We start from the raw sequence: 57,671 nt of genomic DNA on the forward strand, positions 1-57,671 counted from the left end.
AAATACGGACATATCGAATACTGACCATTTTTTGATGCTTATTCCGGCAAAAAAGAATGTGCCACAGATCCATTTTTCAAAAAATTGACTGGGTTTTTCGCGAGGGTAAATAAAATGTTATTTAGTATACAACTTCTCATAATATTAATTTGTTTGTTTTATGGCGCCAGAAAGGGCGGTATCGCGCTGGGTTTGTTAGGCGGTATCGGTCTGGTTATTCTGGTTTTCGTGTTCCATCTCCAGCCGGGTAAACCCCCTGTTGATGTAATGCTGGTTATTATTGCCGTGGTGGCCGCATCTGCAACCTTGCAAGCCTCCGGCGGTCTTGACGTTATGCTGCAAATTGCTGAAAAACTGCTGCGTCGTAACCCAAAATACGTTTCTATCGTTGCACCATTTGTTACCTGTACCCTGACTATCCTGTGCGGTACCGGTCACGTGGTGTATACCATTCTGCCAATCATTTATGACGTCGCCATTAAGAACAATATTCGCCCGGAACGCCCAATGGCGGCGAGTTCTATCGGTGCACAGATGGGGATTATCGCCAGCCCGGTTTCCGTCGCTGTTGTCTCGCTGGTTGCGATGCTGGGTAACGTGACATTTGAAGGCAAGCACCTCGAATTCCTCGACCTGCTCGGCATCACCATTCCATCTACCCTGCTGGGTATCCTGGCTATCGGTATTTTCAGCTGGTTCCGTGGTAAAGATCTGGATAAAGACGAAGAGTTCCAGAAGTTTATTTCCGTACCTGAAAACCATCACTATGTGTATGGCGACACGGCAACACTGTTAGACAAAAAACTGCCGAAAAGTAACTGGCTGGCAATGTGGATCTTCCTCGCTGCCATCGCCGTGGTTGCCGTGCTCGGCGCTGTATCTGAACTGCGCCCTTCTTTTGGTGGCAAACCGCTGTCAATGGTACTGGTTATCCAGATGTTCATGCTGCTGACTGGCGCATTGATTATCATCTTAACCAAAACGAATCCCGCATCTATCTCAAAAAATGAAGTCTTCCGTTCAGGTATGATCGCGATTGTTGCGGTGTACGGTATTGCCTGGATGGCGGAAACCATGTTCGGTGCGCATATGTCTGAAATTCAGGGCGTACTGGGCGAGATGGTGAAAGAATATCCGTGGGCCTATGCGGTTGTCCTGCTGTTGGTCTCCAAGTTTGTAAACTCTCAGGCTGCAGCGCTGGCCGCTATCGTTCCGGTCGCACTGGCTATCGGGGTTGATCCAGCGTACATCGTTGCTTCTGCTCCGGCATGTTACGGTTACTACATTCTGCCGACCTACCCGAGCGATCTGGCTGCTATTCAGTTTGACCGTTCAGGTACCACCCACATTGGCCGTTTCGTTATCAACCACAGCTTCATTCTGCCTGGTTTGATCGGCGTAAGCGTATCCTGTGTCTTTGGTTGGGTCTTCGCCGCAATGTACGGTTTCCTGTAAGCACACTTCGCGTGCCGTCCGCTATGGTACGGCACGCCACCTTTAAGACGCAGAGAATTTTTAAATTCCTGATAAAAATGAAAAGGCTGGAAGCAAATGTCAAAAGTTGAATTCACTTACCAGGCGGCTTTCCCACTGGGGGAAGACAAAACTGAGTACTACCTGCTGACATCCGATCATGTCAGCGTCGGCGAGTTTGAAGGCGAGTCAATCCTGAAAGTAGCACCTGAAGCACTTACGCTACTGGCCCAGCAAGCCTTCCACGATGCCTCCTTTATGCTTCGCCCCGAACACCAACAGCAAGTCGCCTCCATACTCCATGATCCTGAAGCCAGCGAAAACGATAAATACGTTGCGTTGCAATTCCTGAGAAACTCCGAAATCGCCGCCAAAGGCGTATTGCCAACCTGTCAGGATACCGGCACGGCCATTATCATGGGTAAAAAAGGCCAACGCGTCTGGACCGGTGGCGGTGACGAAGCGGCGCTCTCCAGAGGCGTATTTAATACCTATATTGAAGATAACCTGCGCTACTCGCAAAACGCGGCGCTGGATATGTACAAAGAAGTGAATACCGGCACTAACCTGCCTGCGCAAATCGACCTGTACAGCGTGGACGGCGACGAATATAAATTCCTGTGCGTGGCAAAAGGCGGCGGTTCTGCCAACAAAACCTATCTGTATCAGGAAACGAAAGCACTGCTGACGCCCGGCAAACTGAAAAACTTCCTGGTTGAGAAAATGCGTACGCTGGGGACTGCAGCTTGCCCGCCATACCACATCGCGTTTGTGATTGGTGGTACGTCAGCAGAAAGCACCCTCAAAACGGTGAAACTGGCCAGCACACACTACTATGATGCGCTGCCGACTGAAGGTAACGCTCACGGTCAGGCATTCCGCGATCTGCAACTGGAACAGGAACTGCTGATCGAGGCCCAGAAACTCGGCCTCGGCGCCCAGTTTGGCGGGAAATATTTCGCTCACGACATTCGTGTGATTCGACTGCCTCGCCACGGCGCATCCTGCCCGGTAGGCATGGGCGTTTCCTGCTCCGCAGACCGGAATATTAAGGCCAAGATTAACCGCGAAGGTATCTGGATTGAAAAACTGGAACATAACCCAGGCCAGTACATCCCGGAATCTCTGCGCCAGGCCGGCGAAGGCGAAGTGGTTAAAGTTGACCTTAACCGTCCGATGAAAGAGATCCTTGCCCAGCTTTCTCAGTACCCGGTATCCACCCGTCTGTCGCTGAGCGGTACAATCATTGTGGGTCGCGACATCGCCCACGCGAAGCTGAAAGAACGTATCGAGTCCGGCGAAGGTTTGCCGCAGTACGTGAAAGATCACCCGATCTACTACGCAGGCCCGGCGAAAACGCCGGCAGGTTACCCGTCAGGTTCTTTGGGTCCAACCACTGCGGGTCGTATGGACTCCTATGTTGACCTACTGCAGTCCCATGGCGGCAGCATGATCATGTTGGCAAAAGGTAACCGCAGCCAGCAAGTGACCGACGCCTGCCATAAACACGGCGGCTTCTACTTAGGTAGCATCGGTGGTCCGGCAGCTGTACTGGCGCAGCAGAGCATTAAGCATCTGGAATGCGTGGAATACCCGGAGCTGGGAATGGAAGCCATCTGGAAAATCGAAGTTGAAGATTTCCCTGCTTTCATCCTGGTCGATGACAAAGGCAACGATTTCTTCCAGCAAATCGTGAGCAAACAATGCGCTAACTGCGCGAAGTAACCTATTCGGCCCGGCACTGGACTGACACCAAATTTTTTGGGGCCAGCCCAGTGATCCCCCCGGGCCAACTTTATCCCCCCATTAACTGGCGTTGAATTTTTGCCGTTCACAGTGAATAGTAATATTTTCCATTACTTGTGAATTCGCCATGCTCCGCACACTGAATCCTGTAATACTGAACACTGGCGCTATAGTGCTGGCGCTGATCCTTATCTACACCGGCTTCTGCGCCACCGAGAAATTGACCTGGCTGATGGAAGTAACGCCGGTCATTATTGTTGTGCCATTGCTGCTCGCTACCATGAAGCGTTACCCGCTGACTCCCATGCTCTACACGCTTATCTTCTTTCATGCCATCATTTTGATGGTTGGCGGCATGTATACCTATGCCAAAGTCCCCATTGGTTTTGAAGTGCAGGCGTGGCTGGATCTCAGTCGCAACCCCTATGACAAACTGGGTCATTTTTTCCAGGGACTGGTGCCAGCGCTGACGGCAAGAGAGATTTTAGTCCGCGGCAATATTGTCCGCGGCCGCAAGATGTTAGCGTTTTTAGTCTGCTGCGTAGCACTGGCAATCAGCGCCACCTATGAGCTCATTGAATGGTGGGCGGCACTGGCGATGGGACAAGGCGCGGATGACTTCCTGGGTACGCAGGGCGATCCATGGGATACCCAGTCGGATATGTTCTGCGCCCTGCTCGGCGCGCTAACGACTGTGCTTGTACTGGCGCGAGTTCACTGTGCACAGCTGCGCCGCTACGGGCTGGTAAGCGCCAACTAAATATACCGACTGCCGGATATCGATAACGTTCATCCGGCAGACGCAAGATGGACCTTATCGATGCAACCAGGCCGGCAACCACTCGGCGTGCGCGTCAATCAGATCATCCACCAACGCATAAATCTCCTCAATCCCTAACACCGCTGCGGTATGCGGATCCATCATCGCCGCGTGATAAACACGATCGCGATTCTCCGTCAGAATAGCTTCCGTCAGCAGGGTTTGAACATTGATATTCGTTTGCATCATCGCCGCCAGATGAGACGGGAGCGCACCCACTTTTGTCGGCTGAATACCATTGGCATCAACCAAACAAGCCACCTCGACACAGCAGCCCTGCGGCAGGTTATCGATCAGGTTGTCGTTACGAACATTGCCATACACCACGCTGGGTTCTCCGGTCCAGATAGCGTTCATGATTGTGCTGGCATATTCCCGTGACGGTTTGATATCAATGCGCGCCGTCGTTTTGTACTCTTCCAGCTCTTTATGCCAGTTCGCTAGCTGCTCTACACAGCGCTTCGGATATTCATCCAGCGGAATCTTATAGCGCTCAATCAGATCTTCACGACCCGGTTTGATAAACCACGGCGTGTATTCAGCAAAGTGTTCCGACGACTCGGTGACGAAATACCCCAATTTTTTGCACATTTCATAACGCACAATGTTCTGGCAGCGAGTATTGCCGTGGATATTCGGTTTCGGGGCCTGGCCTGCTGCATAAGCTGCCAGCAGTTCCGGATAGAGATCGACATAGGTCCCATCAGCCGTTTTACGCTCCAGTTGCAGATAAAACGCCATATGGTTGATCCCGGCGCAGCGATAGCGCAAAGAAGTAGGGTCGATATCCAAATCACGGGCCAGCTCCTCCGCCGTTCCCTGCACCGAGTGACATAGCCCAACCTGCTTAATATGCGGATAGCGCGCATACATTGCCCAGGTGTTCATCGCCATCGGATTAACGTAGTTAAGCAGGGTGGCATGCGGGCAGACGTCGGTCATATCCTCACAAATCTGCCATAAATGCGGGATGGTGCGCAGCGCGCGCATAATACCGCCAGGCCCCAACGTGTCGGCTATCGTTTGTTCCAGACCGTGGCGCTTACACACGGAAAAATCGGTCACGGTACACGGCTCGTAACCACCGATCTGAAAAGCGACCACCACAAAATCAGCATCCTGCAATGCCGCTTTTTGATCGGTATAACACGTAATCTGGCCGCAAGCGCCAGCTGAGTCCATCAGCTTACGCACCACAATATGCGACTCTTCCAGGCGGGCGGCATCGATATCCATTAAAGCAATATGCGCGGATTTCAGCGCATCGCGGTGAAAGACATCTCCGAGAATATTCTTCACGAAAATCGTCGATCCCGCGCCGATAAAAGTAATTTTGGGTGCAGACATCATGACTCTCCAGAACGTGGGGTGATGACGTCATGGTGGCATGAGGACGCACGAAAAACGTCCGGCTTCTGTACCGAGTACTCCCAAAAACTCAGTTCGCCTTTTCGTTCCGGCGAAAACTGATTTTCTGGGACAATTTTTGCCGAAAAGCAGAGTATCCGGGTTCAAAAAATCACACTACCCGATAATGGTGGCCTGATTTGCGCGCTGATTCGCAATCTTATCCGCTGAAAAATGGCATGATTCTGAACAATCAGGAACTGGAGCTACCATGACCACGCCGCCAATCTCAGCGCTTCCCCCCGATCCGCACATGTGCAACAGCGATGAAAAACAAACCCGTAGCCCGCTGTCGCTGTACTCGGAATATCAACGTCTCGATATCGAACTGCGCGCGCCGCACGCCATGACCACCAGCCACTGGCACGGACAGGTGGAGGTTAACGTACCGTTCGACGGTGATGTGGAATACCTGATCAATAACGAAGTGGTGCAGATAAAACAGGGCCATATCACCCTGTTTTGGGCCTGTACGCCGCACCAGTTAATACGACCTGGCGCCTGCCAGAACATGGCTATCTTTAATTTACCCATGCACCTGTTTCTCTCCTGGCCGCTGGACCGTGAACTGATCAACCACGTCACTCATGGCATGGTCATCAAATCACAAGCCTCTCAGCAGTTAAGCACCTTTGAAGTTCAGCGTTGGCAACAGGAGCTGAGCAGCCCGAACGAACAAATTCGCCAGCTTGCCATCGATGAAATTAGCCTGATGCTCAAGCGGTTTAGCCTCTCCGGCTGGCAGCCAATCCTGGTCAATAAAACCGCGGGCACGCACAAAAACAGCGTTTCACGTCACGCGCAGTTTTACGTGAGTCAAATGCTCAGTTTTATTGCCGACAACTACGATCAGGCGCTCACCATCAACGATGTTGCGGAGCACGTGAAGCTCAACCCCAACTATGCGATGGGGATTTTCCAGCGTGTGATGCAACTCACCATGAAGCAGTACATTACCGCGATGCGTATCAACCACGTTCGCGCATTGCTGAGCGACACCGATAAAACCATTCTGGACGTTGCCCTTACCGCCGGGTTTCGCTCCAGCAGTCGTTTTTACGATACTTTCAGCAAATTTGTCGGCATGTCACCACAGCAGTACCGCAAACTGAGCCAGCAACATCGACAATTGATGGCCGGATAAGCGCCGGATGGCGCAAACACATGCCCACTGACAGCACATCCCATTCGGCAATATCAGTATCAGCCAAAAAAATAATTCCCCTGTCGATAAACAGTGCCGAAAAACTACCGCCGATAAGTATTAATTATTTGTTTATAAAGGAATAAAAACAAAATATGCTCATTTTTTAGCCACTTTACAGCCCAATTCGTCAGGATAATACTTGCCTGCGTCACATTCATACGGTGTGTCTGCAATCCATACATTGCAACCTCTCCACTACCGGGTAAAAGATGATGAAAGTATTAATTGTTGAAAGTGAGTTTCTGCATCAGGACACCTGGGTTGGTAGCGCTGTCGAGCGTCTGGCTGATGCCTTAAGTCGCCAAAATGTTACCGTCATTAAGTCCACCTCATTCGACGATGGTTATGCCATTCTCGCGGCAAATGAAGCCATTGATTGCCTGATGTTCAGCTATCAAATGGAACAACAAGATGAACACCTGAATGTCAGGCAATTGATCGGCAAGCTCCACGAACGCCAGCAAAACGTCCCCGTTTTCCTGCTGGGCGATCGGGAAAAAGCCACTGCATCGCTGGATCGCGATCTGCTGGAGCTTGTCGATGAATTCGCCTGGATTCTCGAAGATACCGCTGACTTTATCGCCGGGCGCGCCGTTGCTGCGATGACCCGTTACCGCCAACAGCTGTTACCACCGCTGTTCAGCGCGCTGATGAAATACAGTGACATCCACGAATATTCCTGGGCAGCTCCAGGTCACCAGGGCGGCGTGGGATTTACTAAAACGCCGGCCGGTCGTTTCTATCATGACTACTACGGTGAAAATCTATTCCGTAGCGACATGGGTATTGAACGCGCATCACTGGGTTCACTGCTTGACCATACTGGCGCGTTTGGTGAAAGCGAAAAATATGCCGCACGTGTCTTCGGCGCTGACCGTTCATGGTCCGTGGTGGTCGGTACTTCTGGCTCTAACCGCACCATCATGCAGGCATGCATGACTGATAACGATGTGGTAGTGCTGGACCGTAACTGCCATAAATCCATTGAACAAGGGCTCATTCTGACCGGGGCAAAACCGGTGTACATGGTGCCAAGCCGCAACCGCTACGGCATTATCGGGCCTATCTACCCGCAGGAAATGCAGCCTGCAACATTGCAGAAAAAAATCAGCGAAAGCCCGCTGACGAAAGACAAAACCGGACAGAAACCGTCATACAGCGTTGTGACCAACTGCACCTATGACGGCGTCTGCTACAACGCGAAAGAGGCGCAGGATCTGTTAGCCCAGACCAGCGATCGCATTCATTTCGATGAAGCCTGGTACGGCTATGCGCGTTTCAACCCGATTTATGCCGATCACTATGCTATGCGTGGTGCGCCTGGCGACCATAGCGGCCCAACCGTTTTTGCCACCCACTCGACCCATAAGTTGCTGAATGCACTCTCTCAGGCATCTTACATTCACGTCCGTGAAGGCCGTGGCGCGGTAAATTTCTCCCGCTTTAACCAGGCGTACATGATGCACGCCACCACGTCTCCGCTGTATGCCATCTGTGCATCAAACGACGTGGCAGTTTCCATGATGGACGGTAACAGTGGCCTGTCGCTCACCCAGGAAGTGATCGATGAAGCCGTCGATTTCCGTCAGGCGATGGCACGGTTGTACAAAGAATTCACGGCTGAGGGCGACTGGTTCTTCAAACCGTGGAACAAAGAGGTGGTTACCGATCCGCAAACCGGAAAAACCTATGACTTTGCGGACGCCCCTACTCAACTTCTGACGACCGATCAGAACTGCTGGGTAATGCGTCCCGGTGAATCCTGGCATGGGTTTAAAGACCTGCCAGATAACTGGAGCATGCTGGACCCGATCAAAGTCAGTATTCTGGCGCCAGGTATGGGTGATGATGGTGAACTGGAACAGACCGGTGTTCCGGCGGCGCTGGTTACCGCCTGGCTTGGCCGCCACGGTATCGTACCGACCCGTACCACCGATTTCCAGATTATGTTCTTGTTCTCTATGGGGATCACCCGTGGTAAATGGGGCACGCTGATTAACACACTGTGCTCTTTCAAACACCACTACGATGCCAATACCCCGCTCTCACAGGTGATGCCGGAACTGGTAGAGGAATATCCTGACACTTACGCAAACATGGGTATTCACGATCTGGGCGACACCATGTTCGCCTGGCTGAAAGAAAATAACCCAGGTAGCCGACTCAATGCGGCCTACTCCGGCCTGCCTGTTGCTGAAATGACCCCGCGTGAAGCCTATAACGCGATAGTCAGCGATAACGTTGAGATGGTGGCTATTGAAAATCTGCCGGGCCGTATCGCAGCCAACTCCGTTATTCCTTACCCACCGGGAATTCCAATGCTGCTGTCCGGGGAAAACTTTGGCGATGCCAACAGCCCGCAGATTAGTTATCTACGTTCGTTGCAATCCTGGGATCATCATTTCCCTGGCTTTGAACATGAAACCGAAGGAACGGAAATTATTGACGGTGTGTATCACGTCATGTGCGTGAAAGCCTAATGTCGCTTTTTAGATAGTCTTTTTTTTATAAGGTTGACGTGTGATGGTTGAGTAATTCCTGAGTATTGCTGCAAAACAATAACATTGTCATACCTTTTGCGCGGGACCACCCCGCGCTTTTTTTATACGCAAATAGTACGTTGCCACTTGCGTAAAAAATTATGTACATGCCAAGAATCCCTACAGATATTGTAATTACTAAAAATCACGCTATTTTATCGCTTGTCTTGATTCATCATACAATTTTTTTTAGCCGCGATTACTCAGCAGGTGCTGAGTTACGGTATTTGATGTTCATATTCCGGGAGTTTGGGTATGAGGCTTTGCAGCAAAGAAGCTTGTGTTGTTGTATTAACGGAGAAAGATGTTTGGTTAAGGATTAACGGTAAAGAAGCCATCAGTTTAAAAGCTAACCACATGGCTCTGGTGGCGTGTGATAATAATATTATCGACTTCTCTTCACTTAATAACGCACTGGTCGTACATATCAGTCGCGATGTCATTAAAGACTATCTACGATTTTTAAATAAAGATCTTTCACAGATCCCTCTCTGGCAACGTAGCGCTAACCCCGTGATGACCGCCGTCTGCCTGACGCCGGATGTCTTTCGGGTTGCCGCTCAACACAGCGTGATGGAAACGCAAAACGAAGGCGAAAATGAGCGTACCCGCTCGCTACTGTTCACCGTATTATCGCGTTTTCTCGACAGCAAAAAGTTTATCTCCCTGCTGATGCATATGTTACGCAATCGCATCAGCGACAGCGTTTACCACATCATTGAGAGCGATATTCATAAAGACTGGAATTTAAGCATGGTCGCCAGTTGCTTATGCCTGAGTCCCAGTTTGTTAAAGAAAAAGCTCAAAAATGAAAACACAAGTTACAGTCAAATAATAACCACGTGTCGTATGCGTTATGCCGTTAATCAATTAATGATGGACGGGAAAAACATTTCACAGGTATCTCAGCTGTGCGGATATAACAGTACTTCATACTTTATCTCCGTATTCAAAGAGTTCTATGGAATGACGCCGCTGCATTATGTCAGTCAACATCGGGAACCCTCCGCTGCCTGATTTTTGATCATTTAGCGATGAGCCATAATAATATCAGCATTGGCGATACCCCTGTTCCGCCATCATAAAATAGTCTTCTGAAGAGGTATGATGTGACGTCATTTATCCTTATCAGGAGTTAAAAAATATGTCGACGGATGCTGATGCTCACAAAGTGGGCTTAATCCCCGTCACCCTTATGGTGTCGGGGAATATTATGGGTTCCGGTGTATTCCTGCTACCCGCAAACCTGGCGTCAACTGGCGGGATTGCAATCTACGGATGGTTGGTCACTATTATCGGTGCTCTGGCACTGTCGATGGTGTACGCCAAAATGTCGTCCTTAGACTCCAGTCCCGGTGGTTCTTACGCTTATGCGCGCCGCTGCTTCGGTCCCTTTTTAGGCTACCAGACTAACGTCCTGTACTGGTTGGCCTGCTGGATTGGTAACATCGCCATGGTCGTTATTGGCGTGGGTTACCTGAGCTATTTCTTCCCCATTTTAAAAGACCCGCTGGTTCTGACGCTCACCTGTGTCGTTGTCCTGTGGATCTTCGTCTTGCTGAATATTGTCGGTCCAAAAATGATTACTCGCGTGCAGGCCGTTGCGACGGTACTGGCGCTGGTACCGATCGTCGGGATTGCCGTCTTCGGCTGGTTCTGGTTCCGCGGTGAAACCTATATGGCAGCCTGGAACGTCAGCGGAATGAATACCTTCGGTGCCATCCAAAGCACCTTAAACGTCACCTTATGGTCGTTCATTGGGGTTGAAAGCGCCTCCGTTGCCGCCGGTGTGGTTAAAAACCCGAAACGTAACGTCCCTATCGCCACCATTGGCGGGGTGCTGATTGCCGCCGTCTGCTACGTTCTCTCAACTACGGCGATTATGGGGATGATCCCTAACGCTGCGCTGCGTGTGTCAGCCTCACCGTTTGGTGATGCTGCACGAATGGCACTGGGCGATACCGCTGGGGCCATTGTCTCCTTCTGCGCCGCGGCCGGATGCCTCGGCTCACTGGGTGGTTGGACATTGCTTGCCGGCCAGACCGCAAAAGCGGCAGCCGATGACGGCTTGTTCCCACCGATTTTCGCGCGCGTGAACAAAGCGGGAACACCGGTTGCCGGATTAATTATCGTCGGCATCCTGATGACCCTCTTCCAGTTCAGCAGTATGTCGCCAAACGCCGCAAAAGAATTTGGTCTGGTCTCTTCCGTCTCAGTCATCTTCACGCTGGTACCGTATCTGTACACCTGTGCCGCTTTGCTGCTGCTGGGCCACGGTCACTTTGGTAAAGCGCGTCCGATGTACTTACTGGTGACCTTCGTGGCATTTGTCTACTGCATCTGGGCAGTGGTCGGTTCTGGCGCCAAAGAAGTGATGTGGTCGTTCGTGATGTTGATGGTCATCACCGCGCTGTATGCACTCAATTACAACCGGATCCATAAAAACCCGTATCCTCTGGATGCCCCGACCAACAATAATTAATGCCTGTAAGCATCGTTGCCCGATGACATAAGCGCATCGGGCCTACGCATCACACACCCCACCAGTACCTGCTAACATTAAGAACTTAATGTTGGCTTAATTTTACTTTGAGAGGATCCGCTCCACTTAGTCGATGGAACCCCCTTAATGTTAAAGCTCCTGTTTAAAAGACCGACTCTCGGGCAAATCAGCTGGCTATTGCTGATCTCATTTTATCTTGCGACCTTCCTGAACATCGCGTTCTACAAACAGGTACTGCAGGACCTTCCGCTGGATTCCCTGCGCAACATCCTGGTGTTCTTATCGATGCCGGTTGTCGCATTCAGCGTTATGAATATCGTGCTCACGCTGGCCTCTTTCCTGTGGCTTAACCGCCTGGTCGCGTGCATTTTCATTTTGGTTGGGGCGTCCGCCCAGTATTTCATCATGACCTACGGCATCATCATCGACCGCTCGATGATCGCCAACATGATGGATACCACACCGGCTGAAACCTTCGCCCTCATGACGCCGCAAATGCTCCTGACGCTGGGACTGAGCGGCATTCTGGCCGCCATCGTTGCCTGCTGGATAAGAATCAAACCCATTACGCCTGCGCTGCGCAGCGTGTTGTATCGCGCTGCGAATATCCTGATATCGGCACTGCTTATCGTGCTGGTCGCCGCCTTCTTCTATAAAGATTACGCGTCGCTGTTTCGGAATAACAAAGAGCTGGTTAAGTCCCTCAGCCCGTCCAACAGCATCGTGGCAACGTCATCCTGGTATTCACACCAGAGGCTGGCCAACCTGCCGCTGGTGCGTATTGGCGAAGATGCGCATCGCAATCCAGAAATGGTGAAAGGAAAACGTAAGAACCTCACTATTGTGGTGCTCGGTGAAACGTCACGCGGCGACAACTTCTCTCTGTCAGGTTATTCACGTCAGACCAATCCGTTGCTGGAAAAAGATGATGTCGTTTATTTCCCACGGACAACGTCCTGCGGTACGGCGACAGCCGTTTCCGTACCCTGCATGTTCTCCAACATGCCACGAGCGCACTACGATGAAGAGCTGGCTCACCACCAGGAAGGCGTACTCGATATCATCCAACGGGCGGGAATTAACGTTCTGTGGAATGATAACGACGGCGGCTGTAAAGGTGCCTGTGACCGCGTACCGCATCAGGATATGACTGCGCTGAACTTACCAGGACAGTGTATTAACGGTGAATGTTACGATGAAGTCCTGTTCCACGGGCTGGAAGAGTACATTAATAACCTGAAGGGCGACGGCGTGATCGTGCTGCACACCATCGGCAGCCATGGCCCAACCTATTACAACCGTTATCCGCCACAGTTTAAGAAATTTACCCCAACCTGCGATACCAACGAAATTCAAACCTGTTCGCAGCAGCAACTGGTGAATACCTACGATAATACCATCCTGTACATTGACTATATTGTTGATAAAGCGATCAATATACTGAAAGCGCATCAGGACAATTTCACCACCAGCCTGGTTTATCTTTCCGATCACGGTGAATCCTTAGGAGAAAACGGCGTCTACTTGCACGGTCTGCCGTATTCGATTGCACCAGACACACAAAAACATGTGCCGATGCTGTTGTGGCTTTCAGAGGACTATCAGCAACGCTACCAGGTTTCTCAAACATGTTTGCAGAAACGGGCCAGCTCAGAAGATTTCTCACAGGATAATCTGTTCTCAACCCTGCTGGGATTAACGGGCGTACAAACCAAGTATTACCAGTCAGCAGATGATATTCTGCACCCATGCAAGGGAGGCTAACCGAATGAAAATTCTGATTGTTGAAGACGATACGCTGTTACTACAGGGGCTGATACTTGCCGCACAAACGGAAGGCTACGCCTGCGATGGCGTGTCAACGGCCCGTGCCGCCGAGCATTGCCTGGAAACGGGGCACTACAGTCTTGTCGTTCTGGATTTAGGTTTACCGGATGAGGATGGCCTGCATTTTCTGACCCGTATCAGGCAGAAAAAATATACTGTTCCGGTGCTGATCCTGACCGCCCGCGACACCGTGAAAGACCGCATCACCGGGCTGGATGTCGGCGCGGATGACTATCTGGTCAAACCGTTCGCGCTGGAAGAACTGCATGCCCGCATTCGGGCGCTGTTACGTCGGCACAACAATCAGGGTGAAAGTGAGATTATCATTGGCAACCTGACATTGAATATCGGCCGCCGCCAGGTGTGGATGGATGGACAAGAAATTGTCTTAACGCCCAAAGAGTACGCGCTATTGTCGCGGCTGATGCTCAAAGCGGGGAGCCCGGTACACCGGGAAATTCTGTATAACGACATCTACAGCTGGGATAACGAGCCGTCGACCAATACGCTGGAAGTCCACATCCACAACCTGCGCGATAAAGTGGGAAAATCACGCATTCGCACGGTTCGAGGTTTTGGCTACATGCTGGCCGCTACTGAGGAAAGCTAAGTGAATTTGATGCGTTTTCTAAAACAACCGCTCCCGCTTCGCCAGCGTTTAATGCTGACGATCGGTCTGATTCTGCTGGTCTTCCAGCTGATTAGCACCTTCTGGTTGTGGCACGAAAGCACCGAGCAAATACAGCTGTTCGAACAGGCGTTACGCGAAAACCGTAACAACGATCGCCATATCATGCATGAGATCCGGGAAGCTATCGCCAGCCTGATCGTCCCCGGCATTTTTATGGTCAGCCTGACGCTCATTATTTGCTATCAGGCCGTGCGGCGCATTACCCGTCCTCTTGCCGATCTCCAACAGGAGTTAGAAACTCGCACAGCGGATAATCTGGCTCCCATTAATATCCGTAGCTCCACCCTTGAGATACAGGCGGTAGTGACGGCGCTCAATCATCTGGTCACGCGGCTGACAACCACTATCGACAACGAGCGTCTGTTTACTGCTGATGTTGCCCACGAGCTACGAACGCCACTATCCGGCGTTCGTCTGCATCTGGAATTGCTCTCAAAAACCCACAATGTTGACGTTACGCCGCTCATCACCCGTCTTGACCAAATGATGGACAGCGTATCGCAGTTGTTGCAACTCGCCCGTGTGGGTCAGTCGTTTTCGGCCGGGAATTACCAGCATGTCAAACTGCTGGAGGACGTCATACTGCCCTCCTACGATGAGCTCAGCACCATGCTGGACCAGCGGCAACAAACGTTGCTCCTACCGGCAAGCGCAGAGGATGTTATCGTACGCGGCGACGCCACGCTATTGCGGATGCTGTTGCGAAATCTGGTAGAAAACGCCCACCGTTACAGCCCGGAAGGTACCAACATTACGATTAACCTTAACGCGGAACAAAATGCAATCCTGGCCGTTGAGGATGAAGGGCTAGGCATTGATGAAAGTAAATGCGGGGAGTTAAGCAAAGCGTTTGTACGCATGGACAGCCGTTTCGGCGGCATTGGGCTGGGATTGAGTATTGTCAGTCGAATTACCCAACTTCATCGCGGGCAGTTCTTTTTACAAAACCGCCCAGGAGCCAGTGGTACTCGCGCCTGGGTGGTGCTGGAGAAAGATCAGTAAGAGCTCACCCACACGTACAAAAAGCTGCTCATAATCAGTACGCTGCATACGGTGGTCAAACTTTCATAAATACTGGTTTTCATGACACTTTCCTCCGATAATCTGGAGGAGAGTTTGCCTTACGGAGATTAAGCCAACCTTAAGGCCACGCGCCGGATGGCGGCTGGCGCCTTATCCGGCCTACAAAGTACAATGCTACCCGCAGGCCTGATAAACGTAGTGCCAGCAATGACACGATTACTCTGGCTATGCGCCGGATGGCGGCCGACGCCTTATCCGGCCTACAAAGTACAATGCTACCCGTAGGCCTGATAAACGTAGTGCCATCAGGCAATGACACGATTACTCATCAATACGCGGATGCTGCTGGACCAGGCGCGAACGTTTAACCTGTAGATCAGCAATTTCCTGATCGATGTCTTCGATTTTCTGCTCAATGTTATTGTAGTGCTCGCCGAGAATTTCTTTCGCTTCCTGAATATCCGAAGCCGCAGGCGTAGCCCCTTTCAGCGGCTGATTGGCGGTCTCTTTCATGGTCACGCCGGTAATTAAACCAATCACCGCAATCACCATCAGATAGTAAGCAGGCATCATCAGATTCTGCGAACTTTCCACCAGCCAGGCGGCTAACGTCGGCGTCAGACCGGCGATCAATACCGAGATATTAAACGCGGCGGCCAGCGCACTGTAGCGAATATGCGTCGGGAACATCGCCGGTAACGTTGACGCCATCACCCCGGTAAAACAGTTGAGGATCACCGCCAGCATCAGCAATCCGGCGAAAATCAGGCCGATGACGTTACTGTTAATCAGAATAAATGCCGGAATCGCCAGCACAAACAGCGCAATACTGCCCATGATCACAAACGGACGACGCCCGAAGCGGTCGCTGAGCAAGCCCATAATTGGCTGCACAAACAGCATACCAATCATGATGGCGATAATAATCAGCACGCCGTGGTCTTCAGAGTAATGCAGGTTATGCGACAGATAACTCGGCATATAGGTGAGCAGCATGTAGTAGGTGACGTTGGTGGCAATCACCAGACCAACACATGCCAGCAGGCTACGCCAGTGTTGAGTCGCAATTTCTTTAAACGAAATCTTCGGTCCTTCCTGCAGACCCTGACGATCGCCCTGCTCCAGCTTGTCGACATGCTGCTGAAACGCAGGTGTTTCTTCCAGGGCATGACGTAGATACAGACCAATCAGCCCTAACGGTAGTGCCAGGAAGAACGGAATACGCCAGCCCCATTCAAGGAAGTTGTCTTCACCGACGACGGTCGAGATCAAGACGACTACACCGGCACCCAGCACAAACCCGGCAATAGAGCCGAAGTCCAGCCAACTGCCCATAAATCCACGCTTACGGTCCGGAGAATACTCTGCGACAAAAATCGACGCGCCGGTATACTCCCCACCAACCGAAAAGCCCTGTGCCATCTTACACAGCAACAGCAGGATCGGTGCCCAGATACCAATAGACGCATACGAAGGGATTAACCCAATACAGAAGGTACTGATCGACATAATCACAATCGTGATAGCCAGGATCTTTTGGCGACCGTATTTATCGCCGAGCATACCGAAGAACAATCCGCCAAGCGGTCGAATCAGAAAGGGAACGGAGAAGGTAGCGAGTGCAGCAACCATCTGCACGCTGGGGTCAGCCCCCGGGAAGAACACTTTACCTAATGCGTAAGCAACAAACCCATAAACACCAAAATCAAACCACTCCATTGCATTACCGAGTGACGCGGCGGTAATGGCTTTTCGCAGTTTTCCGTCATCAATAATGGTGACGTCGCGAAGCGTAATTGGTTTTATTTTTTTCCTTTTTAGCATACTCGTCCTCATAGACTTAGCCCTGTCACGCTCCAGTTCGAGTCCCCTAACGCCCATGCGTCAGGGTCATCACCGAGCGGGGAATGCACAGGCGCATTCCCTGTAACAAGCGTAGCAGGTTTACTTACACTGACGAGAAACGCACAGTACAACCGAACCTGTTGACGCCTGATTGGGCGGTTAATGACCTCTTTACCCTAACAGCGTTTAAATTTGTGATCAACTTCACATATAGTTTTTCATTTCGTCAACATGCGTAAATTAGGTCATTCTTAGTCAGCTTTTTTACATGTAATGCTTGCGATTTACTGACAATTAAATACAAGAATAAATCGCTTTATTGCACCAACAATCACAGCGGTCACTATTATTCTGCTAGCAAAAAAACCACCTAATCCCTTCACAAAAAGATCACAGCTTTTTTAATAATCAGAGCGGCCGGGAACTTTTGCTCGGAATATGTGATGAAGATAACTAAAACATCGTTTTATTTTGATTGAATCAATGTTCCCATGAATGCAAACTAATTCCAGACGCAATATCCCTGGGAGCAGCAACACGCTCAACGTATGCCGCGTTAGATTTTATAAAACAAAGAGATAGCGATTTTCTTTGTCAAGAAATACCAGTAACCATTTGAATTTATTAATTTTTACCCTCTTGCGCGAGTTTTAGCAGCGACAAGACATGAGGACGTTTATGAAAATTAAAGCCACGATTGAACGCATCCCCGGCGGAATGATGTTGATTCCTCTGTTATTAGGCGCAGTGTTAAATACGTTAGCTCCGGATACCGGTGCGTATTTCGGTTCGTTTACCAAAGGAATGATCAGCGGAACGGTACCGATTCTGGCAGTGTGGTTTTTTTGTATCGGCGCATCTATTGATTTGCGGGCAACCGGTACGGTATTACGCAAGTCCGGTACGCTGGTAATAACCAAAATAGCCGTGGCGTGGGTAGTGGCAATGATTGCTGCTTCATTTATTCCTGATACCGGTATTCAAACCGGATTCTTTGCAGGCCTCTCAGTTTTGGCAATTGTCTCCGCAATGGACATGACCAACGGTGGTTTGTACGCCAGCCTGATGAACCAGTACGGCACCAAAGAAGAGTCCGGCGCATTTGTGTTGATGTCTCTGGAATCCGGTCCGTTAATGACCATGGTGATCCTCGGCTCTGCGGGTCTGGCCTCCTTCGAGCCACACCATTTCATCGGCGCGGTATTACCGTTCCTGATTGGCTTTACGTTGGGCAACCTGGATCACGACCTGCGTTCTTTCTTCAGCAAAGCCACACCGGTGTTGATCCCGTTCTTCGGCTTCGCTCTGGGTAACACCATTAACCTGAGCGTCATCGTTGATACCGGTCTGCTGGGTATCCTGCTGGGTGTGGCCGTCATCGTTATCACCGGTATCCCGCTGATTATTGCTGACCGCGTCATTGGTGGCGGGAACGGTACGGCAGGCGTCGCAGCCTCTTCAGCAGCAGGTGCTGCGGTAGCAAACCCGGTGATTATCGCCCAGATTAACCCGGCGTTCGAACCGGTTGCCGCATCCGCTACGGCGCTGGTTGCCGCCAGCGTAATTGTCACCGCCATTCTGGTGCCGATTATCACCGCGCTGTACGCCAAACGTTTTAATAAAAACCTGGTCGCCAACGAAGCGGTGGCCACCCCGGCAGACTCTCTGCACCACTAAACCTGCCTTTATCCTACTCACCAGCCCTGCTCAATTGACGAGCAGGGACGGTGCAAAAATCTCCTCAACCATCGCATCAACCAGTCGCTTTGCCGAACACAGTCTCGGCATCCCCAACGCCACATTCTGCCAACGCTGCGTCACCGACCAGCTCACCGGATGGCGCTGTGCATCGCACCAGTCCCCCAGCCAACTCAGCAGATCGTTATGTTCGCTCGAACCCCCAACTGCAGGTGAACTCAGCCATTGATGATAATAATGGCGCGTAGTAGGTGCCGCATTCACGCCGTGTGCCAGCGTCTGGGCAGCCATCGTGCGTAAATTGTCTTTTAGCATCGACACAACATCGGCATTCGCCAGCCGACAGGCATCACCAAAGGCGCCCCAGCGCAGTTCCTCCAGCGCAACAAAGCAGCGTCCGGGTAATGACCAGCCGTCATACGCGCCAGCCCGCCAGCGAGTAAAAATCTGTTCACTGTGTTCGCCTGCCTGCACGGTCAGCCCACGTTGCGTCAGCGCTTTTTCTTTATATGCGCTACGTTGGGCAAACCCGTCAGCCAGTGAAATTAATTGCTGCATCACGCCGGGAGTTGATTGTCCGCGTGGTTGTTCAGTTTGTTGTAAAAATACCAGTCGCTCGGCAATACGTACCAGCGCCAGGTGGCCAGGATCGATAGTACCCGCCAGCTTTTCCACCAGCTTAAGGCGCATCACCAGGTGTTCGCTGGAAACCCCCGCCATCACCCACGCCCGCAGCTGCGTCTGGGATAACACTTCCTGCGTCAGACGCGCACGCAACCGCTGCTGCTGCTGCAGAAAACCGCCGGAACGTTTGGTTTCATCTCCCTGAACAAGATCGACCATAAACTTCGGGTAGACGCACTCCAGCGTCCGCCCTGGGCCTTCCAGTAACACGTTAGTCATGTATGCTCGGTTGCAAAAAGGGTGTGGATATCGTCACGCAGCAAGCGGGAATCTTCATAAATCCATGCCGCCGTCGTAATACGATGCTGCAATTGTTCATTCATTGCGTTCACCGCCGATTCATTTTGCTGGCGCAGGGTCAGACTCTCGCGCAGGCTCGCCTGCAATTGCGTCAGACACAGTGAAAAATCAGCAAAAAACGTGGCCATGCCTGCCGTAACGGAAATATCGACCTGAGCAACTAAAGCTTTACGAATTTGTTGGCAAAACTGAGTGACATAATGGACAAGGTTCTTGTGCAACGCGCCCATATCAATGAGGTAACGCGTTTTTGTTTCGACGTAATCATTCCATCCCCAGTTTGGCTGATTCAACCAACGTGAGAACGTGTCACGCACAACACCGCCGGTGGAGGGGGCATTATCCGCAGGGATATCCTGTTCAATAGCCTCGTTAAACAACTGACGCGTATTGAAATTAAACATCGACGCATGAAAGGCTGGAAAACGGATCCGCGCCCGAAATCCGGCATGGTTCAGATCCTCTTTCACCCGTTGTTCAATAGGCCGCATAGCATCATTCAGCGCCCGGGATAACGTCGATTCAAGCGCCTCAAAACGCAGCGCCAGGTCCCGACTGATACTCTCCTGCGCCGCCAGCAGGACCACCTCACAGGAGGAGCGAATTTTATCTAAAACAATTTTCGCTTGTCCCTCGTCATGCAACACCAGCATATCACCGGCCATTTCCGCCGCCGCAATGGCAGCGCCCATGCCATGTTGTGACATCATCAACACGTTTTCTTTAACAAAGAACGTATTAATACCGCACAGAATCTCGGTCTGCTGCTGGTTGAGATAGCCGGCAGCAGCCTCCAGCGCCAGCTCAACCTCGTGACTGACCTCGTCGCCCACCCGCGCCTGGCTTCTCTGCAACTGTTGCATGTCATCTTCAATATGCGCGATGTTCATCTGCAACTGCTCATAGGCGACGGTTAAGCCGTGGGCGCGAAACTCCAGATATTCGTGTGCGCTTTGCGAATAGTTCAATAGCTTGTGCGATGCCGAGCGCAGCGCATACAGTGAGGCATTGGCATAGGCTGCATGGATCACTTTCTGAATCGGTTGTTCAAACAGTGAGTCTTCCCAAAGCAGATCGGCGGCATGGCGAATATGTTCTTTATCCTCAAGATCGGTGGAACGCCAGCGCCTGCCGAGTGCCGCTTCGGCAAAGTCCTGGACCCAGCGCTGCTCCTGATGATCCGGCAAGCGCCCATTATTCGCGAGTTCATGACGTGCCCTGTTGGCCAGATATCCCCACATTGAGGAGACCGGATAAATACGTTCAGGCGTAATACCGCCTTGCATCAACGTGCCGGAAATTAACGCCCGCACCTGCTCTTCATCATCGCTGTTGCGGTCTTTCTGATCGAATTTGTTAACCAGCGCATACAGCGGTACTGACTTTCCAACCGCCATAATGGCCTGACGGACTTCCTCATCCGAAATCGACTTCAGTTGGGTATAATCCATCACCGCCAGTACCGCTGAAGCCCGGGCCAGCTGTTCATTGAGCATCTGTTGTAAGTGTGGTTGCCCGGCCTCATTCGGCCCGGGAGTATCCAGCAGCGTCAATTGTCCAGGATAACTTGCCAGCCCGGCCAGATGCACGAACTCAACCTCAATAACCGGAATATGCTCAATTGCAGCATAGGCGGCAAACGGAAACTCCACCTCCAGCGCTTTAGACAAACGCACCAGATCGTTCAGGCTCTTGAGAAAATGGAAAATTGGTTGTGCGCCAAGATAATACCGTTCAAATGCCACGCCATTTTCAATATGTTGAAGCAGGGCATTCATATCCTTATCTATTTCCAGCGTCTGAGCCAGACGCTGACGGTCGCATTCCCGCACGCGCTGCTGTAATACTTTCATTAAGGCGTCAATTGGCGCGACATGCGAAAAATGTAGCACCGGCTCTTTCTGTCCCGGTGTATGGCGGATAAGGGTCGGTAACGCCGTCATCGGGCGATTACGATTAGGTAAAACCTCGGTTCCGACAATCGCGTTAATCGTCGTCGACTTTCCCGCCTTCATCGTACCGACGATCGCCAGAACCATTTCCAGACGGGTAATCTTTCGCAGTTCATTGTTGAGCGTTGCCTGCTGGACATCCATGCCACGCGCGCTGAAATGCAGGGGCTGAACAACCTGTCCGCTATGCTCTCCTTTTTTCAACATGACATCATTCGCCGAGGTCATTGGCAATTTCTGCAATTGCCTGAGATGTTCAAGAGAGAGCATCAGTAAGCGTTCAGCTTCCTGACTTAATTCATAAATTGTCTGTGTGTACATGGAAAATCTTTCCTTAACGCAAATAGCATTGCTTTTATTTAGCCAAATCGTTTTATTTATAGATCTTCGGCTTTTATAATTACGTGTGGAAATAATTAAAATTAAAACAACCAGCTGATATTATTAAAATAAAATTTATCGTATGACTGCTGGCCTGATGCCTCTCACTTACTATATTAAGTAAGAAAGATAAACAGAGTAGTTCAGTTTTAAAAAATGCCAGCTTAATTCCCCTACCAAAATTAAGGGGGTCACAAAGTATTCACTCACAATGACTTAGCTATCCTGTAAGCCATGTTACCTATGAATATCGGGTGTTTCGCCTCACCTTATCTTAAATAACTAAACGTAGCAATTTCCCTTAAAAAATATTCCTTCTGGTTTTCATAGACGTGAAAGCAACCTGACGCCGCAACAGATAGTTGTGCATAATTGGCCTGTAGCCCCGACAAAAGCAGGGATTTTATGTATAATTGCGGCCTTTTTCGGCAATCTGCCAATTTTGGGCGCTTTTGCCCCTGCTGACTTTTGAGGAAATCCACATGTCATTACCACACTGCCCACAATGCAACTCCGAATACACTTACGAAGATAACGGCATGTTCATCTGCCCGGAATGCGCTCACGAATGGAACGACGCTGAACCCGCTCAGGACAGCGACGAACTGATCGTTAAAGATGCTAACGGCAACCTGCTCGCCGATGGCGACAGCGTCACCGTAGTAAAAGATCTGAAGGTAAAAGGTAGCTCTTCCATGCTGAAGATCGGTACCAAAGTGAAGAATATCCGCCTGGTTGAAGGCGACCACAACATCGATTGCAAAATTGATGGCTTTGGCCCAATGAAGCTGAAATCTGAGTTTGTGAAAAAGAACTGATTTCACTTGCCTGATGGCGCTGCGCTAATCAGGCCTGTACCAGCTCATTTGTCAGGCGGGAAACCCATACTTCCCGCCTGGTTTATTTGTGCAGACGATAACTACACTTAACTGGCTGCTTTTACCTGAGGTAAAAATTATGCCGTTAAGTCCCTATATCTCCTTTGCAGGCAACTGCGCTGACGCTATCGCCTACTATCAAAAAACGTTAGGCGCTGAGCTACTCTACAAAATCAACTTCGGTGAAATGCCCAAATCCGCGCAGGACAGCGAAGAAGGTTGCCCTTCCGCAATGAAATTCCCCGATACCGCCATTGCTCATGCCAACCTACGCGTGGCGGGCAGCGACATCATGATGAGCGATAGCGCCCCCGACGGAAATGCTCACTACTCTGGCTTTACGCTGGTACTCGACACGCAAAATGTCGATGAAGGGAAGCGCTGGTTTGATAACCTGGCCGCACATGGACAAATCGAAATGGACTGGCAGGAGACCTTCTGGGCACATGGTTTCGGTAAAGTGACCGACCAGTACGGCGTGCCGTGGATGATCAACGTCGTCAAGCAACAGCAACCCCCTACCGAGTGATGTAACGGGAGGCTCGTCCTCCCGGACTGTCATCAAATATCGCTCAACTCTTCATCTCCAAGTAACTTTCCTTTAACGAAATCGTCACATTAATCCGCCACGATGGGGCCACTTTTTTAGGGAGGCCGCATCATGCAAACGGTTATTCGCGTCGAGAAACTCTCCAAATCCTTCAATCAACATCAGGCGCTTAATGCGGTTGATCTGAATATCTGTGCCGGTGAGATGGTGGCTCTGCTTGGGCCATCTGGCTCCGGCAAATCCACCCTTTTACGTCATCTAAGCGGTTTGATTACGGGTGATAAATCACCGGGCAGTCACGTCGAGCTATTAGGCCGTACCGTTCAACGTGAAGGCCGACTGGCACGCGACATCCGCAAAAGCCGTGCCCACACCGGCTACATCTTCCAGCAGTTCAATCTGGTGAACCGGCTGAGCGTACTGGAGAACGTGCTGATTGGCGCGCTCGGCAGCACGCCATTCTGGCGCACCTGTTTTAGCTGGTTTACGCCAGAGCAGAAGCAACACGCATTACAGGCGCTGACCCGCGTGGGTATGGCGCACTTTGCTTATCAGCGCGTTTCCACGCTCTCCGGCGGGCAACAACAGCGCGTCGCGATCGCCCGTGCATTGATGCAACAGGCAAAAGTGATCCTCGCCGATGAGCCGATTGCCTCGCTGGACCCGGAATCGGCGCGCATCGTGATGGACACCCTGCGCGACATTAACCAGACCGACGGTATTACCGTGGTCGTCACGCTGCATCAGGTGGATTACGCCCTGCGCTACTGCGAACGCATTGTCGCGCTGCGTCAGGGGAACGTCTTCTTTGATGGCAGCAGTCAGCACTTCGATAACGATCGTTTTGATCATCTCTACCGCAGCATGAACCGCGTCGAACAGAACGCGCAGGCTGCCTGACATCCCCACAATGAGGAATGGAAATGAGCTATAAGACAGTTGCCGCGCTGGCTTTCACCAGCATGTTTAGTCTCAGCACACTGCTCACCCCGGCCCATGCCGAAGAGCAAGAAAAAGCGCTGAACTTTGGCATTATTTCGACTGAATCACAGCAAAACCTGAAGCCGCAGTGGGAACCGTTCCTGAAAGATATGGAAAAATCACTGGGCGTAAAAGTAAACGCCTTCTTTGCGCCGGACTACGCCGGGATCATCCAGGGAATGCGCTTTAACAAAGTCGATATCGCCTGGTACGGCAACCTCTCAGCAATGGAAGCGGTGGATCGCGCCAACGGACAGGTCTTTGCCCAGACCGTCGCTGCCGATGGCTCTCCAGGGTACTGGAGCGTGTTGATCGTTAACAAGGACAGCCCGATCAACAACCTGAACGATCTGATCGCCAAACGTAAGGATCTGACCTTCGGCAACGGCGATCCTAACTCCACTTCAGGCTACCTCGTCCCCGGTTACTACGTCTTCGCCAAAAACAACATCTCCGCCAGCGACTTCAAACGCACCGTTAACGCCGGACACGAAACCAATGCCCTGGCCGTCGCCAACAAACAGGTGGATGTGGCTACCAACAACACCGAAAACCTCGACAAGCTGAAAACTTCCGCGCCGGACAAGCTGAAAGAGCTGAAGGTTATCTGGAAGTCACCGCTGATCCCAGGCGATCCGATTGTCTGGCGTAAGAACCTCTCTGAAGCCACCAAGGACAAGGTGTACGACTTCTTCATGAACTACGGCAAAACGCCGGAGCAGAAAACCGTCCTGGAACGCCTGGGCTGGGCGCCGTTCCGCGCCTCCAGCGATCTGCAACTGGTCCCGATTCGCCAACTCGCGCTGTTTAAAGAGATGCAGGGCGTGAAAGACAACAAAGGCCTGAATGCAGAAGAAAAAACCAGCAAAACCTCGGCGCTGAAAGCACAGCTTGATGATCTCGACCGTCTGACCGCCGCGCTGGGCGCCATGACCAGCGTCACCAAAGCGGTGCAGTAACCCTGATGCCCGGTGGCGCTTCGCTTACCGGGCCTACAGGACATCGTAGGCCGGATAAGGCGCAAGCGCCGCCAGCCGGCAATAACCGACGCACGGAGCTAAACATGCAAACCATCACCGTCGCCCCGCCCAAGCGTAGCTGGTTCTCGCTGCTGAGCTGGGCCATTCTTCTCGCCGTGCTGGTGGTCTCGTGGAAAGGTGCCGAAATGGCCCCGCTCACGCTGATCCAGGATTCCGGCAATATGGCAACCTTCGCCGCCGACTTCTTCCCGCCGGACTTCAGCCAGTGGCAGGACTATCTCGGCGAAATGGCCATCACCCTACAAATCGCCGTCTGGGGTACCGCCCTCGCCGTGGTGCTATCGATTCCGTTCGGTTTGATGTGCGCCGATAACCTCGTGCCGTGGTGGATTTACCAGCCGATGCGTCGCCTGATGGATGCCTGTCGCGCCATCAACGAAATGGTCTTCGCCATGCTGTTTGTGGTCGCCGTTGGATTGGGTCCGTTCGCCGGGGTGATGGCGCTGTTTATCCACACCACCGGGGTGCTCTCCAAGCTGCTTTCCGAAGCGGTAGAAGCCATTGAGCCAGGTCCGGTAGAAGGCATTCGCGCCACCGGAGCCAACAAGATTGAAGAGATTCTGTACGGCGTTCTGCCACAGGTCATGCCGCTGCTTATCTCCTACTCGCTGTATCGCTTTGAGTCCAACGTTCGTTCGGCCACGGTGGTCGGGATGGTGGGAGCCGGTGGTATCGGCGTGACCTTATGGGAGGCGATTCGCGGCTTCCAGTTCCAGCAAACCTGCGCCCTGATGGTGTTAATCATCGTCACCGTCAGTCTGCTGGATTTCCTCTCCCAGCGTTTGCGTAAGCACTTTATCTGATTAGCGAGGCATTGATTGCTATGCACTTGTCTACACATCCGACCAGTTATCCAACGCGTTATCAGGAAATTGCCGCGAGACTTGAGCAGGAGCTTCGTCAACATTATCGCTGCGGTGACTATCTGCCCGCCGAGCATCAACTGGCCGCGCGCTACGAGGTAAACCGCCACACCCTGCGCCGCGCCATTGACCAGTTGGTTGAGCGCGGTTGGGTTCAACGTCGTCAGGGCGTGGGCGTGCTGGTGCTGATGCGCCCGTTCGACTACCCGTTGAATGCCCAGGCACGCTTCAGCCAGAACCTGCTGGACCAGGGCAGCCACCCCACCAGCGAAAAACTGCTGGCGGTACTGCGTCCAGCTTCCAGCCACATTGCTGACGCGCTGAGCATTAACGAGGGTGATAACGTCATCCACCTGCGCACCCTTCGCCGGGTCAACGGCATCGCCCTGTGCCAGATCGACCACTATTTTTCCGATCTCACTCTCTGGCCGCAGTTGCAGGGCTTTAACCACGGCTCACTGCACGACTACCTGCGCGAACAGTCGGGCCTGACGCTGCTACGCACGCAAACGCGAATCAGCGCCCGCCGCGCACAGGCCAAAGAGAGCAAGGTGCTGGAAATCCCCAACATGGCGCCGCTGCTGTGCGTGCGCACCCTGAACCACCGTGAAGGCGAAGAACAGGCCGCGGAATATTCCGTCAGCCTGACCCGCGCCGACATGATCGAATTCACCATGGAGCACTGAATGCATTTCGATACCGCCACTCGCCAGCGTTGGATGCGCGCGCTGGCTTACAGCAATGCCGATGCCCTGAATGCGCGTATCAAGGCGCTCAAACTGACGCCGGACTATGAGCTTATCCGCGCCCCGGAAAGCGGACTGATGCAGATCCAGGCCCGCATGGGCGGCACCGGTAATCGCTTCTTTGCCGGTGACACCACGCTCACCCGTGCGGTTATTCGCCTGAAGAGCGGCACGCTGGGCTACAGCTACCTGCTGGGTCGCAATAAACAACACGCCGAGCAGTGTGCGGTAATTGACGCATTGCTGCAGGAACAGACGCATTTCCAGAACTTAATGGAAACCTTAATTGCCCCGCTGGAAGCGGAACGCGACGCGTTGATCAGCGCACGCCGTGCCGAAGTCAACGCCAGCCGGGTCGACTTCTTCACGCTGGTACGCGGAGATAACGCATGACCTTACAAACCGCTTTTAATTTACCCGTTCAGGATGCTCAGCAGAGCTTCCGTCGCCTGCTGAAGGCCATGAGCGAGCCGGGCGTAATCGTCGCCCTGCATCAACTGAAACACGGCTGGCAGCCGCTGGGTCTGGCCACCACCAGCGTGCTGCTGACCCTGGTCGATGGCGACACGCCGGTCTGGCTGGCTCCATCGATAGATAACGATATCGCCCGGCAGAATCTGCGTTTTCACACCAACGCGCCGCTGGTCGATCAGCCGCAACAGGCGGCCTTTGCCGTCGCCGACGAGCGCATCAGCAGCGAACAACTGAATGCCCTCTCCGCCGGTTCTGCCGTCGCGCCAGAGACCAGCGCCACGCTGATTGTGCAGGTCGCAAGCTTAAGCGGCGGACGCATGCTGCGTCTGACCGGCGCGGGCATCGCCGAAGAACGCATGATCGCGCCACAACTGCCGGAATGCCTGATCCACGAACTTACCGAGCGTCCACATCCGTTCCCGCTGGGAGTCGATCTGATCCTCACCTGCGGCGAACGTCTGCTGGCTATTCCGCGAACCACCCATGTGGAGGTGTGCTGATGTACGTCGCCGTCAAAGGGGGCGAAAAGGCAATAGCCAACGCCCATGCACTGCAGGAAAATCGACGCCGGGGCGATGAGAGCATTGCTGAACTGAGCGTGGCGCAAATCGAACAACAGATGAACCTGGCCGTCGACCGGGTGATGACCGAAGGCGGCATCGCCGACCGCGAGCTGGCGGCACTGGCGCTGAAGCAGGCCAGCGGCGATAACGTCGAAGCCATCTTTTTGCTCCGCGCCTACCGCACCACGCTGGCAAAGGTGGCGGTCAGTGAACCGGTTAACAGCGCAGAAATGCGCTTTGAGCGCCGAATCTCTGCGGTCTATAAGGACATTCCCGGCGGACAGCTGTTAGGCCCCACCTACGATTACACCCATCGCCTGTTGGATTTTACCCTGCTGGCCAATGGTGAAACGCCACCGCTGCGCAGCGCAGAAAATACGCAGGACGCCTCTCCGCACGTCTTTTCTCTGCTGGCAAATCAAGGACTGGCAAAACGTGAGGAGGATGATGGCGCGACACCCGACGACATCACCCGCACACCTCCGGTTTACCCCTGTTCACGCGCTTCACGTCTGCAACAGCTGATGCGCGGTGACGAGGGCTACCTGCTGGCGCTGGCCTACTCCACCCAGCGCGGCTACGGGCGCAACCACCCGTTTGCCGCCGAAATCCGCAGCGGCTATGTGGCTCTGGAAACCGTGCCGGAAGAGCTGGGATTTGCAGTGAACGTCGGCGAACTGCTGATGACCGAATGCGAAATGGTCAACGGCTTTGTCGCGCCAGAAAACGAATCCCCCCATTTTACCCGCGGCTACGGACTGGTGTTCGGTATGAGCGAACGTAAAGCGATGGCGATGGCGCTGGTGGACCGCGCTCTACAGGCAGCCGAATACGATGAAACGGTCACGGGACCGGCGCAGGACGAAGAGTTCGTGCTGGCGCATGCGGATAACGTCGAGGCGGCGGGTTTTGTTTCGCACCTCAAACTTCCCCATTACGTCGATTTCCAGGCTGAACTGGAACTGCTTAAACGCCTGCAACAGGAGGCCGACCGTGACCACTAACCTCTCCGGCTACAACTTTGCGTATCTTGATGAGCAGACCAAACGCATGATCCGTCGCGCCATTCTGAAAGCGGTGGCCATCCCCGGCTATCAGGTGCCGTTTGGCGGACGCGAAATGCCAATGCCGTACGGCTGGGGTACGGGCGGTATTCAGCTTACCGCCAGCGTGATTGGCGAACCGGACGTACTGAAGGTGATTGACCAGGGCGCGGATGACACCACCAACGCCGTGTCGATCCGCAACTTCTTCAAGCGCGTGACCGGGGTGAATACCACCGAGCGCACGGAAGACGCGACCTTAATCCAGACCCGCCACCGCATCCCGGAAACGCCGCTGGTGGAAGATCAGATAATCATCTTCCAGGTGCCGATCCCCGAGCCGCTGCGCTTTATCGAACCGCGCGAAACGGAAACCCGCACCATGCACGCGCTGGAAGAGTACGGCATCATGCAGGTGAAACTGTATGAAGATATCGCCCGCTTCGGCCATATCGCCACCACCTACGCCTATCCGGTGAAGGTTAACGACCGCTACGTCATGGACCCGTCGCCCATCCCGAAATTTGACAACCCGAAGATGGACATGATGCCAGCCCTGCAACTGTTTGGCGCGGGCCGTGAAAAACGTATCTATGCCGTACCACCGTATACGCGGGTGGAAAGCCTCGATTTCGACGATCACCCATTTACCGTGCAGAGCTGGGATGAACCTTGCGCCATCTGCGGATCAACCCACAGCTATCTCGACGAAGTGGTGCTCGATGACAGCGGCAAACGCATGTTTGTCTGCTCCGACACCGACTACTGCCGCCAACAGAGCGAGGCCCTCAGCCAATGACGCAACCGCTGCTTTCAGTCAACAACCTGACCCATCTCTACGCGCCGGGCAAAGGCTTCAGCGATGTCTCTTTTGACCTGTGGCCTGGCGAAGTGCTGGGCATCGTTGGGGAATCCGGTTCCGGTAAAACCACGCTGCTGAAATCGATCTCTTCACGGCTGACGCCACAAAACGGTGAGATCTTATATCAGAACCGTTCGCTGTACGGCATGAACGAGGCCGATCGTCGCCGTCTGCTGCGCACCGAATGGGGCGTAGTGCACCAGCATCCGCTGGACGGCCTGCGCCGTCAGGTCTCCGCAGGCGGCAATATTGGTGAACGCCTGATGGCCACCGGCGCACGCCACTACGGCGACATCCGCGCCACCGCCCAGCGCTGGCTGGAAGAGGTGGAGATCCCCGCCTCGCGTATCGATGACCTGCCGACCACCTTTTCCGGCGGCATGCAGCAGCGTTTGCAGATCGCCCGCAACCTCGTCACCCATCCCAAACTGGTGTTTATGGACGAACCGACCGGTGGCCTGGACGTCTCGGTACAAGCCAAGCTGCTCGACCTGCTGCGTGGCCTGGTGGTGGAACTGGATCTGGCAGTGGTGATTGTCACCCATGATTTGGGCGTGGCACGTCTGCTGGCCGACCGTTTGCTGGTGATGAAACAGGGCCAGGTGGTGGAAAGTGGGTTAACCGATCGCGTGCTCGACGATCCGCACCATCCGTATACCCAACTGCTGGTGTCATCTGTTTTACAGAACTGATTTTTGTTGTGCCGGATGGCGGCTCGGCTGCGCCTTATCCGGCCTACGGAGCGGCATTGGTTGTAGGCCGGATAAGCGCAGCGCCATCAGGCAATTGAACGCACAAATGTTTAAAGAGGCTAAAAATGAACGCGATCCGCGTTGAAAATGTCAGTAAAACCTTTGTACTGCATCAGCAAAACGGCGTGCGTCTGCCGGTGCTGCAAAACGCGACTCTGGACGTTAAAAACGGCGAATGCGTCGTGCTGCACGGCCATTCCGGCAGCGGTAAATCGACGCTGCTACGTTCGCTGTACGCCAACTACCTGCCAGATGAAGGACATATCCATATTCGCCATAGCGGCGAATGGGTGGATCTGGTGCAGGCTCCGGCCCGTAAAGTGCTGGAGGTCCGTCGTTCAACTATCGGTTGGGTAAGTCAGTTCCTGCGCGTGATCCCACGGATTTCCGCGTTGGATGTGGTGATGCAGCCGCTGCTGGATCTGGGCGTATCTCGTGAGGAATGTGCAGCCAAAGCCGCGAACCTGCTCACCCGCCTGAATGTTCCTGAGCGCTTGTGGCATCTCGCGCCATCAACCTTTTCCGGCGGCGAACAGCAGCGCGTCAACATCGCCCGTGGGTTTATTGTCGATTATCCCATTCTGCTGCTCGATGAGCCTACCGCCTCGCTGGACGCCAAAAACAGCGCCGCCGTGGTGGCGCTGATTGAAGAAGCAAAAGCCCGCGGCGCGGCAATTGTCGGCATTTTTCACGATCAAACCGTGCGCGACCGCGTAGCAGATCGTCTGCACCTGATGGGAACAACAGCATGATTATCAACAATGTAAAGCTGGTGCTGGAAGATGAAGTGGTGCAAGGATCGCTGGAAATTGTAGGCGGAGTTATTCGCACTTTTGCCGAAAGCCCGAGCAGCTTGCCTGAAGCGCTGGATGGTGAAGGCGGCTGGCTGCTGCCGGGACTTATCGAGCTGCATACCGATAACCTCGACAAGTTTTTCACCCCGCGCCCGAAGGTAGACTGGCCTGCCCACTCGGCAATGAGCAGCCACGATGCGCTAATGGTTGCCAGCGGTATTACCACCGTGCTGGATGCGGTGGCGATTGGCGATGTGCGCGACGGTGGCGACCGCCTGGAAAACCTGGAAAAAATGATCAATGCGGTGGAAGAGACGCAAAAGCGCGGGGTCAATCGCGCTGAGCACCGTCTGCATCTGCGCTGCGAACTGCCGCATCACACTACCCTGCCGCTGTTTGAAAAACTGGTCAGCCGCGAGCCGGTAACGCTGGTGTCGCTGATGGATCACTCGCCAGGCCAGCGTCAGTTCGCCAATCGCGAGAAGTACCGCGAGTATTATCAGGGCAAGTATTCGCTCACCGACGAGCAGATGGCCCGCTACGAAGAAGAACAGTTAGCGCTGGCAGCGCGTTGGTCACAGCCCAATCGCACGGCGATTGCCCAGATGTGTCGTGAGCGCCAGATTGCACTGGCGAGCCACGATGACGCCACCCACGATCATGTGCTGGAATCGCATCAACTTGGCAGCGTGATTGCCGAATTTCCCACGACGTTCGAAGCCGCCGAAGCCTCGCGCCAGCATGGCATGAACGTGCTGATGGGCGCGCCGAATATCGTGCGAGGCGGTTCGCACTCCGGCAACGTAGCAGCCCATAAGCTGGCCGAACTGGGGCTACTGGATATCCTCTCTTCCGATTACTACCCCGCCAGTCTGCTCGACGCAGCATTTCGTGTCGCGGATGACGATACCAACCGTTTTACGCTGCCACAGGCTATTCGTCTGGTGACCCGTAATCCAGCGCGGGCGTTGAATCTTGACGACCGCGGCGTGGTTGCCGAAGGAAAACGCGCAGATCTGGTGCTGGCACACCGCAAAGGCGGCAACATCCATATCGACCACGTCTGGCGTCAGGGCAAAAGGGTATTCTGACTATGGGTAAACTGATCTGGCTGATGGGGCCATCCGGCTCCGGAAAGGACAGTCTGCTGGCGGAACTCCGCCAACAGGAACCGGCACAATTGCTGGTGGCACATCGTTACATCACCCGGGCGGCCAATGCCGGGAATGAAAACCACATCGCCCTCAGTGAACCAGAGTTTTTTACCCGCGCCGGGCAGAACCTGCTGGCGCTAAGCTGGCATGCCAACGGTTTGTACTACGGCGTCGGCGTGGAGATTGACCTCTGGCTGCATGCGGGTTTTGATGTGGTGGTCAACGGTTCACGCGCCCATCTGCCGCAGGCGCAATCACGCTATGGCACGGCTTTAATGCCTATCTGCTTACAGGTTTCTCCGGCGATTTTACGCCAACGTCTGCAGGCACGCGGACGGGAAAGCGAAACGGAAATCGCTGCCCGCCTTGAACGCGCAGCCCGCTACGCGCCTGACGACTGCCACGTCCTCGATAACGATGGAAGTTTGCTACAGTCAGTCGATACACTGCTCACCCTGATGGGACGTAAGGAGAAGAAACATGTCTGTCTGTGAATTACGCCGCGCTACGCTGTACGACACCGATGCGGTTTACGCACTGGTCTGCGAACTGAAGCAGGGTAAATTCGACCACCAGGCCTTTAGCACCGGGTATATAGCAAATCTGCAAGACCCCAATATGCACTACCAACTGGCGCTGCTTGACGGACAGGTCATCGGATTGATCGGTCTGCATTTGCAGTTTCACCTGCACCACGCTAACTGGATTGGTGAGATTCAGGAACTGGTGGTGATGCCGCAGGCACGGGGGTTAAAGGTAGGCAGCCAGTTGCTGGCCTGGGCCGAAGCCACCGCGCGCGAAGCGGGGGCGGAAATGACCGAGCTTTCCACCAGCACGCAGCGCCTTGATGCGCATCGTTTTTACCGCCGCGAAGGTTATACGCAGAGCCATTTTCGCTTTACCAAGCCGTTGTAGGGGGATGCGATGAGTCTGACCATTACGCTTACAGGAACCGGCGGCGCACAGTTGGTACCGGCTTTTGGCTGCAGCTGTGCCGCCTGCCAACGAGCACGTTTACAGGCGCAATACCGCCGGCGCCCCTGCAGTGGCGTGGTCAAATTCAACGACGCGGTGACGCTTCTGGATGCAGGGATCCCCCATCTGATGGACGACTGGCCGGCAGGCAGTTTCCAGCAGTTCCTGCTCACTCACTATCATATGGATCATGTACAGGGACTGTTTCCGCTGCGCTGGGGGGTGGGAAAAACAATCCCGGTGTACGGCCCACCGGATGAACAGGGCTGCGACGATCTGTTTAAGCATCCCGGTATTCTGGATTTTAGCCAGACCGTCGCGCCGTTTGTGGTGTTCGATTTACAGGGATTGCAGGTGACCCCTTTACCGCTCAACCACTCTAAGCTTACGTTTGGCTACCTGCTGGAAACAGCGCACAGCCGCGTGGCGTGGCTTTCCGATACCGCCGGGCTTCCCGACAAAACGCTGAAATTTCTCCTCAATAACCAGCCGCAAGTGATTATCATCGACTGCAGCCACGCCCCACGCGCCGAGCCGCCACGCAATCACAGCGATGTAAATACCGTCATCGCCCTAAACGAGGTTATCCGCTGCCCACGGGTGATCCTGACGCACATCAGTCATCAGTTCGACCTGTGGATGATGGAAAATCTGCTGCCGGCAGGATTTGAGGCGGGGTATGACGGCATGGAAATTGTGCTGGATTAATTACCCAGACAATAAGACTTGTTAACAGGTCTCTTAAATCCTATATTAAGACCAGTTAAATGGTCTTTAGGAGCGATTATGCCGCATATCATTTTAAGCGATACCACCGCGAGTGTGAGTGAGCTAAAAAAGAACCCGATGGCGACGGTTAGCGCAGGAGATGGGTTTCCGGTCGCAATCCTGAACCGTAACCAGCCCGCTTTTTATTGCGTGCCAGCAGAGCTTTACGAAAAAATGCTCGATGCGCTGGACGACCAACAGCTGGTTAAATTAGTGCATGAACGTAGCCAACAACCTCTGGTGGATGTGGATCTGGACAGCTATTTATGAGTTATACGGTAAAGTTCAGGGAAGATGCGCTGAAAGAATGGCAAAAACTTGATAAAACCATTCAGCAGCAATTTGCCAAAAAACTAAAGAAATGCTGTGAAAATCCACATGTTCCTTCAGCAAAGCTCAGGGGAATAAAAGATTGCTACAAAATCAAACTACGAACATCAGGGTTTCGTCTTGTTTATCAAGTCATTGACGACACCCTGGTTATCGCGGTCGTTGCCGTCGGTAAACGCGAGCGTAGTGAAGTCTATAACCTTGCCAGCGAAAGATTGCGCTAACGATCGTAGTCCTCTTCCATTCTGCGTTCTTCGTCTTCTAACTGTCGACGGTCCTGATCGAGCTGCCGCTGGCGGTCGTCTAACTGACGACGGCGGTCTTCGAACTGGCGACGACGATTGTCGTACTGCCTACGGCGATCGTCACTCATCTGACGCTGCCAGCCATCATCACGTGAGTCGTCATAATCCCGATTGTTATCCGGATTATAGGCATCGCTGACGGCACGTTGAATATTGCCAATGGCGTCATCAATAATGTCTGCATGCGCCGAAATCGTCGTCAACATCAACAAACTGAATAAAAAGAGCGTCGGAGAGCGTTTCATAAAACCAGCCTCATAAAGAAACTGACCCCACGGTAATCAAAGTGCTTTGACGCGAGTAGCGGAGGAATCTCAATTACGTGCGCGTCGCAGCGCCTGGGCCAGTTCCCCTCGGGTAAACGGTTTACGCAATAGCGCCACATCCGGCAACGCCGGATTATGCGCCGGGCGTAAATCCTGGCCGCTAATCAGCAGAATATTCAGTTGGGGATAATGCTTCAGGGCATGATTGACCACATCCGCGCCACTCAATCCGCCTGGCAACATTAAGTCACTGACAAGAATATCAATCTCTGCTGAAGCCGCCAGCATATGCATTGCCTGTTCGCCGTTAGCGGCTTCGAGCGTCAGGTAGCCCAAAAGGTGTAATTGTTCGCACAACGTCTGACGCACATCAGCCTCATCTTCAAGCACCAGAACCAGCTTCTCACCGCGGGTCGCAGGATGTTCTGCTATCGGTTCGACCGGAACTTGCACCGGCACAACGGCACGAGGAAGCTGTAGTCTGACGGTGGTTCCCTGCCCCGGCGCGCTCTCAATTTCCACCCGACCACCGGACTGGCGCACAAAGCCGTACACCATCGACAGCCCCAGCCCACTCCCACTGCCGGTTTGTTTGGTCGTGAAAAACGGCTCGAAGACCTGGGCTTTCACCTCCTGCGACATGCCGCTACCCTGGTCGGCAACCTCCAGCATCACCATATCCTGCTTACGCCCATCGCTGCGCGTAACCCGCTGATTCCAGGTACGGATTTTAATCGTGCCCGTCTGCCCGTCCATGGCATCACGGGCGTTCATCACCAGATTGATAATGGCGTTTTCCAACTGGCTGACGTCAATCCACGCCGGCCAGGCAGGCGACTGGGCTTCAATCTCCAGCGTCAACGTGGCGGGTAGCGAATGACGCATCAACTCGCCCAGGTTTTCCAGCAGCGTTTTCAGCTCTACCGCATGCGGATGCAAAGACTGTTTGCGCGAAAAGGCCAGCAGCCGCTGGGTCAGCAGCGCCCCACGTTCAGCCGCTTTTAGCGCCCGATGAATCCGCGGCGCATCGGGCGAATTCGGAGCCACCAGATCCAGACTGCCGATAATCACCGCCAGCAGGTTATTGAAATCATGCGCCAATCCGCCCGTCAGTTGCCCCACCGCCTTCAGCTTTTGGCTATGCAACAGCGCTTCTTCCAGCCCCTGGCGCTCGGTGCGGTCGATTTCCATCTGGCTGGTTTTTTCTTTTAGCAATCGGGTGGTGTGCTCCAGCGACGCCGTATTACGGGCAAAGACGCTAAAGGCACGGGCCAGTTCTCCCAGCTCGTCGCGACGTTGCAGAGCCGGGACGCTGACGTCCGATTCACCGTGCGCCAGCCGGGTCATCGCCCGTGAAATGGCCGTCAGGTTGGAGCCAAGATTGCGGTAGATATACCAACCGGCAAAACCAGTGATCACCACCGCCAGCAGCGCAAACACTAAAATAAACAACGCGCCGGATTGCAGTTCCTGATGGCTTTGTGCCACCCGCTGTTCGGAGATCAGCGCCACCTGCGAGGCATACTGATTGATATCACTGTTGAGGATCGCGACCAGCGCTTTGATATGAAACATATACCAGTTGATCGCCAGATCGCTTTGTTCCAGTGCGGCAGAAAGCGGCTCCAGCTTATGCAGTTCCTGATTGAAATCATTGAGAATACGGCTAATCAGCAGATTACTGTCTTGCAGAGGCAGCGCGGGCATCACGCCGTCCAGTTGTTTGACCACCGATCGCGGCGTAGGTGTTTCAATGGCGGCGATAATTAAGCGATCCATCTGATCCAGCAGCGCGTCATCCTGTGCGTCAGTCAACTTTTGCAGATGGCGTAAGTAGCTTTGATTCTGGTACAGCGAACTGAGTAGCGCGTTACGCTCCAGATGCCGCCGCTGTCCGCGCTGCAACATACCTTCCACACTGCTTTGCAGCTCATTGCTGCGTTGAATAATACGCTCAACCAGCCCCGGCTCCTGCTGTGCCAGCGGCGCAGCGGCCAGTTGTTCCAGCGAATGCTTCAGCGCCCGCTGGGTCTCCTGTAGACGTTCCGCTTCGCCTTTGTATTCCAGCGCCCCCACCACCTGAGAGAGCCGCACCGCCGCCGTTGCTACATTTGCCGTATCGCGCGCCAGGTTCATGCTGCCGGTCATGTCATCAACGGTTTGCTGTTGCACCTGCTCCTGAATCTGACTGGCGTGCTGAAAACCCAGCACCGCCACGCCGCTCACCATCAACGTGACCGCCACCACCAGCAGGTTGAAAAACAGTAATCGCCCGCGCGCGCTGGCGAAAAAGTGACGTCCCGGTTGCGGCATATCACGCTCCATGAAGAAAAATCGCAATATGACAAATATGAACGGCTTCTGACATTTTGCATTTACATTCCTGTGATGGACTGCTGATATCGGCCACCCCGCAGGAGATCCGCGATGAGCAGGACACCGGTTCTGGAAATGCGCAACATTGCCAAAGCGTTTGGCAAATTTTACGCGCTGAAAGGGGTCGATTTAACGGTCTGGCCAGGTGAGATCCATGCTCTGATGGGCGAGAACGGCGCGGGGAAAAGCACCCTGATGAAGATCCTCGCGGGCGCCTATACCGCCACCAGCGGCGAGATCCTGATTGACGGACAACCTTTTCATATTCGTGGGCCAAAGGATGCATTAAGTGCAGGCATCACGCTGATTTATCAGGAGATGCAGCTCGCGCCAAACCTGACGGTAGCGGAAAATATCTTTCTTGGCAGCGAGCTATCGCGCGGTGGTCTGGTCCAGCGCAAAGAGATGGTGATGCAGTCGCAGAAGGTTATCGACCGACTCGGTGCCCAGTTTAAGGCCAGCGACCGGGTAATGACGCTGACCATCGCCGAACAGCAGCAGGTCGAAATCGCCCGCGCCCTGCACCGTAACAGCCGTATCCTGGTGATGGATGAACCCACCGCCGCCCTCTCCTCACGTGAAACACACCGCCTGTTTGAACTGATCATGCGTCTACGCGATGAAGGAATGGCGATTATCTATATCAGCCACCGCATGGCGGAAGTCTATGAACTCTCCGATCGCGTCAGCGTCCTGCGCGACGGACAATATGTTGGCAGCCTGACCCGCGACAAGCTCAACGCCTCGGAGCTGGTGCGCATGATGGTGGGCCGTCCGTTAAGCGATCTGTTCAACAAAGAGCGCGATATTCCCTTAGGCAAAGCGCGCCTCAATGTTCATCACCTGACTGATGGCAACAAAGTGCAACCGTGCAGCTTGCTGGTGCGCTCCGGGGAGATCGTCGGCCTTGCGGGTCTGGTGGGAGCCGGACGTTCTGAACTGGCGCAGCTGATTTTTGGCGTACGCAAAGCCATCGGCGGCATGATTGAAGTCGACGGCGAACCGGTGGTGATCCACTCCCCGCGTGAAGCAATTGACCACGGCATTGGCTTTCTGACCGAGAACCGCAAAGAGCAGGGATTATTTTTAGAGCTGGCAGCGGCAGAAAACATCACCATGGCGACGCTGGAGCGTGACGCCAACTGGGGGCTGCTCGATCGCAAAAAAGCGCAGGCCATTTCCGATGACGCGATTCAATTACTCAACATCCGCGTGCCGCATGCTCAGGTACGGGCGGGTGGGCTGTCTGGTGGTAATCAACAAAAATTGCTGATTTCACGCTGGGTGGCGATCGGCCCGCGCATTTTGATCCTCGATGAACCCACGCGCGGCGTAGACGTCGGCGCCAAAAGCGAGATCTACCGGATCATGAACGATATGGCGCGCAAAGGCGTGGCGATCCTGATGATCTCCAGTGAACTGCCGGAAGTGGTCGGCATGAGCGATCGGGTATATGTCATGCGGGAAGGCAGTATTGCCGGCGAGCTGGACGGGAAAAGCATTACCCAGGAAAACATTATGACGCTGGCAACCGGCGTGAACGACTCCCATCATCAGGCGGTGCCCCATGAATAATCCAACCCCTTCCCAGCAGGTGGCGAAATCCGCCTCCGCGAAAAGAATGCTGATGAGCGATCTGATGCAAACGGTCGGCATCTTACCTATTCTGATCCTGATTGTGGCGGTGTTTGGCTTTATCGCGCCAAACTTTTTTACTGAGAGCAATCTGCTGAATATTACCCGCCAGGCGTCGATCAATATCGTGCTGGCGGCTGGCATGACTTTCATCATCCTGACTGGCGGGATCGATCTCTCCGTCGGTTCAATTCTCGGCACCACCGCCGTTGCGGCCATGGTCGTTTCTCTTATTCCTGAGTTTGCCATGCTGTCGATTCCGGCGGCGCTGATGCTCGGCCTGGTGCTGGGCCTGTTTAATGGCGCACTGGTCGCCTTCGCCGGACTGCCGCCGTTTATCGTCACGCTTGGAACGTATACCGCGTTACGTGGCGCGGCGTACCTGCTGGCGGATGGCACGACGGTTATCAACTCCAACATCAGCTTTGAGTGGATCGGCAACAACTATCTCGGTCCGGTACCGTGGCTGGTGGTGATTGCACTGGCGGTGGTAGTAGTGTGCTGGTTCATTCTGCGCCGCACCACGCTGGGCGTTCATATCTACGCGGTTGGCGGCAATATGCAGGCCGCACGTTTAACCGGTATCAAAGTATGGCTGGTGCTGCTGTTCGTCTACGGCATGAGCGGTTTGCTCTCAGGCCTTGGCGGGGTGATGAGCGCCTCGCGGCTATATAGCGCCAACGGCAACTTAGGCATGGGTTATGAGCTGGACGCCATCGCGGCGGTGATCCTCGGCGGCACCAGCTTTGTCGGCGGGATCGGCACCATCACCGGCACGCTGGTGGGGGCGTTGATAATCGCCACGCTCAATAACGGCATGACGCTGATGGGCGTCTCCTATTTCTGGCAACTGGTGATCAAAGGGGCGGTGATCATCATAGCGGTGCTGATCGACAAATACCGTACCCGACACCATCAAAGTGCATAGACAAGCTTACTGGCCTACATATTCGTAGGCCTGATAAGCGCAGCGCCATCAGGCGTATAACAACAATACCCTACGTGAGGAAACGAGTATGCGTTTGAAGCCATTAGTGACCGCGCTCTGTGCTGGCGCACTGCTTGCTGCAGCTCCGTTTGTGCAGGCAAAAGAACTGAAATCGATCGGCGTTACGGTGGGCGATCTGGCCAACCCGTTCTTCGTACAAATCACCAAAGGCGCGGAGCTGGAAGCACGCAAACTGGCCGGTGATAACGTCAAAGTGACGCTGGTTTCCAGCGGCTACGATCTGGGGCAACAGGTGTCGCAAATCGACAACTTTATTGCCGCCAAAGTCGATATGATCATTCTTAACGCGGCGGATTCCAAAGGCATCGGCCCAGCGGTAAAACGCGCGAAAGACGCGGGGATCGTGGTGGTCGCCGTTGACGTGGCGGCCGAAGGGGCTGATGCAACCATCACCTCCGATAACACCCAGGCAGGCGAAATGGCCTGTAAATACATTACCGACCGCCTGAAAGGCAAAGGCAACGTCGTCATCATCAACGGGCCGCCGGTTTCCGCCGTCCAGAACCGCGTGGAAGGTTGCCAAACCGAGTTCAAACGCCATCCCGATATCAAGGTGCTGTCGCATAACCAAAACGCCAAAGGCAGTCGCGAAGGCGGGCTGGAGATCATGACCGCGCTGCTGGCGGCGAATCCGAAGATCGACGGCGTATTCGCCATTAACGATCCGACGGCGATCGGTGCCGATCTGGCAGCGAAACAGGCTCAGCGTAGCGAATTCTTTATTGTCGGCGTAGATGGCTCGCCGGACGGCGAAGAAGCGCTGAAGCGCGAAAACTCATTATTTGTGGCGACTCCGGCACAAGATCCGCAGGTGATGGCTGCCAAAGCGGTCGAAATCGGCTATAACATATTGCAGGGGAAACCCGCCCCGAAAGAACCCGTGCTGATCCCGGTGACGATGATCGATAAAAACAACGTCGGTAGTTATAAGGGTTGGACGGTGAAATAAATCCTGAACCGACTGATGCTCTCCTGACACATAGAGAGTAAAAGAAACAAGAGCGCCCGCCAGGGCGCTTACCTCATAAAAACTGGGAGTAATAAATATCCATTTCCTCCTCTATATTATGACTCAATATAAAAGAAAAAAACATAATCGCCGTGTAAATAATCGGAATACCAATAACTAAAGGAATAAGCGTATACCATGGGTGATTTTGGAATATTTCCATTGGCACGAGACATATATATCCTAAACCCCATAAAATAATGGCGCACAATTTTATGACTCTCCAATAATCATCGAAATCCAGCTTCTCAAGTGCCGGACAAGATCCTGGATGTTTAGCCGCTATTATGCCGGATTGAATAGTATCTGCGGATGTACTGGCGAATAACTGATGGCCTTGCCCATATTTTGCAGCATCCGCAGCCAATGCCAAGACAACCCAGCGCTGAACCTCTGTGCTTTGCCCAGTGACGGCCTCCAGTTCATATCGACTATCGGCTAAAATACTCGTTTTTGCATTTTCTACCCCACTAAACAATACGAATTTTGACTGTTTATCCAGTGAGTTGAACCACAGTTTTTTAATTTTACTAACATCTACCTGCTGTGCAGAAAGATATGTATTTACGATTTCATCAAGGTAATAAGGCGTACTGTCCATCATGCGTAATAAATATAAAGGCGTGTCTTTGTCTTCAAGCAAATTTGTATTGGTAAAAATAAAAGCATTAGCACTTTCGAAAAAGTCAGAATTATTTTCATCATGCAATTCAACTGCAATAACCAGGTGATTTTCAGACATATTTAAATCAACCCAGTCATTAATTAAGAAATAATCAGGGCACTCGTAAAGAATATTAATTTTTCCGACCTTATCGTTGGGGATGTCCAGGCTTGCCAGCACCGCCTTGAAACTATTGCCGATAGTGTCATCCGCCCCTTTAACGTACAGCCAGGTATTAAAAGGCCGATAATCCCTGATAAGAGAATTTTTGAGGGGCTCTATCAACTGCCTTAGCACTTTATCAACTCTGGTGTCATCCATTGAGTCAACTTCAATATCAATGCGTAGAGGCGTTGCCGAACCAGCTGGCGCTTCACCCTCTAGTTTCTGAATTTTTAATGCCAGTTCAGGCACCGGGAGAATGGATGAATAGTCTAAAAGCGGCAATGCCCGTATTGCCCAGTTTTTCCACTGATTCATACCATACTGCTCAAGATAACCCGCATAGTAACATGGAAAATATATAAGGCCGTAAATGATGACTGCCACACACCAGATTGCTAACACTATTAGCGATGGGATGCCTATTGCATTCCATATCAGATCATCAGGAACCTTCTTGTCCTGCAACCAGCTGAATATATTGTACGTTATAAAAAATAGAAATGTAGCACAGCCAATGATCAGCATAATATTCAGCGGGAATTGTTTTGGTTCTTGCCAGGGATTCTTGTTTGGTATCTTCCATTTCCTCATTTGCTTGTCCCCGCCGTGGGCAGTGTAGTTTTTATTGCACAGCCGCATGCGGCCCTACAACCATCCACAACTACGCCTTTGCCGTCCATTGTCCAGGTTGGCTCAAAATCAAGTATTGGGAAGGTGCCTTTGTGCAGAATACAAACAACAGTATCCCCCATTAAGGCAACAGCAATTCCCATAAACTTGCTACCAGAAGCTTTATTAACATATCCGCCATTTTCCAGCGGATCGTTTAGCCTGATGACACCTTTCATATTATTTCCCCGCATCCATATCGCAGTACATCCGGGTCCAGCCTTTATAGCCCACCACCTCCGGTTCTTTATCCGGCAGGTTTTGATAATTCGCTTTTTCTGACTCAACAAGATTATCCAGCCCTTTTTTCATAAAAATAACCATACCCCACGCATACCCTGGAGATTCAGGTCTGATATGCGCGTTCACATACTCGCCACTGGATTTATGCTTGCCTGGTCTGTAGAGATAATAGGTGTCATCAAAGAATTGATAATCTATACCCGGACCACCCGGCGCCAGACGCGGGTCGTCAAAAGGGTATGAGCTCAGATATAAATGCCCCTGCGCCGTGGTAATAAATGCCTGATTATTAACCACCACAACTCTTTTTATTTCTTTTCCTTCAGGCCTGTCGACCATATTCCCATCTGAATTTTTCTCTTGCCCCTGAGATGGGGACATATACGTTGCAACCTGCCACGTTTGTCCGTAATCTTTAGATATTTTATATGCCCCAGGTTCCCATCGCGGTATCAGAATATACTTATCTGACGGGTGAATATATACCCCAGAAAAGATCTGATACGTTGAATAAACACCATTTACTAACTCCTTATGTATATTCCTCCTGGTATCATGATACCAAAGTGCACCTTCGCAATCGAAGCCCTTTAGTTCAAGATACCGGTTATCATCATAGCGATAAATAACCTGTGAGGGTATTTTTTTTGTACAGGCAGCGATGGCGCATAGTGAAACTGCGCCGATTATTATTCTTACCGTAATTCCTGGTTTCATAATTTATCCTTAAACGTTAAGTGGGTCAGGCATATCCCATTGCAGATTATTTCCCCGCATCCATATCGCAGTACATCCGGGTCCAGCCTTTATAGCCCACCACCTCCGGTTCTTTGTCCGGCAGGTTTTGATAGTTAGCCTTATAACCTTCCGTTAAATGGGCTAAAGATGCTTTCATAAACACCACCGTTCCCCAGGCGGCACCTGGAAACTCAGGACTGGTATGACCGTCCACATACTTGCCACTGGATTTATGCTTGCCTGGTCTGTAGAGATAATACGTGTCATCAAAGTATTGATAATCTATACCCGGACCACCCGGTTTTAAGCGCGGGTCGTCAAAAGGGTATGAGCTCATATATAAATGCCCCTGTGCAGTGGTAATAAATGCCTGATTATTAACCACCACCACTCTTTTTATTTCTTTTCCTTCAGGTCTATCTACCATATTCCCATCAGAATTTTTCTCTTGCCCCTGAGATGGGGACATATACGTTGCGACCTGCCACGTTTGTCCATAGTCTTTAGATATTGTATATGCACCGGGTTCCCATTCAGGAATAAAGATGTATTTATCCGATGGATGGATATATATCCCAGAGAATATCCTGAAGGAAACAAATACTCCATCATATATCTCTTTATGAATATCTTTTCTAATGTCATGATACCAAAGTGCTCCCTCACAATAATAGCCTTTTAACTCCAGATAACGATTATCATCATAACGATAAATAACCTGTGAGGGTGTTTTTTTTGTACAGCCAGAGATAACACATAGTGAAATTGCTACGACGATTACTCTTACCACATTTCCCATTATCATAATTCATCCTTAAACGTTAAGAGGTTTGGGCATATCCCATTGCAAATTATTTCCCCGCATCCATATCGCAGTGCATCCGGGTCCAGCCCTTATAGCCCACCACCTCCGGTTCTTTGTCCGGCAGGTTTTGATAATTCGCTTTTTCTGACTCAACAAGATTATCCAATCCCTTTTTCATAAAAATAACCATACCCCACGCATACCCTGGCGATTCAGGTCTGATATGCGCGTTAACATATTCACCACTGGATTTATGCTTGCCTGGTCTGTAGAGATAATATGTATCATCAAAGAATTGATAATCTATACCCGGCCCACCCGGCGCCAGACGCGGGTCGTCAAAAGGATATGAACTCAGATATAAATGCCCCTTCGCCGTGGTAATAAATGCCTGATTATTAACCACCACCACTCTTTTTATTTCTTTTCCTTCAGGCCTGTCGACCATATTCCCATCTGAATTTTTCTCTTGCCCCTGAGATGGGGACATATACGTTGCAACCTGCCACGTTTGTCCATAGTCTTTAGATATTGTATATGCACCGGGTTCCCATTCAGGAATAAAGATGTATTTATCCGATGGATGGATATATATCCCAGAGAATATCCTGAAGGAAGCAAATACTCCATCATATATCTCTTTATGAATATCTTTTCTAATGTCATGATACCAAAGTGCTCCCTCACAATAATAGCCTTTTAACTCCAGATAACGATTATCATCATAACGATAAATAACCTGTGAGGGTGTTTTTTTTGTACAGCCAGAGATAACACATAGTGAAATTGCTACGACGATTACTCTTACCACATTTCCCATTATCATAATTCATCCTTAAACGTTAAGTATTTTGGGCATATCCCATTGCAGATTGGGTGTCTCGGTATTATATATTTCATTATGTCTGGCAGGTTTAACCGTTGTTGAATGGCAATATTCGTTAACCACGCCAAACGCTCCTGTCGGTAAAATATCATCTGGTTTATTCATATATATTTTTGTTTTCCTGTCGTTTAGCTCTCCTGATTTATAATATTCAACTGCTTCCTGAAGACCATTACGCTTCATACGCCAGTCCCCGCGCAGGAGTAGCTCGGTCCAGAATTCTCCGCAGCGGTGATCAAATGCCCTGCATATTCCCACCGCCAGATCGAAGGCCATCGCTTTCGCGGGGGCATCTTTTGACATAACAATAGAGGAATGCTGGCTGTAACCAATCTGCTCTGATTGCAGCCATTCTTTTTTTAACTCATCCGGCGTTTTTTCATAAATCAACTGAACGGTCTTATTGTATCCCCCGCCCAGAACAACGCCTTTGGTATATCGCTTGCCATATTTTTTGGCGAATATCGTGAGTTCTGCGGGCGTTAACGCCTGGCCCGGCTGTAAAGAATCAAAACCGGCCCCGCTCAGGTTTTTGGTGTCGGTTTCAGTACGCGCAATGACATTCGCCTTTGCAGAAAATGAGATGTCCTGATCGGGTGAACCTGGCGCTATCGAATATTTATACTGGCTTCCCGCGCCCTGTAACTGATGCCTGAAGGTAACGGGGAGCGGCTCACCATTCACAACAACATCCGCAAACGTATATTGTCTGGTCGCACCCGTATCCTGATCAAAACAATCCTTTTCTAACGCCGGCATTTCAAAAGGCACGCTCAGCGGGCTGCCGCCTATTTCCGGACCATTTTCACAGAAAACCCGCTGGCGCAGATTGTCTATGCCGCTGGCAATGTTATGGGGGACTCCCCGCCAGCCCAAACCCTGGACGTTAAGTAATGAAACCACACTGTCATTGGGGCAAAAATAGTTATATACCTTGCCAAAGTTATTACGCGCGTAGAGTTTATTCTGCCGCCACTGTGAATTGGTTTTACTCAGGCACAGCGCGCCTTCTAATTCATCAATCTCGGCCTGCGTGTGATATTGCCCCTTGCCATATCTGGCGTTGGTCGCCATCAACTGGCAGAAATTGCGGAACGTCTGCTGTCGGGCGCGATCCGTCTGGTGATGTCCAGGTGTGACACTTTCAGCAGCCGTTTTTTCCAGTGCGTAGGGAGAATGGTTGAGAATCACGCAATCGGCGGGATTGGCTCCTGCTGCTTTTACCAGCATATTAGCCAGCATGGTGATTATCGTTCCCTGGGAGTGCGCAATGATATTAATGGGGTCGTTTTCAGTAGGTTTATTATTTCGAATCATCAGGATTAAATCAGCCAGCCGCTGCGCGGCAAAAAACTGATAAATACGGTGCGGATTGTCATAAATAGGGTGCGTAAAATCCCCGGCATTCAGATACAGTGATGCAAATCCTGCCGCACCGTTCGCCAGGCCGCCGGAGCCCGGGCCTAACATATCCGGAATAGTGGTTGTCGCATTGGCAAAGGTACCGCCGCCTTTGGCGTACACATCGTCCAGCACGTTGCCGAAATTATCATTCTGATATTTCAAGGTGGTTTGGGGAATATGACCCAGCTTTTCCAGCTTTGCGTTGTCATCTTCCTGATAGGCGTTGTAAGGCAGTTTTGCGGCATCTCCTGATTTAGCCCGTTCTTCGCGATAACGCCGCTGGTCTTCTATATATGTCGCATGATCGACGGGTTTATACCCCCAATAAAATGGAATTACCGGGCTGCGTCCGGGCATTTTTACATTCTGCTGCTCGCCATCGCCCATATCCATTTTGTACTGCTGCCATTCATGCGGATACATATCCGTGCGGCCCATACGTTCATTCAGGCCAGCGATAATACCCTGCTCCTGATTCTGATAGGCCTCGCCCACATCGTTGACGCCGTGCACAAGGATCACAATGCAGGGCATGGAATAGTTAACGGGCACGTCGCAGACCGCCATTTTTCCGCCCGTTGATTTAGGCACGCCCTGTACACCTGTCGCCACCACCCGCGGATTAAAGGGACTGTTACTCATTTGGTAAAATCTCCATTTTCATTTCGTCCATTTCAGTCATATCCAATAACGGCGTCATTCCTTCATCGTCTGTGACGCCTTCAATGGTTTCGCCTGATGCCTTAGTCAGTCTGAATTTTGTTTTTTTCAGAACATCGTCTGGGTTGCCAGAGCCATGTAATTTAATGCGGCGATGAAACTGCTCTTCCTGAAAGACAGGGGTTTTATCTTTCACCGACTCCGGTCCGCTCCAGTCAAGAATGGTGCCTTTTAACTGCACCTTGGCGGGGGAGAATATTTTTACTGAGCCGTCTTCATTTATTCTGATACCGCCACCACCGCACAAAAGCTGGATATTCTTCCTGGCGCTGATGGTCACGTTGCCGTTCATACTCTGAATATGAAAATGCTTATCAGAAAGCAGCCCCATTTCCCCACGCTGCGCCTGGACGGAAATATCATCTTTTGCGGCGATGATTTTGATTCCGATAGCTCTGCTGAAAAGTGACAGGCCCTGTCCAACGGCCATTGAGAGTTTTTTAAAGACGTTAAAACTGCCGTTACTGGCGGCGTTTAGCGACAAATCTTTGTCTGCTGATAATGCCATCGTTTGCGGTGTAAGCAGGGCCATACCGTGATCGGCGTAGGCCACCAGCCCCGAGCGGGTAAGCTGTTCAAGCGCGGCGTTAAGCTGCTGCTGCGGTCCCATTTCGACATTTAACGCCTGTGCCGTCAGCGCGCTCTGCTGAAGCGACGTTGCCAGCGTAAGCGCGGCCTGAAGCTGCTGAACCACTGCGTTCATATCGAGCTGCTTACCCTGGGCTTTTGGCTGCGCCTCAGTCGTGAGTAGTATCCCCTTTGCCGCCCTCAGGACCGCGCGGTCATCGGTGCGTAGTTCTGCGCCTTCGCCGCGGGGTTTACCGCCAGCATCAACAAGATGGCCCATGTTCAACTGCGTTTTGGCATACTCGGTACTCAGCTTGACGTGTTCCTGCCCGCGTCGGTCCTCCATCCGCAGCTTATTAAGACCCGCAGTGCGGATGACGTTGCGGGTATTGTTGCGGCTGGTTACGGGGTCCGGCTTTGGGGCATGATGCAGAGCATGTGCAATAAAAGGTCTTTCCGGATCGCCGCCTTCAAACGCAATGGCGACCTCTGTGCCCTGGATTAACGGAAAGTGATGACCATAAGTATCACCGGCATAAACCCGCGCCAGACGAACGGGCATGCTTTCATAACCTTGCCTGTGCTGGTCGAGGTCAAAATCAAACTTCACCCAATAACGACCCTGCACATCGATGTGAGCATATTGGTCATTGTCTATTGGTGATGAAACGATCGCGGGAACAGTACCGGCGATACGTGGCCGGGGTAATGGCCGCGGTCGAAAGCAAACGCGCTCACGGTAAGGAATACCACTCAGTTGGGATTGAAGGGCTGCATCACGCCTGCCCGTCACCCGCATTGCCGTTACCACAAATCCCGAGGTGAAGGCATGTGGAATGACGCCGCCGATCTCCAACACCATCCCAGGCACAATCAACGGACTGGTGGTCACGCCGTTTAAAATGGACTGATTATTAAGAATAATTTCGTGATGCAGTTTGGCATAGAACCAGCTTGACTCGCCCGGTTGTTCCTCAGCAAATTTCGATCCCGGCTGATGGTGAATATCCGCATAACGATAATCCATTCCATACGTCGCCGATGTTTGTTCCGCCCCATCGGCATCAGCGTGAAGTATTAGCGAGTTGGCAAGCCGGTAGTCAAAGTTCTTTGCTTTAACACCTGCGGAAACAACGTTATGCTTTGATACCAGCTTATCGATCGAATAATCATTTGATGTCAACCCGGCATGGGATGAGTGCATAATCTTTTGATCAAAGATGTATTGGCATTGTGAATCGCTGAAGATAAGCACCATAATGTGCAAAACAGCATGATGATTTGCGATCCTGAACCAGATCCCGACTTCTGACAGGATGCGGCTGATAAATGCTAAATCTGACTCCTCCCACTGGACGATCATTTCCCGGTTGGGATAGAGACAAACAAGATTATCAAAATCGATTTCATAATCGGCAAAAGCATGTTCTTTGAGGATCTGCGTGACCAGTTTCGGCACATTTATGTTCAGGTAAATAGCCGATCGCTTACGTCGTGAGAGTAATGCAAGCTTATGCTCCAGCCTGATTTCGTACAGTGATTCATCCGCTGATGTGCTAATAAGTGAAAATGACGTAATGATGCCTTCAATTTGTCGTTCATATAGCCACTTCTCAGAGCCCTGAATATATTTATTCCAGTTATGATTAGGTGCTCTGATTTGTAGCGACCCTTCAATATTTAGAATTGAGTCAGGAGAGATATTTTTTAGTTTTGATGTAAATGTGATTTTATAACTGTATGGTTTACTTAAATTTTCATGGCCTTCAATTGTTTCAACATCCAGCCCCTCTAACCTACCCTCCCCCCTCACGGAGAATAAATACTTATTTATACTCTCCTCTGAAACTATACCTTCCAGATTATAGAATCCTGAACCTTTTTTCATTATCGCATCCCTTACCCAAAGAAAGTAATACATAAGAAATAAAGTCCAGCCAGCATATCAACAATAATAAAAAAGGGGTATTTCTTTACTGAAAACAAATCTGGAAAGTGAGTTAATTATCATTAGTCAAACATGTAATATAACCCTGACATATAAATAAACGGTTAACTGGTGTGATTTTATATTTAATAGCATCGTTTGCTTACAAAACGGTGTATATCGTGCAGCATTCGTTTTTTCATGGTAAGGCAACAATCCAGCAGACAAATCCAAATGGTTCCAAAAGCTGAGAGGCAACTAAAAAAAACAAAGCATTAAGCCAATGATTTACAATAACATTTATAAAAAGATTCTGTTTATTTATTATTTTATTGAATAAATCACATCCTCCCATAAAAAAACACAATAAAATATAGCTATTCCCTATTCTGCTGTGAGGGGAGAGGTAACTGGATTATGCCCATCTGTTCCCGAGGAAAGATTTTGGTTTTCTCCCTCTTCCTTGAGAGAGAACCACATAAAGGTCATCTGATCAGCCACAGGAGAATCCATGAAACGCTCCGCAATAAACGAGATCCTTGGCCACACACGCCAGTTTTTTTCCCTGCACGACGTGCATCTCCCCGCTTTCGCCAGCTTCCCACCCACGCAATGGCGCAAACTCGACGCCGGAGCCTGGAGCGAAGTCTTTGACCTCAAATTAGGTTGGGATGTCACCGCATTTGGCGGCAACAATTTCGCCGCTCAGGGCTTAACGCTGTTCACCCTGCGGAATGGCTCGCCAAAAGGCATGCCATACGAGAAATGCTACGCCGAGAAAATCATGCATGTTCGCGATGCCCAGGTTACGCCGATGCATTTTCACTGGCGCAAGCGTGAAGACATCATCAATCGCGGCGGCGGCAATCTGATTGTCGAACTGTGGAACGCCGGTATCAGAGAACAAACGGAGGACAGCGACGTCAATGTGGTCATTGATGGTTGCCGACAAACCCATGCCGCAGGTAGCCAGTTACGCCTGGCTCCAGGGGAAAGCATCTGTCTGCCGCCGGGCCTGTATCACAGCTTCTGGGCGGAAGAAGGTTTTGGCGACGTGCTGGTCGGCGAGGTTTCTTCCGTCAATGACGACGACCACGATAACCACTTTCTGCAACCGATCGCCCGCTATAACGACATTGAAGAAGACGAACCGGCGCTGCTGGTGCTGTGTAACGAATATCGCCTGTTCCGCTAACCAAGGAGCGCATTATGCCGTTGATATCTCTCGCTGATGGCCTTGCCCATGCCCGCGAGCACCGCTATGCCTTAGGGGCATTCAACGTTCTGGACTCACACTTCCTGCGTGCGCTGTTTGCCGCGGCAAAGCAGGAACGTTCGCCGTTTATCATCAATATCGCCGAGGTGCATTTTAAATATATCTCGCTGGATTCTTTAGTCGAAGCGGTCAAGTTCGAAGCCGCACGCCATGACATTCCGGTGGTGCTGAACCTCGACCACGGCCTGCACTTTGAGTCGGTAGTTCGGGCGCTACGCTTAGGTTTCAGTTCAGTGATGTTCGATGGTTCCACGCTGGAGTATGAAGAAAATATCCGTCAAACCCGCGAAGTGGTGAAGATGTGCCACGCCGTCGGCGTATCGGTGGAAGCCGAACTGGGCGCGGTGGGCGGTGATGAGGGCGGCGCGCTGTACGGTCATGCCGACGAGTCGCTATTTACCGATCCGATGATGGCGCGTGATTTCGTCGACAGAACCGGGATTGACGCGCTGGCCGTTGCCATTGGCAATGCCCACGGCAAATATAAAGGCGAACCGATGCTCGACTTCCCGCGTCTGGACGCTATTCGCCAACAGGCGGCGATCCCGCTGGTACTGCACGGCGGTTCCGGCATCAGCGACGACGATTTCCGTCGGGCAATCGAGCTTGGCATTCACAAAATCAACTTCTATACCGGCATGTCGCAGGCGGCGCTGTCGGCCGTGGAGACGCGGATGGCGAATCGCCAGCCGCTGTACGACGAATTCGCCGAACTGCTGCTCGGCATTGAAGAGGCCATTACCGATACTGTTTCAGAACAGATGCGCATTTTTGGCAGCGCGGGACGGGTCTGATGGAACGCAAAGGCGTTATCGCCGCAGGCAACATGCTGGTCGATCATGTACACCAGATTGTGCAGTGGCCGGAACGCGGCTGGCTGGCGGAGATCACCCGTAGCGAACGCGCTACGGGCGGTGCGCCGCTGAACGTGCTGCTAACGCTGGCAAAAATGCACACCGGGCTACCGCTGCAGGCAGTGGGCTTAATTGGCAAGGACAGCGATGGCGACTACATCATGGCGATGCTGGAACAGTATCACGTTAATCGCCAGCATGTTCAGCGCACGACATCCGCCCCCACGTCAATGTCGCAGGTGATGACCGATCCCAGCGGCCAGCGCACCTTTTTTCACTCACCGGGCGCCAATCGGCTACTCGATCTGCCCGCTTTTGAGCAACTGGATACCTCGATGAAAATCTTCCATCTGGGGTATCTGCTGCTGCTCGACAGTCTGGACATGCCGGACGACGAGTTCGGTACGCGAAGCGCACGACTACTGGCACAAATGCGCGACAACGGCTTTGAAACGTCGCTGGATCTGGTTTCACGTAAAGGCGATCCACGCTACCAGCCGCTGGTGATGCCAGCGCTGCGCCATCTCGACTATCTGGTGATCAATGAGCTGGAGGCCGGGGAATTCAGCGGACTGGAGATCCGCCAGCCCAACGGCGAGTTGCATACTGCGCACATCGCCACCGCCGCCCGTGAACTGCTGGACGCGGGTGTACGCCAGCGGGTGGTGATCCACTGTCCGGAAGGCGCATGGGGTGAAAGTCCGGATCAGGCTGGCGCCTGGATACCCTCACATTACCTGGCGCAGGAGGAGATCGTCGGCAGCGTCGGGGCTGGAGATGCGTTTTGCGCCGGATTTTTGTATGGCTGCCACGAGCGCTGGTCGCTGGCAGACAGTATCAGGCTGGCACACGCCTGCGCGCGGGCAAGCCTGCTGTGTGCCAATGCAATCGACGGCGCAAAAACGCTGGAGGAATTAAAAGCCGGAATGGCTGATGCCTGATGAACCACGCTTATCAGGCCTCGGGGTCGTTATCGCTTTTGTAGGCCGGATAAGGCGTTTACGCCGCATCCGGCAACTGCGCACGATCACGCCGCCTTATCGTGATGCTGCACGTCGGCGGCAAAAACATAACCCAGCCCGCGCAGGGTTTTAATTAACATCGGCTGATGCGGGTTAACCTCTATCTTTCGCCGCAGCCGCATGATTAACACATCAATAGTGCGGTCAAACACCTCAACGCTGTCGCTGCGCGTCAACTCCAGTAATTGTTCGCGGCTCAGCACCCGGCGGGCGTTCTGTGCCAACGCCAGCAGCAAACTGTATTCACCCTGCGTCAGGTCCACCTTCAATTGCTGAGGATTACGTAACTGACAACCTGCGGTGTCAAGATGCCAGCCATTAAAGGATAACCCCGTAGTTTGTGGGCCGCTGCTTTCGGGTGTTAAAACACCGACACGCCTGAGCACGGCTTTTACCCGCGCCACCAGCACCCGCGCATTGAACGGTTTGCCGATATAATCGTCAGCTCCCATTTCCAGCCCCACAACCACATCCGATTCGCTACCTAACCCTGTCAGCATCACCACCGGTAATCCCGGCCTTATTTTTTGCACCTGCTGAAGCACCATCAGGCCATTAATATCGGGCAACATCATGTCCAGCAATACCAGCGCGATATCCGGCTGAGCCTCAATGCAGCACAGCGCATCCTGCCCGGTGTGACAGGCGGTCACCGCAAAGACGTGTTCACTCAGCACATCCTGGAGCAGTGTGCAGATTGCCTCGTCATCATCCACAACCAGAATAACGGGTTTCATCATGTAGCTCCGTTCATTCGTTTTATCTTTCTAATTGTGAGTAATTTCAGGCGAAGTGAAAGAGCACTCATGATCTATCTGATAAAAATATAATGCCCATCACATTATTTGCTAACTAAATAATCCAACGCCATTCGAACCATGAAGCACTAATACCTAACAAAAATGACAACACAGCTCACATAATCACATTCAAAAAATAAATATTTAGTCCTTATGATAAGCATGAAATTAAAACAACGACATTAGCCAAAATAATAAATTCACAGTGTTAATTATAAAATGGAGATTTATATGAATAACGCCGGAACATTCCGTTTAAACAGGGTGCTTTTTGCTATTTCAGTCGCGACAAGCTTTATAGTGAATACCGCATTCGCGACCACCTCCCCAAAAGAAGCAACATCATTTACCAAACAAATAAATCAGCAATATATAAAATCGTTACCTTTTAGTGATAAACAGGATTTTGCTGACGCACAACGCGGATTCATTGCGCCGCTACTGAACCATGGCGAACTCAAAAATGCAGATGGTAAAGTGTTTTACCGCGCCGAAGATTATAAATTCGACATCAATGCCCCCGCTCCCGATACCGTTAACCCAAGCTTCTGGCGGCAGTCACAACTCAACGGCATTTCCGGGCTGTTTAAAGTCACCGACCGGATGTATCAGGTACGTAGCCAGGATATCTCAAACATCACCTTTATTGAAGGTGATACCGGCATCATCGTCGTGGATCCGTTGGTCAGCCCTGAGTCAGCAAAAAACAGTTTAGATCTCTATTTCCAACATCGTCCGCAAAAACCTATCGTTGCAGTCATCTATACCCATAGTCATACCGATCACTTTGGTGGTGTCAAAGGCATCGTCAGCGAAGAGGATGTCAAAGCAGGCAAAGTGCAAATCATCGCGCCAGCCGGGTTTATGGAAGAGGCCATCAGCGAAAATGTGCTGGCCGGCAATATTATGAACCGTCGGGTGCTGTATTCTTATGGTCTGCTGCTGCCGCACAATGCGCAAGGTAACGTTGGCAACGGTTTGGGCGTTACGATTGCCCCAGGTAATCCAACCATTATCGCTCCGACCACCTCAATCACCAAAACAGGTGAAAAACTCACGATTGATGGGTTGGAATTCGACTTTCTGATGGCGCCAGGCAGCGAAGCGCCAGCAGAAATGCACTTCTATATTCCGAAACTGAAAGCGCTCTGCACCGCAGAGAATGCGACTCATACGCTGCACAACTTCTATACTCTGCGCGGAGCGAAGACCCGTGATGTTAGCAAGTGGTCATCCTATCTGAATGAAACACTTGATACGTGGGGAAGCCAGGCTGAAGTCCTGTTTATGCCGCACACCTGGCCGGTATGGGGTAATGATCATATTAATAATTATATTAATAAATACCGTGACACCATTAAGTATATTCACGACCAAACGCTACATTTAGCCAACCAGGGTTACACGCTGAATGAAGTGGGAGACATGATAAAACTCCCACCTGCGCTGGCGAATAACTGGGCCAGCCGCGGTTACTATGGCTCGGTCAGTCACAACGCCCGCGCCGTTTATAACTACTATCTTGGCTACTATGACGGCAACCCAGCGAACCTCCATCCTTATGGACAAGTCGAAATGGGCAAACGCTACGTGAAAGCGCTGGGTGGCTCCACACATGCAATTGGGCTGGCACGCGATGCCTACAAACAAGGGGATTACCGCTGGGCCGCCGAGCTTCTCAAACAGGTAATCGCGGCTAATCCAGGCGACCAGATCGCGAGAAACCTACAGGCGGATACCTTTGAACAGTTGGGCTATCAGGCAGAGTCCGCAACCTGGCGCGGGTTCTACCTGACCGGTGCGAAAGAACTGCGTGAAGGAGTACATAAGTTTAGCCACGGCACCTCAAACTCCAGTGACACCATTAAAGGCATGACGGTAGAAATGCTGTTTGACTATATGGCGGTCCGCCTGGATAGCGACAAAGCCGCAGGTAAGGATATCAGCCTGAACTTTAATCTGGCAGAAGGTGATAACCTGAACCTGACACTCAATGACAGCGTGCTTAATTACCGTAAGACACTGTTGCCAAAAGCGGATACCTCGTTCTATATGAGCCGTGCCGATCTGCATCGCGTGCTGACTGGCGAAACAAAGATGGCAGACCTGGTGAAAGCGAAAAAAGTCAAAGTCATCGGGAATGCGGCGACGCTGGATGAAATTATCGCATGTCTGGATCAATTTGACCTGTGGGTAAATATTGTCACCCCCAATTAATATGACCGACGTTCAGGGGAATTACCCCCTGAACTTTTCATTCACCCAAAAAATGAAATGCAATAAAACTATCGAATAAGTTATGAATACGGTTGCGCAATAAAGCTATTTTTCTCCTCGATAAAAATAGCCATACTGGTATTTTTATATTCACCCCGAAAATTGTTCGTAATACACAGGATGTATTTTAATATGCAAATAGTTAAATCCCGGATTGTGATGCAACAAAAAAAAGCGGTTGGCTTTCGCTTGCCGCATTACTTACAGGATGCTCACTGCCCCGGCTCTTCTTGTTATTGGCGCTTATTACCCTGACTGGTTTTTTTGCATGATCGCTGGCGTTATTCTTACGCTCATCACCCGACGGGTCATGCTGCATAAATATAACGTTCTGCCATTCGCAGGGATTATTTATACCACCCTCTTTGCACTCTACTCCATGCTGTTCTGGCTGGTATTTTTTTAACTCACATTGAGATGCGCCCATGGAAAGCTCGCAGAAAAAAGTTCCTCGTAACAAAGTGCCTACCCTGGCTCTGGTTATTCTTACACTTGTGGTGATGATATTTGTCATCTGGCGTATGGATAACTCCCCGTCCGCCAGCGACGCCTACGCCGCAGCTGACACCATTGATGTTGTCCCGGAAGTAAGCGGGCGTATAGTGGCGCTGACCGCACTCGATCAACAGATTATGTTAACCCAACGTACTGTCGACGCACAGAAACTTGCCGCCGGTTCCGTAGAAGCCACGGTTGCTAAAGCTCGTGCGGCGGCAAACCAGGCCAGCAATACCCTGAAGCGTACCGAGCCGCTGCTGTCCCAAGACTTTGTTTCAGCGGAAGACGCTGACCGCGCCCGCACCGCGCAGCGGGCCAGCGAAGCCGATCTCAACGCTGTGTTGTTACAGGCACAGCATCCACGCCGCTGCGGTCAGCGGCGTGGATACTCTGGTCGACCAACGCGTGGCGGTCCAGGCGGATATCGCACTCACCCAGTTACATCTGGAAATGGCCACGGTACGCGCACCCTTTGATGGTCGTGTGGTCTCGTTAAAAACCGCTATCGGTCAATTCGCTTCCGCAATGAACCCCATCTTTACTCTGATTGATACTCGCCACTGGTATGTGACTGCCAATTTCCGCGAAACCGAATTAAAGAATATCCAGACCGGTACGCCAGCCTCCCTGCGATTGATGGGCGACAGCAGCAAAACATTTAGCTGCAAAGTGGATTCCATCGGCTA

51 protein-coding genes and 2 pseudogenes (1 of these 53 only partly in view) are annotated in these 57,671 nt (G+C 52.0%); 38 read left to right on the plus strand and 15 right to left on the minus strand.

The features are described from left to right. Positions 1-114 precede the first annotated feature (114 nt). The 3 genes from dcuB (at position 115) to HV261_RS00340 (ending at position 3,979) form a co-directional block, all read left to right on the plus strand. Positions 115-1,455, plus strand: a complete 1,341-nt coding sequence (gene dcuB, locus HV261_RS00330; RefSeq protein WP_137382872.1) for an anaerobic C4-dicarboxylate transporter DcuB — start codon at positions 115-117, stop codon at positions 1,453-1,455. A gap of 96 nt (positions 1,456-1,551) precedes the next feature. Further along, the gene (gene fumA, locus HV261_RS00335) at positions 1,552-3,198 is read left to right on the plus strand and encodes a class I fumarate hydratase FumA (RefSeq protein ID WP_137382873.1); all 1,647 of its coding nucleotides are present in this window, start codon (positions 1,552-1,554) and stop codon (positions 3,196-3,198) included. Between the two features lie 148 nt (positions 3,199-3,346). Continuing rightward, positions 3,347-3,979 (plus strand): DUF2238 domain-containing protein, encoded by a 633-nt coding sequence (locus HV261_RS00340; protein WP_202037125.1) that lies wholly within the window; start codon positions 3,347-3,349, stop codon positions 3,977-3,979. Positions 3,980-4,033: 54 nt separating this feature from the next. Here HV261_RS00340 and HV261_RS00345 read toward each other — a convergent pair whose 3' ends face one another. Further along, positions 4,034-5,389, minus strand: coding sequence for an alpha-glucosidase/alpha-galactosidase (locus tag HV261_RS00345; protein ID WP_202037126.1), 1,356 nt, complete (start codon positions 5,387-5,389; stop codon positions 4,034-4,036). Between the two features lie 268 nt (positions 5,390-5,657). On the opposite strand from HV261_RS00345, the gene melR reads away from it, so the two are divergent. The 7 genes from melR (at position 5,658) to pmrB (ending at position 15,216) form a co-directional block, all read left to right on the plus strand. After that, on the plus strand, positions 5,658-6,590 hold the full coding sequence (gene melR, locus HV261_RS00350; RefSeq protein ID WP_202037127.1) for a transcriptional regulator MelR: 933 nt from the start codon (positions 5,658-5,660) through the stop codon (positions 6,588-6,590). 275 nt (positions 6,591-6,865) lie between these two features. Next, on the plus strand, positions 6,866-9,133 hold the full coding sequence (gene adiA / locus HV261_RS00355) for an arginine decarboxylase (protein ID WP_202039635.1): 2,268 nt from the start codon (positions 6,866-6,868) through the stop codon (positions 9,131-9,133). A 315-nt stretch (positions 9,134-9,448) separates the two neighbouring features. Then, on the plus strand, positions 9,449-10,210 hold the full coding sequence (locus HV261_RS00360; protein ID WP_137382902.1) for an AraC family transcriptional regulator: 762 nt from the start codon (positions 9,449-9,451) through the stop codon (positions 10,208-10,210). A 127-nt stretch (positions 10,211-10,337) separates the two neighbouring features. Further along, entirely contained in the window at positions 10,338-11,675 is a 1,338-nt protein-coding gene (gene adiC, locus HV261_RS00365) for an arginine/agmatine antiporter (protein ID WP_137382877.1), read from the plus strand. 147 nt (positions 11,676-11,822) lie between these two features. Further along, on the plus strand, positions 11,823-13,460 hold the full coding sequence (eptA, locus tag HV261_RS00370) for a phosphoethanolamine transferase EptA (RefSeq protein WP_202037128.1): 1,638 nt from the start codon (positions 11,823-11,825) through the stop codon (positions 13,458-13,460). Positions 13,461-13,464: 4 nt separating this feature from the next. After that, positions 13,465-14,133 (plus strand): two-component system response regulator PmrA, encoded by a 669-nt coding sequence (pmrA, locus tag HV261_RS00375; protein WP_048213870.1) that lies wholly within the window; start codon positions 13,465-13,467, stop codon positions 14,131-14,133. Then, the gene (gene pmrB / locus HV261_RS00380; RefSeq protein ID WP_326929120.1) at positions 14,134-15,216 is read left to right on the plus strand and encodes a two-component system sensor histidine kinase PmrB; all 1,083 of its coding nucleotides are present in this window, start codon (positions 14,134-14,136) and stop codon (positions 15,214-15,216) included. Here pmrB and pmrR read toward each other — a convergent pair. Both pmrR and proP read right to left on the minus strand, forming a co-directional pair. Then, positions 15,210-15,299: an LpxT activity modulator PmrR gene (gene pmrR / locus HV261_RS27890; RefSeq protein WP_202037129.1), complete on the minus strand. Its 90-nt coding sequence runs from the start codon at positions 15,297-15,299 to the stop codon at positions 15,210-15,212. The genes pmrB and pmrR overlap by 7 nt on opposite strands. Positions 15,300-15,558: 259 nt before the next feature. After that, positions 15,559-17,061: a glycine betaine/L-proline transporter ProP gene (gene proP / locus HV261_RS00390; protein WP_202037130.1), complete on the minus strand. Its 1,503-nt coding sequence runs from the start codon at positions 17,059-17,061 to the stop codon at positions 15,559-15,561. 699 nt (positions 17,062-17,760) lie between these two features. Here proP and kdgT point away from each other — a divergent pair. Beyond that, positions 17,761-18,759, plus strand: a complete 999-nt coding sequence (gene kdgT, locus HV261_RS00395) for a 2-keto-3-deoxygluconate transporter (RefSeq protein WP_003826735.1) — start codon at positions 17,761-17,763, stop codon at positions 18,757-18,759. Positions 18,760-18,789: 30 nt separating this feature from the next. On the opposite strand, the gene HV261_RS00400 is transcribed toward kdgT, so the two are convergent. Together HV261_RS00400 and crfC are read right to left on the minus strand one after the other, a co-directional pair. Continuing rightward, a complete protein-coding gene (locus tag HV261_RS00400; RefSeq protein WP_202037131.1) occupies positions 18,790-19,683 on the minus strand; it encodes a diguanylate cyclase regulator RdcB family protein in 894 nt (297 codons plus the stop codon). Further along, positions 19,680-22,037, minus strand: a complete 2,358-nt coding sequence (crfC, locus tag HV261_RS00405; protein ID WP_202037132.1) for a clamp-binding protein CrfC — start codon at positions 22,035-22,037, stop codon at positions 19,680-19,682. The genes HV261_RS00400 and crfC overlap by 4 nt, the downstream gene beginning before the upstream one ends. Positions 22,038-22,579: 542 nt before the next feature. Between crfC and HV261_RS00410 the strand changes: the two genes are divergently transcribed. The 18 genes from HV261_RS00410 (at position 22,580) to HV261_RS00495 (ending at position 35,094) form a co-directional block, all read left to right on the plus strand. Continuing rightward, entirely contained in the window at positions 22,580-22,915 is a 336-nt protein-coding gene (locus HV261_RS00410) for a zinc ribbon domain-containing protein YjdM (protein WP_003031835.1), read from the plus strand. Positions 22,916-23,054: 139 nt separating this feature from the next. Next, positions 23,055-23,504 carry a VOC family metalloprotein YjdN gene (gene yjdN / locus HV261_RS00415; protein WP_202037133.1) on the plus strand — a complete coding sequence of 150 codons (450 nt, stop codon included), beginning with the start codon at positions 23,055-23,057 and terminating at the stop codon, positions 23,502-23,504. 132 nt (positions 23,505-23,636) lie between these two features. Next, positions 23,637-24,425 carry a phosphonate ABC transporter ATP-binding protein gene (gene phnC / locus HV261_RS00420; RefSeq protein ID WP_202037134.1) on the plus strand — a complete coding sequence of 263 codons (789 nt, stop codon included), beginning with the start codon at positions 23,637-23,639 and terminating at the stop codon, positions 24,423-24,425. Positions 24,426-24,448: 23 nt separating this feature from the next. Further along, the gene (gene phnD / locus HV261_RS00425; protein ID WP_202037135.1) at positions 24,449-25,465 is read left to right on the plus strand and encodes a phosphonate ABC transporter substrate-binding protein; all 1,017 of its coding nucleotides are present in this window, start codon (positions 24,449-24,451) and stop codon (positions 25,463-25,465) included. A 104-nt stretch (positions 25,466-25,569) separates the two neighbouring features. Then, a complete protein-coding gene (gene phnE / locus HV261_RS00430; protein ID WP_202037136.1) occupies positions 25,570-26,349 on the plus strand; it encodes a phosphonate ABC transporter, permease protein PhnE in 780 nt (259 codons plus the stop codon). 20 nt (positions 26,350-26,369) lie between these two features. Then, a complete protein-coding gene (gene phnF, locus HV261_RS00435) occupies positions 26,370-27,095 on the plus strand; it encodes a phosphonate metabolism transcriptional regulator PhnF (protein ID WP_202037137.1) in 726 nt (241 codons plus the stop codon). Continuing rightward, positions 27,096-27,548 (plus strand): phosphonate C-P lyase system protein PhnG, encoded by a 453-nt coding sequence (phnG, locus tag HV261_RS00440; RefSeq protein WP_124021047.1) that lies wholly within the window; start codon positions 27,096-27,098, stop codon positions 27,546-27,548. Next, positions 27,545-28,129 (plus strand): phosphonate C-P lyase system protein PhnH, encoded by a 585-nt coding sequence (gene phnH, locus HV261_RS00445; protein ID WP_202037138.1) that lies wholly within the window; start codon positions 27,545-27,547, stop codon positions 28,127-28,129. Before phnG ends, phnH begins: the two co-directional genes overlap by 4 nt. Next, the gene (locus tag HV261_RS00450; protein WP_202037139.1) at positions 28,129-29,196 is read left to right on the plus strand and encodes a carbon-phosphorus lyase complex subunit; all 1,068 of its coding nucleotides are present in this window, start codon (positions 28,129-28,131) and stop codon (positions 29,194-29,196) included. The genes phnH and HV261_RS00450 overlap by 1 nt, the downstream gene beginning before the upstream one ends. 46 nt (positions 29,197-29,242) lie before the next feature. Next, positions 29,243-30,034, plus strand: a complete 792-nt coding sequence (phnJ, locus tag HV261_RS00455) for an alpha-D-ribose 1-methylphosphonate 5-phosphate C-P-lyase PhnJ (RefSeq protein WP_326929171.1) — start codon at positions 29,243-29,245, stop codon at positions 30,032-30,034. Then, positions 30,031-30,789, plus strand: a complete 759-nt coding sequence (gene phnK / locus HV261_RS00460) for a phosphonate C-P lyase system protein PhnK (protein WP_003826710.1) — start codon at positions 30,031-30,033, stop codon at positions 30,787-30,789. Before phnJ ends, phnK begins: the two co-directional genes overlap by 4 nt. 125 nt (positions 30,790-30,914) lie before the next feature. Further along, positions 30,915-31,601: a phosphonate C-P lyase system protein PhnL gene (gene phnL / locus HV261_RS00465; protein ID WP_202037141.1), complete on the plus strand. Its 687-nt coding sequence runs from the start codon at positions 30,915-30,917 to the stop codon at positions 31,599-31,601. Further along, a complete protein-coding gene (gene phnM / locus HV261_RS00470; RefSeq protein WP_202037142.1) occupies positions 31,598-32,734 on the plus strand; it encodes an alpha-D-ribose 1-methylphosphonate 5-triphosphate diphosphatase in 1,137 nt (378 codons plus the stop codon). The genes phnL and phnM overlap by 4 nt, the downstream gene beginning before the upstream one ends. A 2-nt stretch (positions 32,735-32,736) precedes the next feature. Continuing rightward, a complete protein-coding gene (phnN, locus tag HV261_RS00475; RefSeq protein WP_202037143.1) occupies positions 32,737-33,291 on the plus strand; it encodes a ribose 1,5-bisphosphokinase in 555 nt (184 codons plus the stop codon). After that, complete coding sequence (gene phnO, locus HV261_RS00480; RefSeq protein ID WP_137382893.1) at positions 33,278-33,712, plus strand: aminoalkylphosphonate N-acetyltransferase; 435 nt, start codon at positions 33,278-33,280, stop codon at positions 33,710-33,712. The genes phnN and phnO overlap by 14 nt, the downstream gene beginning before the upstream one ends. A gap of 9 nt (positions 33,713-33,721) precedes the next feature. Further along, complete coding sequence (gene phnP, locus HV261_RS00485) at positions 33,722-34,480, plus strand: phosphonate metabolism protein PhnP (RefSeq protein WP_202037144.1); 759 nt, start codon at positions 33,722-33,724, stop codon at positions 34,478-34,480. A 78-nt stretch (positions 34,481-34,558) separates the two neighbouring features. After that, the gene (locus HV261_RS00490) at positions 34,559-34,810 is read left to right on the plus strand and encodes a type II toxin-antitoxin system Phd/YefM family antitoxin (RefSeq protein WP_006688247.1); all 252 of its coding nucleotides are present in this window, start codon (positions 34,559-34,561) and stop codon (positions 34,808-34,810) included. Further along, the gene (locus HV261_RS00495; protein ID WP_202037145.1) at positions 34,807-35,094 is read left to right on the plus strand and encodes a type II toxin-antitoxin system RelE family toxin; all 288 of its coding nucleotides are present in this window, start codon (positions 34,807-34,809) and stop codon (positions 35,092-35,094) included. The genes HV261_RS00490 and HV261_RS00495 overlap by 4 nt, the downstream gene beginning before the upstream one ends. Here HV261_RS00495 and yjdP read toward each other — a convergent pair. Both yjdP and HV261_RS00505 read right to left on the minus strand, forming a co-directional pair. Continuing rightward, positions 35,091-35,420, minus strand: coding sequence for a DDRRRQL repeat protein YjdP (gene yjdP, locus HV261_RS00500; protein ID WP_202037146.1), 330 nt, complete (start codon positions 35,418-35,420; stop codon positions 35,091-35,093). The two genes, HV261_RS00495 and yjdP, sit on opposite strands and share 4 nt — an antisense overlap. Positions 35,421-35,489: 69 nt before the next feature. Next, the gene (locus HV261_RS00505; RefSeq protein WP_202037147.1) at positions 35,490-37,754 is read right to left on the minus strand and encodes an ATP-binding protein; all 2,265 of its coding nucleotides are present in this window, start codon (positions 37,752-37,754) and stop codon (positions 35,490-35,492) included. A 114-nt stretch (positions 37,755-37,868) separates the two neighbouring features. Between HV261_RS00505 and HV261_RS00510 the strand changes: the two genes are divergently transcribed. From HV261_RS00510 to HV261_RS00520, 3 genes are all read left to right on the plus strand, one after another. Continuing rightward, positions 37,869-39,392 (plus strand): sugar ABC transporter ATP-binding protein, encoded by a 1,524-nt coding sequence (locus HV261_RS00510; protein ID WP_202037148.1) that lies wholly within the window; start codon positions 37,869-37,871, stop codon positions 39,390-39,392. Then, on the plus strand, positions 39,385-40,380 hold the full coding sequence (locus HV261_RS00515) for an ABC transporter permease subunit (RefSeq protein WP_202037149.1): 996 nt from the start codon (positions 39,385-39,387) through the stop codon (positions 40,378-40,380). Before HV261_RS00510 ends, HV261_RS00515 begins: the two co-directional genes overlap by 8 nt. 88 nt (positions 40,381-40,468) lie before the next feature. After that, on the plus strand, positions 40,469-41,410 hold the full coding sequence (locus HV261_RS00520; protein ID WP_202037150.1) for an ABC transporter substrate-binding protein: 942 nt from the start codon (positions 40,469-40,471) through the stop codon (positions 41,408-41,410). 73 nt (positions 41,411-41,483) lie between these two features. Here HV261_RS00520 and HV261_RS00525 read toward each other — a convergent pair whose 3' ends face one another. From HV261_RS00525 to HV261_RS00555, 7 genes are read right to left on the minus strand one after another with little or no spacing between them, the layout of a single operon-like run. Continuing rightward, positions 41,484-42,890, minus strand: coding sequence for a KPHS_23130 family T6SS system protein (locus HV261_RS00525; RefSeq protein ID WP_202037151.1), 1,407 nt, complete (start codon positions 42,888-42,890; stop codon positions 41,484-41,486). After that, positions 42,887-43,147, minus strand: coding sequence for a PAAR domain-containing protein (locus HV261_RS00530; RefSeq protein WP_043018109.1), 261 nt, complete (start codon positions 43,145-43,147; stop codon positions 42,887-42,889). The genes HV261_RS00525 and HV261_RS00530 overlap by 4 nt, the downstream gene beginning before the upstream one ends. Position 43,148: 1 nt before the next feature. Further along, positions 43,149-43,928: a T6SS immunity protein Tli3 family protein gene (locus HV261_RS00535; protein WP_202037152.1), complete on the minus strand. Its 780-nt coding sequence runs from the start codon at positions 43,926-43,928 to the stop codon at positions 43,149-43,151. A 46-nt stretch (positions 43,929-43,974) separates the two neighbouring features. Then, complete coding sequence (locus HV261_RS00540; RefSeq protein ID WP_202037153.1) at positions 43,975-44,754, minus strand: T6SS immunity protein Tli3 family protein; 780 nt, start codon at positions 44,752-44,754, stop codon at positions 43,975-43,977. Between the two features lie 46 nt (positions 44,755-44,800). Then, a complete protein-coding gene (locus tag HV261_RS00545) occupies positions 44,801-45,580 on the minus strand; it encodes a T6SS immunity protein Tli3 family protein (RefSeq protein ID WP_202037154.1) in 780 nt (259 codons plus the stop codon). Between the two features lie 9 nt (positions 45,581-45,589). Next, positions 45,590-47,686 (minus strand): Tle3 family T6SS lipase effector, encoded by a 2,097-nt coding sequence (locus HV261_RS00550; protein ID WP_202037155.1) that lies wholly within the window; start codon positions 47,684-47,686, stop codon positions 45,590-45,592. Further along, positions 47,679-50,219 (minus strand): type VI secretion system Vgr family protein, encoded by a 2,541-nt coding sequence (locus HV261_RS00555; RefSeq protein WP_202037156.1) that lies wholly within the window; start codon positions 50,217-50,219, stop codon positions 47,679-47,681. The genes HV261_RS00550 and HV261_RS00555 overlap by 8 nt, the downstream gene beginning before the upstream one ends. Before the next feature lie 550 nt (positions 50,220-50,769). Between HV261_RS00555 and HV261_RS00560 the strand changes: the two genes are divergently transcribed. The 3 genes from HV261_RS00560 to HV261_RS00570 are packed head-to-tail and all read left to right on the plus strand — an operon-like array spanning position 50,770 to position 53,329. Then, a complete protein-coding gene (locus HV261_RS00560) occupies positions 50,770-51,453 on the plus strand; it encodes a D-lyxose/D-mannose isomerase (RefSeq protein ID WP_202037157.1) in 684 nt (227 codons plus the stop codon). A gap of 14 nt (positions 51,454-51,467) precedes the next feature. Next, the gene (locus tag HV261_RS00565) at positions 51,468-52,328 is read left to right on the plus strand and encodes a ketose 1,6-bisphosphate aldolase (protein WP_202037158.1); all 861 of its coding nucleotides are present in this window, start codon (positions 51,468-51,470) and stop codon (positions 52,326-52,328) included. After that, positions 52,325-53,329 carry a carbohydrate kinase family protein gene (locus tag HV261_RS00570; protein WP_202039637.1) on the plus strand — a complete coding sequence of 335 codons (1,005 nt, stop codon included), beginning with the start codon at positions 52,325-52,327 and terminating at the stop codon, positions 53,327-53,329. Before HV261_RS00565 ends, HV261_RS00570 begins: the two co-directional genes overlap by 4 nt. Positions 53,330-53,415: 86 nt before the next feature. On the opposite strand, the gene HV261_RS00575 is transcribed toward HV261_RS00570, so the two are convergent. Next, positions 53,416-54,147, minus strand: a complete 732-nt coding sequence (locus tag HV261_RS00575; protein ID WP_137381225.1) for a response regulator — start codon at positions 54,145-54,147, stop codon at positions 53,416-53,418. A gap of 294 nt (positions 54,148-54,441) precedes the next feature. Between HV261_RS00575 and HV261_RS00580 the strand changes: the two genes are divergently transcribed. The 3 genes and pseudogenes from HV261_RS00580 to HV261_RS00590 all read left to right on the plus strand — a co-directional run. Continuing rightward, positions 54,442-56,427, plus strand: a complete 1,986-nt coding sequence (locus HV261_RS00580) for an alkyl/aryl-sulfatase (RefSeq protein WP_202037159.1) — start codon at positions 54,442-54,444, stop codon at positions 56,425-56,427. A gap of 192 nt (positions 56,428-56,619) precedes the next feature. Continuing rightward, a pseudogene (locus HV261_RS00585) lies at positions 56,620-56,893 on the plus strand (YtcA family lipoprotein). 19 nt (positions 56,894-56,912) lie between these two features. Further along, positions 56,913-57,671, plus strand: a pseudogene (locus tag HV261_RS00590) (HlyD family secretion protein) (its annotated part continues 34 nt past the right edge of the window); the annotation flags it as partial.

It is taken from the genome of Citrobacter sp. RHBSTW-00671, assembly GCF_014103415.1.
GTDB lineage: Bacteria > Pseudomonadota > Gammaproteobacteria > Enterobacterales > Enterobacteriaceae > Citrobacter.

Coding starts and splice junctions, on each gene's coding strand:
- HV261_RS00535 (WP_202037152.1), bottom strand. CDS start 43,928: ATGAAACCAGGAATTACGGTAAGAATAATAATCGGCGCAGTTTCACTA.
- phnE (WP_202037136.1), top strand. CDS start 25,570: ATGCAAACCATCACCGTCGCCCCGCCCAAGCGTAGCTGGTTCTCGCTG.
- HV261_RS00580 (WP_202037159.1), top strand. CDS start 54,442: ATGAATAACGCCGGAACATTCCGTTTAAACAGGGTGCTTTTTGCTATT.
- phnF (WP_202037137.1), top strand. CDS start 26,370: ATGCACTTGTCTACACATCCGACCAGTTATCCAACGCGTTATCAGGAA.
- HV261_RS00545 (WP_202037154.1), bottom strand. CDS start 45,580: ATGATAATGGGAAATGTGGTAAGAGTAATCGTCGTAGCAATTTCACTA.
- fumA (WP_137382873.1), top strand. CDS start 1,552: ATGTCAAAAGTTGAATTCACTTACCAGGCGGCTTTCCCACTGGGGGAA.
- HV261_RS00345 (WP_202037126.1), bottom strand. CDS start 5,389: ATGATGTCTGCACCCAAAATTACTTTTATCGGCGCGGGATCGACGATT.
- phnJ (WP_326929171.1), top strand. CDS start 29,243: ATGATCCGTCGCGCCATTCTGAAAGCGGTGGCCATCCCCGGCTATCAG.
- phnH (WP_202037138.1), top strand. CDS start 27,545: ATGACCTTACAAACCGCTTTTAATTTACCCGTTCAGGATGCTCAGCAG.
- phnP (WP_202037144.1), top strand. CDS start 33,722: ATGAGTCTGACCATTACGCTTACAGGAACCGGCGGCGCACAGTTGGTA.
- adiC (WP_137382877.1), top strand. CDS start 10,338: ATGTCGACGGATGCTGATGCTCACAAAGTGGGCTTAATCCCCGTCACC.
- HV261_RS00555 (WP_202037156.1), bottom strand. CDS start 50,219: ATGAAAAAAGGTTCAGGATTCTATAATCTGGAAGGTATAGTTTCAGAG.
- HV261_RS00530 (WP_043018109.1), bottom strand. CDS start 43,147: ATGAAAGGTGTCATCAGGCTAAACGATCCGCTGGAAAATGGCGGATAT.
- HV261_RS00495 (WP_202037145.1), top strand. CDS start 34,807: ATGAGTTATACGGTAAAGTTCAGGGAAGATGCGCTGAAAGAATGGCAA.
- eptA (WP_202037128.1), top strand. CDS start 11,823: ATGTTAAAGCTCCTGTTTAAAAGACCGACTCTCGGGCAAATCAGCTGG.
- HV261_RS00340 (WP_202037125.1), top strand. CDS start 3,347: ATGCTCCGCACACTGAATCCTGTAATACTGAACACTGGCGCTATAGTG.
- HV261_RS00360 (WP_137382902.1), top strand. CDS start 9,449: ATGAGGCTTTGCAGCAAAGAAGCTTGTGTTGTTGTATTAACGGAGAAA.
- kdgT (WP_003826735.1), top strand. CDS start 17,761: ATGAAAATTAAAGCCACGATTGAACGCATCCCCGGCGGAATGATGTTG.
- HV261_RS00550 (WP_202037155.1), bottom strand. CDS start 47,686: ATGAGTAACAGTCCCTTTAATCCGCGGGTGGTGGCGACAGGTGTACAG.
- HV261_RS00510 (WP_202037148.1), top strand. CDS start 37,869: ATGAGCAGGACACCGGTTCTGGAAATGCGCAACATTGCCAAAGCGTTT.
- phnC (WP_202037134.1), top strand. CDS start 23,637: ATGCAAACGGTTATTCGCGTCGAGAAACTCTCCAAATCCTTCAATCAA.
- HV261_RS00505 (WP_202037147.1), bottom strand. CDS start 37,754: ATGCCGCAACCGGGACGTCACTTTTTCGCCAGCGCGCGCGGGCGATTA.
- HV261_RS00515 (WP_202037149.1), top strand. CDS start 39,385: ATGAATAATCCAACCCCTTCCCAGCAGGTGGCGAAATCCGCCTCCGCG.
- phnK (WP_003826710.1), top strand. CDS start 30,031: ATGACGCAACCGCTGCTTTCAGTCAACAACCTGACCCATCTCTACGCG.
- phnO (WP_137382893.1), top strand. CDS start 33,278: ATGTCTGTCTGTGAATTACGCCGCGCTACGCTGTACGACACCGATGCG.
- phnG (WP_124021047.1), top strand. CDS start 27,096: ATGCATTTCGATACCGCCACTCGCCAGCGTTGGATGCGCGCGCTGGCT.
- crfC (WP_202037132.1), bottom strand. CDS start 22,037: ATGTACACACAGACAATTTATGAATTAAGTCAGGAAGCTGAACGCTTA.
- HV261_RS00565 (WP_202037158.1), top strand. CDS start 51,468: ATGCCGTTGATATCTCTCGCTGATGGCCTTGCCCATGCCCGCGAGCAC.
- HV261_RS00450 (WP_202037139.1), top strand. CDS start 28,129: ATGTACGTCGCCGTCAAAGGGGGCGAAAAGGCAATAGCCAACGCCCAT.
- HV261_RS00525 (WP_202037151.1), bottom strand. CDS start 42,890: ATGAGGAAATGGAAGATACCAAACAAGAATCCCTGGCAAGAACCAAAA.
- melR (WP_202037127.1), top strand. CDS start 5,658: ATGACCACGCCGCCAATCTCAGCGCTTCCCCCCGATCCGCACATGTGC.
- yjdP (WP_202037146.1), bottom strand. CDS start 35,420: ATGAAACGCTCTCCGACGCTCTTTTTATTCAGTTTGTTGATGTTGACG.
- HV261_RS00575 (WP_137381225.1), bottom strand. CDS start 54,147: ATGAAACCCGTTATTCTGGTTGTGGATGATGACGAGGCAATCTGCACA.
- pmrA (WP_048213870.1), top strand. CDS start 13,465: ATGAAAATTCTGATTGTTGAAGACGATACGCTGTTACTACAGGGGCTG.
- HV261_RS00540 (WP_202037153.1), bottom strand. CDS start 44,754: ATGATAATGGGAAATGTGGTAAGAGTAATCGTCGTAGCAATTTCACTA.
- phnD (WP_202037135.1), top strand. CDS start 24,449: ATGAGCTATAAGACAGTTGCCGCGCTGGCTTTCACCAGCATGTTTAGT.
- pmrR (WP_202037129.1), bottom strand. CDS start 15,299: ATGAAAACCAGTATTTATGAAAGTTTGACCACCGTATGCAGCGTACTG.
- HV261_RS00520 (WP_202037150.1), top strand. CDS start 40,469: ATGCGTTTGAAGCCATTAGTGACCGCGCTCTGTGCTGGCGCACTGCTT.
- phnM (WP_202037142.1), top strand. CDS start 31,598: ATGATTATCAACAATGTAAAGCTGGTGCTGGAAGATGAAGTGGTGCAA.
- HV261_RS00560 (WP_202037157.1), top strand. CDS start 50,770: ATGAAACGCTCCGCAATAAACGAGATCCTTGGCCACACACGCCAGTTT.
- HV261_RS00400 (WP_202037131.1), bottom strand. CDS start 19,683: ATGACTAACGTGTTACTGGAAGGCCCAGGGCGGACGCTGGAGTGCGTC.
- yjdN (WP_202037133.1), top strand. CDS start 23,055: ATGCCGTTAAGTCCCTATATCTCCTTTGCAGGCAACTGCGCTGACGCT.
- phnN (WP_202037143.1), top strand. CDS start 32,737: ATGGGTAAACTGATCTGGCTGATGGGGCCATCCGGCTCCGGAAAGGAC.
- adiA (WP_202039635.1), top strand. CDS start 6,866: ATGAAAGTATTAATTGTTGAAAGTGAGTTTCTGCATCAGGACACCTGG.
- HV261_RS00410 (WP_003031835.1), top strand. CDS start 22,580: ATGTCATTACCACACTGCCCACAATGCAACTCCGAATACACTTACGAA.
- HV261_RS00490 (WP_006688247.1), top strand. CDS start 34,559: ATGCCGCATATCATTTTAAGCGATACCACCGCGAGTGTGAGTGAGCTA.
- phnL (WP_202037141.1), top strand. CDS start 30,915: ATGAACGCGATCCGCGTTGAAAATGTCAGTAAAACCTTTGTACTGCAT.
- dcuB (WP_137382872.1), top strand. CDS start 115: ATGTTATTTAGTATACAACTTCTCATAATATTAATTTGTTTGTTTTAT.
- proP (WP_202037130.1), bottom strand. CDS start 17,061: ATGCTAAAAAGGAAAAAAATAAAACCAATTACGCTTCGCGACGTCACC.